Annotated in this window: 44 protein-coding genes, 2 tRNA genes and 3 pseudogenes; 25 read left to right on the top strand and 24 right to left on the bottom strand. The window is 58.9% G+C overall.

The window, feature by feature from the left end; all coding sequences use genetic code 11:
• Positions 1–1,320: 1,320 nt before the first annotated feature.
• Positions 1,321–2,548, bottom strand: a pseudogene (locus JQ575_RS37295) (alpha/beta hydrolase family esterase).
• A 4-nt stretch (positions 2,549–2,552) separates the two neighbouring features.
• Positions 2,553–2,993 (bottom strand): CopG family transcriptional regulator, encoded by a 441-nt coding sequence (locus tag JQ575_RS37290; protein WP_409364864.1) that lies wholly within the window; start codon positions 2,991–2,993, stop codon positions 2,553–2,555.
• A gap of 382 nt (positions 2,994–3,375) precedes the next feature.
• On the opposite strand from JQ575_RS37290, the gene JQ575_RS46705 reads away from it, so the two are divergent.
• Entirely contained in the window at positions 3,376–3,609 is a 234-nt protein-coding gene (locus JQ575_RS46705; protein WP_212038179.1) for a DUF3606 domain-containing protein, read from the top strand.
• 611 nt (positions 3,610–4,220) lie between these two features.
• Positions 4,221–4,667 (top strand): hypothetical protein, encoded by a 447-nt coding sequence (locus tag JQ575_RS37280; RefSeq protein ID WP_212038178.1) that lies wholly within the window; start codon positions 4,221–4,223, stop codon positions 4,665–4,667.
• Between the two features lie 43 nt (positions 4,668–4,710).
• On the opposite strand, the gene JQ575_RS37275 is transcribed toward JQ575_RS37280, so the two are convergent.
• The 15 genes from JQ575_RS37275 to JQ575_RS37205 form a co-directional block, all read right to left on the bottom strand.
• Entirely contained in the window at positions 4,711–4,896 is a 186-nt protein-coding gene (locus tag JQ575_RS37275) for a hypothetical protein (protein ID WP_212038177.1), read from the bottom strand.
• 166 nt (positions 4,897–5,062) lie between these two features.
• The gene (locus tag JQ575_RS37270) at positions 5,063–6,310 is read right to left on the bottom strand and encodes a site-specific integrase (RefSeq protein ID WP_212038176.1); all 1,248 of its coding nucleotides are present in this window, start codon (positions 6,308–6,310) and stop codon (positions 5,063–5,065) included.
• An 85-nt stretch (positions 6,311–6,395) separates the two neighbouring features.
• A tRNA-Phe gene (locus JQ575_RS37265) sits at positions 6,396–6,471 on the bottom strand.
• Between the two features lie 203 nt (positions 6,472–6,674).
• Entirely contained in the window at positions 6,675–6,899 is a 225-nt protein-coding gene (gene yacG, locus JQ575_RS37260) for a DNA gyrase inhibitor YacG (protein WP_212038175.1), read from the bottom strand.
• A complete protein-coding gene (locus tag JQ575_RS37255) occupies positions 6,889–7,512 on the bottom strand; it encodes a Maf-like protein (RefSeq protein ID WP_212038174.1) in 624 nt (207 codons plus the stop codon). Before JQ575_RS37255 ends, yacG begins: the two co-directional genes overlap by 11 nt.
• A 250-nt stretch (positions 7,513–7,762) precedes the next feature.
• Positions 7,763–8,230 carry a low molecular weight phosphatase family protein gene (locus tag JQ575_RS37250; protein WP_211997833.1) on the bottom strand — a complete coding sequence of 156 codons (468 nt, stop codon included), beginning with the start codon at positions 8,228–8,230 and terminating at the stop codon, positions 7,763–7,765.
• 147 nt (positions 8,231–8,377) lie between these two features.
• Positions 8,378–8,881 carry a UPF0262 family protein gene (locus tag JQ575_RS37245; RefSeq protein WP_212038173.1) on the bottom strand — a complete coding sequence of 168 codons (504 nt, stop codon included), beginning with the start codon at positions 8,879–8,881 and terminating at the stop codon, positions 8,378–8,380.
• Positions 8,878–10,173, bottom strand: a complete 1,296-nt coding sequence (gene hisD, locus JQ575_RS37240; protein WP_212038172.1) for a histidinol dehydrogenase — start codon at positions 10,171–10,173, stop codon at positions 8,878–8,880. The genes JQ575_RS37245 and hisD overlap by 4 nt, the downstream gene beginning before the upstream one ends.
• Positions 10,174–10,313: 140 nt before the next feature.
• Positions 10,314–10,769, bottom strand: coding sequence for a DUF2948 family protein (locus tag JQ575_RS37235; RefSeq protein ID WP_212038171.1), 456 nt, complete (start codon positions 10,767–10,769; stop codon positions 10,314–10,316).
• Between the two features lie 94 nt (positions 10,770–10,863).
• A complete protein-coding gene (gene murA / locus JQ575_RS37230) occupies positions 10,864–12,153 on the bottom strand; it encodes a UDP-N-acetylglucosamine 1-carboxyvinyltransferase (RefSeq protein WP_212038170.1) in 1,290 nt (429 codons plus the stop codon).
• A 113-nt stretch (positions 12,154–12,266) separates the two neighbouring features.
• Positions 12,267–12,926, bottom strand: a complete 660-nt coding sequence (locus JQ575_RS37225) for an epimerase (RefSeq protein ID WP_212038169.1) — start codon at positions 12,924–12,926, stop codon at positions 12,267–12,269.
• A gap of 17 nt (positions 12,927–12,943) precedes the next feature.
• Positions 12,944–13,768 (bottom strand): alpha/beta fold hydrolase, encoded by an 825-nt coding sequence (locus JQ575_RS37220; protein ID WP_212038168.1) that lies wholly within the window; start codon positions 13,766–13,768, stop codon positions 12,944–12,946.
• A gap of 127 nt (positions 13,769–13,895) precedes the next feature.
• A complete protein-coding gene (locus JQ575_RS37215) occupies positions 13,896–14,402 on the bottom strand; it encodes a hypothetical protein (RefSeq protein WP_212038167.1) in 507 nt (168 codons plus the stop codon).
• Positions 14,403–14,515: 113 nt separating this feature from the next.
• Positions 14,516–16,237 (bottom strand): FAD-dependent oxidoreductase, encoded by a 1,722-nt coding sequence (locus tag JQ575_RS37210; RefSeq protein WP_212038166.1) that lies wholly within the window; start codon positions 16,235–16,237, stop codon positions 14,516–14,518.
• A 76-nt stretch (positions 16,238–16,313) separates the two neighbouring features.
• Positions 16,314–16,517, bottom strand: coding sequence for a hypothetical protein (locus JQ575_RS37205; protein ID WP_212038165.1), 204 nt, complete (start codon positions 16,515–16,517; stop codon positions 16,314–16,316).
• Positions 16,518–16,831: 314 nt separating this feature from the next.
• On the opposite strand from JQ575_RS37205, the gene JQ575_RS37200 reads away from it, so the two are divergent.
• The 5 genes from JQ575_RS37200 (at position 16,832) to JQ575_RS37175 (ending at position 20,713) form a co-directional block, all read left to right on the top strand.
• Positions 16,832–16,906: transfer RNA gene (locus JQ575_RS37200), tRNA-Thr, on the top strand.
• 152 nt (positions 16,907–17,058) lie between these two features.
• The gene (locus JQ575_RS45205) at positions 17,059–18,921 is read left to right on the top strand and encodes a DEAD/DEAH box helicase family protein (RefSeq protein WP_249167156.1); all 1,863 of its coding nucleotides are present in this window, start codon (positions 17,059–17,061) and stop codon (positions 18,919–18,921) included.
• A 297-nt stretch (positions 18,922–19,218) separates the two neighbouring features.
• The gene (locus JQ575_RS37185) at positions 19,219–19,710 is read left to right on the top strand and encodes a hypothetical protein (protein ID WP_212038164.1); all 492 of its coding nucleotides are present in this window, start codon (positions 19,219–19,221) and stop codon (positions 19,708–19,710) included.
• Positions 19,711–19,924: 214 nt separating this feature from the next.
• Positions 19,925–20,113: a hypothetical protein gene (locus JQ575_RS37180; protein WP_212038163.1), complete on the top strand. Its 189-nt coding sequence runs from the start codon at positions 19,925–19,927 to the stop codon at positions 20,111–20,113.
• Positions 20,114–20,401: 288 nt separating this feature from the next.
• Positions 20,402–20,713 carry a hypothetical protein gene (locus JQ575_RS37175; protein WP_212038162.1) on the top strand — a complete coding sequence of 104 codons (312 nt, stop codon included), beginning with the start codon at positions 20,402–20,404 and terminating at the stop codon, positions 20,711–20,713.
• A gap of 545 nt (positions 20,714–21,258) precedes the next feature.
• On the opposite strand, the gene JQ575_RS37170 is transcribed toward JQ575_RS37175, so the two are convergent.
• Both JQ575_RS37170 and JQ575_RS46260 read right to left on the bottom strand, forming a co-directional pair.
• Positions 21,259–22,242, bottom strand: coding sequence for an ABC transporter substrate-binding protein (locus JQ575_RS37170; protein ID WP_212038161.1), 984 nt, complete (start codon positions 22,240–22,242; stop codon positions 21,259–21,261).
• Positions 22,243–23,260: 1,018 nt separating this feature from the next.
• Positions 23,261–23,485, bottom strand: coding sequence for a hypothetical protein (locus JQ575_RS46260; protein ID WP_212038160.1), 225 nt, complete (start codon positions 23,483–23,485; stop codon positions 23,261–23,263).
• Positions 23,486–23,800: 315 nt separating this feature from the next.
• Here JQ575_RS46260 and JQ575_RS37160 point away from each other — a divergent pair, with 315 nt between their 5' ends.
• Positions 23,801–24,874 (top strand): AAA family ATPase, encoded by a 1,074-nt coding sequence (locus tag JQ575_RS37160; RefSeq protein ID WP_212038159.1) that lies wholly within the window; start codon positions 23,801–23,803, stop codon positions 24,872–24,874.
• A 714-nt stretch (positions 24,875–25,588) separates the two neighbouring features.
• On the opposite strand, the gene JQ575_RS37155 is transcribed toward JQ575_RS37160, so the two are convergent.
• Positions 25,589–25,756, bottom strand: coding sequence for a hypothetical protein (locus JQ575_RS37155; RefSeq protein WP_212038158.1), 168 nt, complete (start codon positions 25,754–25,756; stop codon positions 25,589–25,591).
• Positions 25,757–25,979: 223 nt separating this feature from the next.
• Between JQ575_RS37155 and JQ575_RS37150 the strand changes: the two genes are divergently transcribed.
• On the top strand, positions 25,980–26,156 hold the full coding sequence (locus JQ575_RS37150; protein WP_212038157.1) for a hypothetical protein: 177 nt from the start codon (positions 25,980–25,982) through the stop codon (positions 26,154–26,156).
• A 320-nt stretch (positions 26,157–26,476) separates the two neighbouring features.
• Here JQ575_RS37150 and JQ575_RS37145 read toward each other — a convergent pair whose 3' ends face one another.
• The gene (locus JQ575_RS37145; RefSeq protein WP_212038156.1) at positions 26,477–26,689 is read right to left on the bottom strand and encodes a hypothetical protein; all 213 of its coding nucleotides are present in this window, start codon (positions 26,687–26,689) and stop codon (positions 26,477–26,479) included.
• Between the two features lie 1,463 nt (positions 26,690–28,152).
• On the opposite strand from JQ575_RS37145, the gene JQ575_RS37140 reads away from it, so the two are divergent.
• The 9 genes from JQ575_RS37140 (at position 28,153) to JQ575_RS37100 (ending at position 35,130) form a co-directional block, all read left to right on the top strand.
• Positions 28,153–28,599, top strand: coding sequence for a DUF5681 domain-containing protein (locus tag JQ575_RS37140; RefSeq protein WP_212038155.1), 447 nt, complete (start codon positions 28,153–28,155; stop codon positions 28,597–28,599).
• Positions 28,600–28,791: 192 nt separating this feature from the next.
• Positions 28,792–29,439 (top strand): hypothetical protein, encoded by a 648-nt coding sequence (locus JQ575_RS37135; protein WP_212038154.1) that lies wholly within the window; start codon positions 28,792–28,794, stop codon positions 29,437–29,439.
• Between the two features lie 202 nt (positions 29,440–29,641).
• On the top strand, positions 29,642–30,115 hold the full coding sequence (locus tag JQ575_RS37130) for a hypothetical protein (RefSeq protein ID WP_212038153.1): 474 nt from the start codon (positions 29,642–29,644) through the stop codon (positions 30,113–30,115).
• A 144-nt stretch (positions 30,116–30,259) separates the two neighbouring features.
• Positions 30,260–31,069: an HNH endonuclease signature motif containing protein gene (locus JQ575_RS37125; RefSeq protein WP_212038152.1), complete on the top strand. Its 810-nt coding sequence runs from the start codon at positions 30,260–30,262 to the stop codon at positions 31,067–31,069.
• 1,444 nt (positions 31,070–32,513) lie between these two features.
• Positions 32,514–32,741 carry a hypothetical protein gene (locus JQ575_RS37120; RefSeq protein ID WP_212038151.1) on the top strand — a complete coding sequence of 76 codons (228 nt, stop codon included), beginning with the start codon at positions 32,514–32,516 and terminating at the stop codon, positions 32,739–32,741.
• Entirely contained in the window at positions 32,738–32,908 is a 171-nt protein-coding gene (locus JQ575_RS37115; protein ID WP_212038150.1) for a hypothetical protein, read from the top strand. Before JQ575_RS37120 ends, JQ575_RS37115 begins: the two co-directional genes overlap by 4 nt.
• 591 nt (positions 32,909–33,499) lie before the next feature.
• Entirely contained in the window at positions 33,500–33,670 is a 171-nt protein-coding gene (locus JQ575_RS37110) for a hypothetical protein (RefSeq protein WP_212038149.1), read from the top strand.
• Between the two features lie 116 nt (positions 33,671–33,786).
• Positions 33,787–34,266, top strand: a complete 480-nt coding sequence (locus tag JQ575_RS37105) for a Phasin protein (RefSeq protein ID WP_212038148.1) — start codon at positions 33,787–33,789, stop codon at positions 34,264–34,266.
• A 348-nt stretch (positions 34,267–34,614) separates the two neighbouring features.
• Entirely contained in the window at positions 34,615–35,130 is a 516-nt protein-coding gene (locus JQ575_RS37100; RefSeq protein WP_212038147.1) for a ferritin-like domain-containing protein, read from the top strand.
• Between the two features lie 55 nt (positions 35,131–35,185).
• Here JQ575_RS37100 and JQ575_RS37095 read toward each other — a convergent pair whose 3' ends face one another.
• Positions 35,186–36,007 (bottom strand): YihY/virulence factor BrkB family protein, encoded by an 822-nt coding sequence (locus tag JQ575_RS37095; RefSeq protein WP_249167154.1) that lies wholly within the window; start codon positions 36,005–36,007, stop codon positions 35,186–35,188.
• 1,042 nt (positions 36,008–37,049) lie between these two features.
• Between JQ575_RS37095 and JQ575_RS37085 the strand changes: the two genes are divergently transcribed.
• The 6 genes from JQ575_RS37085 to JQ575_RS37060 all read left to right on the top strand — a co-directional run bounded on the left by JQ575_RS37085 (position 37,050) and on the right by JQ575_RS37060 (position 42,751).
• Positions 37,050–38,552, top strand: a complete 1,503-nt coding sequence (locus tag JQ575_RS37085) for an FAD-dependent oxidoreductase (RefSeq protein ID WP_212038145.1) — start codon at positions 37,050–37,052, stop codon at positions 38,550–38,552.
• Between the two features lie 292 nt (positions 38,553–38,844).
• Positions 38,845–39,198 carry an alpha-ketoglutarate-dependent dioxygenase AlkB gene (locus tag JQ575_RS37080; RefSeq protein WP_249167153.1) on the top strand — a complete coding sequence of 118 codons (354 nt, stop codon included), beginning with the start codon at positions 38,845–38,847 and terminating at the stop codon, positions 39,196–39,198.
• A gap of 67 nt (positions 39,199–39,265) precedes the next feature.
• Positions 39,266–40,510: a DUF763 domain-containing protein gene (locus JQ575_RS37075; protein WP_212038144.1), complete on the top strand. Its 1,245-nt coding sequence runs from the start codon at positions 39,266–39,268 to the stop codon at positions 40,508–40,510.
• A gap of 388 nt (positions 40,511–40,898) precedes the next feature.
• Positions 40,899–41,432 (top strand): DUF4142 domain-containing protein, encoded by a 534-nt coding sequence (locus JQ575_RS37070; protein WP_212038143.1) that lies wholly within the window; start codon positions 40,899–40,901, stop codon positions 41,430–41,432.
• Between the two features lie 271 nt (positions 41,433–41,703).
• Positions 41,704–42,258, top strand: coding sequence for a phosphatase PAP2 family protein (locus JQ575_RS37065; RefSeq protein ID WP_212038142.1), 555 nt, complete (start codon positions 41,704–41,706; stop codon positions 42,256–42,258).
• 64 nt (positions 42,259–42,322) lie between these two features.
• A complete protein-coding gene (locus tag JQ575_RS37060) occupies positions 42,323–42,751 on the top strand; it encodes a pyridoxamine 5'-phosphate oxidase family protein (RefSeq protein WP_212038141.1) in 429 nt (142 codons plus the stop codon).
• A gap of 191 nt (positions 42,752–42,942) precedes the next feature.
• Here JQ575_RS37060 and JQ575_RS37055 read toward each other — a convergent pair.
• Positions 42,943–43,769 (bottom strand): annotated as a pseudogene (locus JQ575_RS37055) (transglutaminase-like domain-containing protein).
• A 515-nt stretch (positions 43,770–44,284) separates the two neighbouring features.
• On the opposite strand from JQ575_RS37055, the gene JQ575_RS37050 reads away from it, so the two are divergent.
• Positions 44,285–44,653 (top strand): PRC-barrel domain-containing protein, encoded by a 369-nt coding sequence (locus tag JQ575_RS37050; protein WP_212038140.1) that lies wholly within the window; start codon positions 44,285–44,287, stop codon positions 44,651–44,653.
• Between the two features lie 1,052 nt (positions 44,654–45,705).
• On the opposite strand, the pseudogene JQ575_RS37045 reads toward JQ575_RS37050, so the two are convergent.
• Positions 45,706–46,152 (bottom strand): annotated as a pseudogene (locus JQ575_RS37045) (aspartate kinase); the annotation flags it as partial.

Raw genomic sequence — 46,152 nt, 5'->3', positions numbered from 1 at the left:
TGGGCTAATATTTTGAGGACGGCGCACCGGAAGCTCCGCGACACCACGAAATTGGTCAACGTGGTTGCAGCATCCACTACGAATTAGGCTTCCGCGTGACTGCAGGTAATCACCGCAAAAACATTTCGAGGACGCTCGGTCGACCCACATGCATTCATTCCAGCTTTGACGAGAAGCTCGTCCGCTTCACTTCATCAGCGTGCGCCGCCAGCGATGCCAATCGTCCGCGCCTTTCGTTAGCTCTTTGGAGAGCGCCTTACGGTCACCGCCGGACAGATGGATTTGATTATGCTTACCGCGCATCAAAGCGCGAAATGGCACGGCTCGAAGCGACTTTGCTATCTAACGCGGGCGACATACCAACGACGCCATCCTTGCCCGTCATTTCGGCTTCGGTCATTTCGCCCTCGCGATGCGTTATAACTAGAGGATCGACAGTGGTAGTGGGGGAAATAAACTCCGGTTATGTGGTCGCCAGCCTCAAACAGCACCTTCCTTGATGAATGTCCTTACATGCGGTCGAGACTGGCGAACGCTCTATCGATGTAGCCCAAGCGGTTTTCGTCGGCGTTGGGCATCGGAAAGCGGGGCAGTCAATTGGGAGATTTTTCGTCAATCTTAGGTGGCGCGGCTTTTTCCACCAGCGCGATAATTTCCCGACGCTTTTCCGGGTCAGTAATTCTTACGAAGGCCCTCAACAGTCGGAGGGTCTCGAGGTCTTCTCGTTTAACGGTCATTCCCGTTGATACGGGAACTCTCAGGAACGGTCTTGGTTAACTTGTTCGAGACTTACTTTTAACCTTAAGGTTGCTCATGGTAAAATTTACGTTGGGGTAGCTTAACTGCAGGGCGCGCTGCTCAGCACGGACATTCAAGATGAGATAGTGTAAATGATTCCAAATCGCGTCAATGCGAGTTGAGATGAGCCCAACCGTCACCGTGATATTCATCTGCTCCAAGTGCAGTGCCGGATATCAGGCTACTCAAAAAGAACGCCCGGAGAAGGTGAGCGGTAGCTTCAACTGTGAGGTTTGCCAGACCAAAATTTACGCATGGTCCGGCCTGTACGCTTACTTTGATTGGCAGGCCGTCGAAATAATACCCAAGCCGGGCCGAGAGACGCCGCCGAGCGGGCGATTTCGTTAGATTCGCGCTTGAGCCGGGCGGCTACTTCGTAACCGCGCCAGTTCTCCACTCCTTTTATAAAGCGCCCATTTGCCACCTCACCTCAGGGTTTACGCCTGAGGCTATCCGATCAGCGAATGCCACCGATCAGATGCGTCAGGGTCCGAATGATCGCATTGATAACGCATTGCATGGTCATAGCGTTCTTGATCTCGAAGGCGCGCTGTACTTCGCCGGGAGCGAATGATCCAGGAAAAAACGAAGCATTTCCCTCGTTGCATCCGGTCCCCGGGGATCGGTGTACGAGCCCGCAGGGCTGCCGCCCGACCATGCGTGTCCGGCGCAGTGGATGCTCCAGTGCTCTACGATTTTGCGTCGGCCCGCGTCAGTATGGGTTGTGCGGGTGTATGCATGGCCTCCGGGTATCTGGCCGCGATGCAAGCGCTATTTGCGTGCTCGTTTGGCCGATGGCCTGCTCAACAACTTGACCGGCATTGCTTGGATGCACGGTGGTGTCGCGGTCGCCGTGAAAAATAATTGTCGGCACAGGCGGCTCGTTGCCGGAAATGACTATGCGACCGGGTGCGCCGCCTTGTCGCATGGCGGCAAATGCGGAGGGCATGTCGGTGGCGGCCCCGTAGGCGAGGCCGGAATGGATCCCGACCGCCGCATACAGATCATTATGAGTTGTCCCCATGATAGCCGCAGCGGCCCCTCCAGCCGACAGTCCGCCGACATAGACGCGTTTTGGATCGACCGAATAATCGCGCATGACCTGGCGGGTGATGCCCGCGATAAGCGAGGGTTCGCCTGTACCGCGTTTCTGGTCGGCTGTGCGAAACCAGTTCCAGCAATTCGACTGGTTGGCGTCGCTGCGCTGGGCAGGATAGACAACGAAGCACGGTTGTTCCTCTGCCATGAAGTTCATTCGCGTACCGGCAGCGAAATCGTCGGGCGATTGGGTGCAGCCGTGCAGCATCACGATCAAGGGGAGCGGCTGCCCCTGATATCCGCTCGGGATGAAGAGCTTGTAAGCGCGGCTTCCCGCCGGGTTGCTGTAGACAGCTTCAATGAACTTCGTGCCCTCGGGCGCGATGTCCAACGCAGACGGCGGGGTGCGCTTCGCGCCTCGCATTCCGAGCCAAGAGCCATCCTTTGCTCGTCGGAATAATGGTTGAAGCCTGGGGGATGAGGAGGATGGAGCCTGCGTCAGGTGCGCGCCACTAGTCTCCTCTGTATCATTGGCCTTCGCATCGACGGTAAGCGGCTCGCTGCCTGGAAGGGCAATGCGCCCTGGTGTGCGCGAATGCGCGTCGGGCGCGCGGTCCCCGCGGAGCATGCGCTGAAGCAACGCCGTGGCTTCCGCAAGTTGGCCTGCTTGCGTCAGCCGTGTGGCTTCGCGAAGGGTGTCCTGGTTCAGCATCTGGTTACCTTATTCTGTCGGCGAGAGCAGCCTTGACGGCGGGACTGGCGTGCAAAGCTCCGAGCACGGAGACTGAGCCAATGGTGGCGCGGGCGAGATCGACCGTGACGTCTTGAGCGATGCTGGCAAGGCCGAGAACATTGATGTGCAGCATCTCACCGGTCCGGCGCGCCTCTTCGAGATCCGCGCGGCTGTAGGTTCGCAAACCAAGTTCCAGGCTTTTTCGGACCGTGGACTGTTTGACTACATCCGCGTGGCGTTCGAGTTGGTTACGGATCGCTGTTCGAATGAAATCGGTACGATTTGAGTAGAAGCCCTCCTGCACCATCAGATCCACATGCCCGAGGTCGACATAACCAAGATTGATCGTGATTTTTTCGGTATCGGCGAGCTTTGGTCTGAGTTTTCGAACATCCGCGGACATTTTGTACCATCCATTGACCATCTGATTGGATGGTATATGGATGTCCGGACGGGCTATTCAAGAGCTCCGATGCCACGCAGCCGATTTCTTTAAGCTGTTCAACTGTCAGGTCGTCGGCGACGGAAAAAGTGTCAGCCTCTGAATCGCCTTCGCGATACGCGGACCCGCGTCCCGTCGGGCCGTTCTCTTCTTTGCCGCACGCTCGTCTCTGGTGAGCCAAGGCTTATCTTTGTGTGCGTATTGGGCATCAGCAGAACGGCAACCATGCCTGCCTCATACCCGCCATGAACCGGGATTGACGACGGCGGAGTCTCCATCGGAGCTGCACCGCACATTTCCAATGTGAAGTAGGAACCTGGATTTTGCTTGCAGGTTATCGCCTGACCCCTTGTTGAGTAACGCCATGCACAAGCCTATCCCATACACCTCGGTTCTGATCGACCCAACGAACGACCTCCAGGTTCATCATTGGGCGAAGGATATGCAGCTTCAACCGTACGAACTCCGGGCAGCCGTCGCGTTGATCGGTCCACGTCTCAGCGACCTCCGGCGGTACTTCGGAAAGTCCGCGCCCGTTATCTGTCTGAAAGACAGGCGCCAACCTAGAACAGTTAGCCCCTACGGCTTTCCGGCGTAGTGTAATTAGCTGGAATGCACATTGGGACCTGCTATTGAACGTCGTGTCTAACGCGTGCACGTCCCTTCGCCAGGTAAACCAACGCCGCTCACATCGATCGCATCCGATTTCCGATAAGATCAATGCTCGAGGACCGAACAAACATGGTGATCGTCTAGGACGCGAGACTGTCCCACTAGCTCTCTCGTCAGTTGGGGATATTCATTTCCCGTCGGCGACTTCCAAATCTTGCTCGGACAAGAGACATCGTTTCTCGATGGGAACGAAGTCGACCTCGGGACGGGTTGGGGCTGTCAACATTCAATTCTAATTATGGGCATCGGAGCCTCATAATCGCATAATCGGGAGGCACAGCGGTCTTTCGCCGCCTTGACCTTGGAGCACTGCCCCATCCGCAGCCTGGTCGAACGTTTCGGCTCCCAACCCACCGCAAAGTTGCTCGATTTCTTGTCGAATGAGTTCTGTAGGAGAGCTCCAGAAAAACGGCTGCCGCGGTCCATAACTCACGAAGCTTCATAGTCCGTCTCGGCGAATCCTTGAAGCCGTAAACTCATGGTAGAGATCATCCAGGCAAGAGCCTATCGTGACGAGGGGTTCGCGGAGGGCGTTCGATGTTTGGTTGGTTCAACTCGGAATCACGTGAGCGGCGTAAGAAGGTAAGATTGGACCGCACGCACCTTGAGGAGCGGGCCCGGCGTTTTCTGAAAAGCTATTTAGAAGCAGATGAAGCACGAAAGCATCAATTTTATCGTGCTGTCGAAGACGTAAGCAAAAAGTGCCACCAGGGCGAGAGTCTGTCCCGAACTGATATAGATGATGCTCGCATTGCGGAAAATACGTCACGAGCGGCGATGCAATTGGTTTTGGATCGCGCGGGCCGGTTACACCAAGACGATCGCCTTGGGAACTTCGTTACTGATGCCTGCGCCACGGTGGCTATTGCTTACCAGCGTGCGGCAGGGGTCTATGTGGATGATAAGGAAATGCAGCAATTGGGGACCGCAGCCGTCCATCTTCTCACCATGGCCACGTCACATACGACCGCGCACGAGGACTGATATGAAGGGACCTACTTGGTGGCTACTCCCTCTCCAGCGCATTCTATATGCGGCGCCGCTCGCTTTCTTCGGGAGTTCCACCCGGTGACTTGAAGTCGCCGGATTTGCCAATTGTTGATTCCGGGCCATTCTTGGCCTCCATCCGAAACTTTTCATTCCAGCCGAAGAAGCCACACAATATCGCAATAACTAAACCGGCCATCATTACAAGCGCTCGCTTCCGGGTCATTGTTGGCCCCCGTACGTTTCCCGGTAACGATGGCAGTTTCCTTCTCCCTTTTCACGCAGCGCCGGTCTTTGACGGGTTTCACGATAGGTGCCGCAACTAGCTTCCCCCAGGCGAAGTGCATTGCGCATAAGAAGTCCCTCCACCTGAACTTCCTAACCAAACAAGTTCAGGCGCTCGTCAATTCTGACAGCTCATGCGAAGCCGAGCTTTGCCATACGAGCGCAGGATGAAGCGGAATGATACGCTCGGATCCGCTCGTCTTCACGGAGCCAGCCTCTGGCATCACCTTCAAACACCAGACGCCCTCTATCTCGACAACGTCTTCACGTCGAAGTTGACAGATCTCTGACACGCGAGCGCCAGAATAAGCGCCAATCCAAGGTACCCACCGGCGGACCGGATCTCTCTCCAAAAGTGCTGCCCGCAGAATTATTCTGCCTTCCTCGTCCGTGAAACTCCTCTTCTTCTCACCCTGCTTGGCGCGAACATCGATGGTGACCTTTTCGGCAACGTTGTCGGCGAGGAGCTGATTTTGTACGCCCCACTGCAGTATCGCACGAACAGGTGCGAGCTTAGCGTCGCGAACCGTTTTGGACCTCAGGCCGGCTTCTACTAAGGATGACTTCCACCTAAGCAAGTCGTCAGCGGTCAGCGCGGATGCGTTCTCGTGCCCCAGGAACGAGGCCAGTTGCTTGATCACCCTTTGCCACTCGTAAATTGTCTTTGGTGCGGGGCGCCGCTCAGCGATCCACCCCTCGACCAATTTAGGAAAAATGATCGCTCTCCGGCTAGATGCGGACGGCGCTCGATGGGGCACCTCAAAAGGGAAGAAAGTTTCGAGTGGTTGGCCATCCGCGAGCCGTTTCAACTGAAGGCTCGCTCGTTGGACTACCCTTGCGATGCATCGGGCAAGTAGACGATGACAAGTCTCGTCTAACTGCAAACCACGAGCTTCACATAGCTCCGATGCACCCTGAAGGCACCATTGTTCCATTTGCAGAACGTCGAAGGAGCCTGCCGTGGGCATGTGCTTGTTGAGTGCCCCCAGATCGCCGGCTTCAAGCACGGCCAGTGGTGCAAATACCCGGTCCCCGAATTCAGTCTTCCACGTCTTTTGAGCGCTTGGATTCTCTCGATGCTGAGCAATCCACCAATCGGCAACGGGTGCTGCCAGATCAAAGGCCTCCCTTTCGCTAAGCGCCTTTGGTGGTGATCTCAGGTTTGACCACCGCAGCTCGACCTCAGCCAGGGCCGCAGCATGTAGACGCTTAGCGGCGTTCGGATCGCGCGTGCCCAAGCTCCGTTTCTCTTCGCGCTTGCCGACAAGGCGCAGCAGATCATCCGGCACGCGTTTGCGCAGCCAGTAGATGCCTGTCTTTGGGTGCTTCCAGGGACGAGCCATTGCAAGGGGCATGTGTACCACCCGTGTGTACCAATCGGGTAGTCCCAAGTGCTTGATTTCACTGATTGCTCTGGATATCAGTCGCTTAGTAGCGACTTGGTGCCCAGGGGCGGGATCGAACCACCGACACTGCGATTTTCAGTCGCATGCTCTACCAACTGAGCTACCTGGGCACTGCGGGGCGAAAACGGCCCGGAGCGGGCGGTTTATAGTGGGGCGAGAGGGCCGTGTCCACCCGCCTTCGCCTTCGGCTACGGCGTGGCGGGCCCGGTTGGGAGTTATCCGCCAAATTGTTGGGAATTAAGTGGTATTTGGTGTCGGGGCGTATGTTGCTGGGCCAATCGGCTGTCGGCCGACAGAGCGCCATGCCCCGCCCCTACTCCTCGTCTTCACCCTCATTCTCCTTGCCGGGGATGACGTAGCGGCCGGAGAGCCAGCGGTTCAGGTCGACGTCGCGGCAGCGCGGGGAACAGAACAGCAGAGTTTTGGGGTTCTCGGCGGGCTTGCCGCATTCCGGGCAAGGCTTCAATGAAGGCTTCGATGCGCCCGATGCGGCCTGGCCGGCATCCTTGCCCGCATCTTTGGGCGGATCAGCTGGCATTCAACCAGCCGAAGCGGATCGGAAAACCTTCGCCGCCGAGCAGCGTGACCGTTTCATAGAGCGGCAGGCCGACGATGTTGGTGTAGGAGCCGACCATCTTGACCACGAACGATCCGGCGATGCCCTGCACCGCATAGCCGCCGGCTTTGCCGCGCCATTCGCCGGAGCCGATATAGGCCTGGATGTCGTCCTCGTTGAGCCGCTTGAAGCGGACGCGGGTCTCGATCAGGCGCTGGCGAAAGGCTTCCTTCGGCGTCACCACGCAGATCGCCGTATAGACGCGATGGTTGCGGCCCGACAGCAGCCGCAGGCACTGCGAGGCTTCGTCAACCAGATTGGCCTTCGGCAGGATGCGCCGGCCAACCGCGACCACGGTGTCGGCGGCGAGGATGAAGGAACCGCGCAGCTCATCATCGAGCTGCACGGATTTCAGCGCGGCGTCGGCCTTGGCGCGCGCCAGGCGATTGGCGCAGGCGCGCGGCAGCTCGCCCCGCTTCGGGGTCTCGTCGACGTCAGCGGGACGCAGCGCGTCGGGCTCGATGCCGGCCTGGTTGAGCAGGCTGAGCCGTCGCGGCGAACCGGAGGCAAGAACGAATTTGGGACGGCCAAGCATGCTGATTTTTGGGAGGCAGAGGAATCGAGGGGGCGAATGCGCGCGGAACCTATCGGAAGGGCGTGGTTTTCACAACCGGGTGGCAAGTGGTTGTTGCTGCGAAGAAAAATCTCGCGTCGCCCCTGCGAACGCAGGGGCCCATAACCACCGGCGGGTGTAGCTGAAAGAAAGCTTTCACAACGACCGCCCTAAACCATACCCGCCGCGGCGTATGGGTCCCTGCGTTCGCAGGGACGACACCGACGGACAATCACCCGCTCGCCGCGCCCACCTTCGAAAATCGCCGGCGGATGCGCAGCGAGAGGCCGTCGCAGACGTCGCGATAGGCTTGCAGCTTCTGCTCGCGGCTGCCTTCGGTGTCGGTCGGATCCGGCGTCGGCCAGTATTCGACGTCGGCGGCCAGCGTATGCGTCAGCGCCAACGCCTTGTGATGCGCCTCCGGCGACAGCGTGATGATGAGGTCGAAATTGAGCCCTTCCCAATCCTCGAGTTCCTCGAACGTCTGCGGCTTGTGGCCGGAAATATCCTGGCCGAGTTCGGCCATCACCGCGACCGCGAACGGATCGAGCTCGCCCTTCTTGACGCCGGCCGACTTCACATAGAGCGCCTGCGGGAACATCTGCTGCAGCAGGCTTTCGGCCATCGGCGAGCGCACGCTGTTCAGGCCGCATGAGAACAATACGGCCTGCGGATTGCGCGCGCGGGGCGGCGCGTCCATGCGGTCAGTCTTCTCTTGTTCGGGGCGCGAGCCTCTCCGAAAGTCGGATCCCGCGCTTTATTTGACGCATGACCTCAGGACAAACGAAGGCGTTTGTCCGAGAAAACCGCTTCGCACTTTGCACTAACGTGGCCCTTCGGGTCGGGGTCATGCGTCCTGCCCCTTCCAGTGCAAGACGCAGATCAGCGTGAACAGCCGCCGCGCGGTTTCGAAATCGACGCGCACCTTGCCCTTCAGCCGCTCCTGCAGCGTGCGCGAGCCCTCGTCATGGATGCCGCGGCGGCCCATGTCGATGGCCTCGATCTTGTCGGTGGTCGCGGTACGGATCGCCTGGTAGTAGCTGTCGCAGATCATGAAATAGTCCTTCACGATCCGCCGGAACGGCGTCAGCGACAGCAGATGCGCCACCACAGGCGTGCCGTCCTCGCGGCGGATGTCGAACATCAGCCGGTTGCCGGTGATGGCAAGGTGCAGCGTGAACGGGCCGCTCTCCGCCCCGTCAGGCGCGAACAGATTCTGCTCGATCAGGTCGTAGATCGCGATCGCGCGCTCGTGCTCGATGTCAGGCCCGGAACGCCCGATCGATTCTTCGTCCAGCGTCACCGCGACAATGCGGTTCTGCGGATCCTCGTCTGCGGGCGGCTTGGTCATGACAGGTTGAGACGCAATCCGATCGAGCGTGAATGGGCATCCAGACCTTCGGCCTTGCCCAGGGTCATCGCGGCGGGTCCCAGCGCGCGCAACTGGTCCGGCCCGCATTTGAGAATCGAGGTGCGCTTCATGAAGTCTAGCACGCCGAGGCCCGACGAGAACCGCGCCGAGCGCGCGGTCGGCAGCACGTGGTTGGAGCCGCCGACATAGTCGCCGATCGCCTCGGGCGTATGGCTTCCTAAGAAGATCGCGCCGGCGTTGCGGACTTTTGCCGACAGTGCTTCGGCGTCCGCGGTCATGATTTCCAAATGCTCGGCCGCGATGGCGTTCGCAAGCTCCACGGCGTCGTCGAGCTTTTTCACCATGATGATGGCGCCGAAATCCTGCCACGAGGTGCGGGCGATTTCCGCGCGCGGCAGCGTGACGAGCTGCGCTTCGACCGCCTGCTCGACTTCGGCGGCGAGACGTTCGCTGTCGGTGATCAGGATCGACTGCGCGCTGGCATCGTGCTCGGCCTGCGCCAAAAGATCAGCGGCGATCCAGCCGGCATTGCCGGTGTCGTCGGCGATGACGAGCACTTCGGAGGGGCCGGCGATCATGTCGATGCCGACCTTGCCGAACACCTGCCGCTTGGCGGCGGCGACATAGGCGTTGCCGGGGCCGACGATCTTTGCGACGGACGCGATCGTGGCGGTGCCGTAGGCGAGCGCCGCCACCGCCTGCGCGCCACCGACGCGGTAGATTTCCGCGACGCCGCCGAGCTGAGCTGCCGCCAGCACCAGCGGGTTGAGCTTGCCGTCCGGCGACGGCACCACCATCACCACGCGCGGCACGCCGGCCACCGCGGCCGGCACCGCATTCATCAGCACCGAGGACGGATACGCCGCCGTGCCGCCGGGCACGTAAAGGCCGACCGCGTCGATCGCGCTCCAGCGCCAGCCGAGTTCGACGCCGAGCGCATCGGTGAAACGCTCGTCCCTGGGCAGTTGGCGGCGATGGAACATCTCGATCCGGTCGCGCGCGAATTTCAGCGCATCCAGCGTGGCGCTGTCGCAGGCTTTGGTCGCGGCCGCGATCTCATCAGCGGTGACGCGCAGGCCGGAGGCTGCGATGTCCAGCCGGTCGAATTTGCGGGTCGCCTCGAGCAGGGCGGCGTCGCCGCGCGCGGCCACGTCATCGACGATAGCGCGTGTCGCCCGCTCGACATCGGCGGATGCTTCGCGCTTGGCGCCGAGAAAGGCGCCAAAGCGCTGGTCGAAATCGGCGCTGCTTCTGTCCAGGCGAATGGGCATGGTGGCTTTCTGTGGAGGCTTGCGGGCCTATGCTCAATGGCGCGGCGGCCAAGGGCCGTCAACCCTTTGAGTCCGCCCTGGCAGGATGGTTCAAAGGGGGCAAGCCCAAAACCCCGTCGTCCCGGCGAAGGAGGGGCTTTTCAGGCGTCCTGCCCCGACGGCGCGATGCCGATATCGCTGGTGCCGAGGTCGTCGGCGCCGAGGTCGGTCAGCTCGCATTCCAGGCATTCGACGTCCAGCCGCAGCGCCCCGCCATGGCTGAACAGCAGCAAGGCGCTGCCGCCGGGGGCCTCGCCGGGGTGGAATTCGATCCCGACCAGTTCCAGCACGGCATCCGGCGCATCCAGGTCGATATTGCGCGACTTGCATGCCAGCACCCGGTCGAAGCGCAATGCTGCGATCGTCCGCCGCGGGGTGGTGCCGCCGGACAGCGTCTGCTCCCAGTCGAGCCGGTTCATGCCGACCACCAGGCGCTTTTCGTCCTGCCGCCAGACGATGTCGGAGGCCTGCACCCGGGCATCCTGGACATGCGCCGAGATCACCGAAAGATCATCGGAATCGAGCGCGATCAATTTGAGCTGTTCAGGTGAACCCATGCGCCAACTTTACCTTTAATTTGCGCGTAGCCTAGCCGCAAAACCGGTTCCCATCTTGGATCAAGTCCGAGGACATGCTTTGGCGGGATACACGTCAGTCGCTGATGCGCTGGATCGAGGCGCCGCAGGCCGACAGTTTTTCCTCCAGCCGCTCAAAACCGCGGTCGAGATGATAGACCCGGTTGACCATGGTCTCGCCTTCGGCGGCAAGGCCGGCGATGACCAGCGACACCGACGCGCGCAGGTCGGTCGCCATGACAGGCGCGCCGCGCAAGCTCGCGGTGCCGTCGATGGTGGCGGTTTCGCCGTCGAGCGAAATTTTCGCGCCGAACCGCGCCAGCTCCTGCACATGCATGAAGCGGTTCTCGAAAATGGTTTCGGTGATCTGCGAGGAACCGCCGGCGCAGGCCATCAGCGCCATCAGCTGCGCCTGCAGATCGGTCGGGAAGCCCGGGAACGGCGCGGTCGACACGTTGACCGGCCTGATCCCCGCACCGTTGCGGGAAACTTTTATGCCATCCTTGTTGACGGTGATGACGGCGCCTGCCGCGGTCAGCACGTCGAGCGCCGATTGCAGCAGCTCCGGCCGTGCACCCGCCAGCTGCACCTCGCCGCCGGTCATCGCCACCGCCATCGCATAGGTGCCGGCCTCGATGCGGTCGGGCAGCACGGTGTGCCGCGCGCCGTGCAGTTTTTCGACACCATCGACCACGATGCGCGGCGTGCCGGCGCCGGTGATGCGCGCGCCCATCTTGTTCAGGCAATCAGCGACGTCTGATATCTCGGGCTCGCAGGCCGCGTTGTCGATGACGGTCGTGCCCCTGGCCAGCGTCGCCGCCATCAGCGCGACGTGGGTGCCGCTGACCGTCACCTTGGGGAAATCGATCGACGCGCCGCGCAGGCCGCCCGGCGCTTTGGCGACCACATAGCCGGCGTCGATGGTGATCTCGGCGCCGAGTTTCTCCAGCGCCATGATCAGCAGATCAACCGGCCGCGTGCCGATCGCGCAGCCGCCCGGCAGCGAGACCTTCGCCTCGTGCATCCGCGCCAAGAGCGGCGCGATCACCCAAAAACTGGCGCGCATCCGTGACACCAGCTCATAAGGCGCTGTCGTGTCGATGATGTCAGCCGCCGAAATATGCAGGGTCTGTCCCTGATATTCGCGGTCGCCGGGCCGCTTGCCCGCGGACATGATATCGACGCCGTGATTGCCGAGGATACGCTGCAGCTGCGCGACATCGGCAAGCCGCGGCACATTGTCGAGAACAAGGGTTTCCTCGGTGAGCAGCCCCGCGATCATCAGCGGCAGCGCGGCATTCTTCGCGCCCGAAATCGCGATGGTGCCGTTGAGCGGGCTTCCGCCGACAATCCGAATGCGGTCCATGCCACCCCCCTTTTTTGTTATGCAGAACGTATGGGGGCCGCGAAACCCCAATGGCAAAAGCCTTGAAGTTTGCGGCTATTTGATGGGTCTTGCCGTCTGGAATGGCCGTGCGACTAAATGCTGTTGATATCCTCGCTCTCCAGCACCAGCTTCGGATAGCCATCGCGTGCGACCTTGATCATGGCGCGGCCGAGCTGCTCGCTTGTTGTCATGAACTTCGGCGAGGTGCGGGCGAGATATGACAACAGCGGTGCGGCGACGACATAGATCGCATTCACCCAGCCGGTCTTCGAGCGCACGCCGTGCAGCGGCTGGATGCCGGCGGGCCGGAACATGTAGGCGGCCTTGAACGGCAGCTTGAGCAGATCGTTCTCGGTCTTGCCTTTGACGCGCGCCCAGCGCACCGGGCCCTGTTCGGTTGAATCCGTGCTGCGGCCGGTGACGTAGGTGAACACCATGCCGGGGTTGAGCCGAACCAGCGTGTTCGCCGCAGCCATCGTGACGTCATAGGTCAGATGCCGGTAGCGCTCGGCGTCCATGCCGACAGAGGAAACGCCGAGGCAGAACAAGCAGGCGTCGTATCCGGTGAGATCGGACTCGATGGCGGAGAAGTCCGTGAAGTCCTTATGCAGGACTTCACGGAGCTTGGCGTGCTGCTGCCCGGTCGGGCTGCGCCCGACCACCAGCACGCGCTCGACGCTGGCGTCGAGCAGGCATTCGCGCAGCACGCCCTGCCCGACCATGCCGGTGGCGCCGAACAGAATGACCTTCATGGCAGGGTGAGCCTGGTTCATCCCTTGATGAAGGCGAGCAGGTCGGCGTTGATGGTGGCCGCTTCCGTGGTCGGCATTCCGTGCGGAAAACCCTTGTAGGTTTTCAGAATGCCGTTCTTCAGCAGCTTGGCCGACAGCGGCGCGGAGTCGGCGTAAGGCACGATCTGGTCGTCGTCGCCATGCATGACAAGCACAGGCACGTTGATCTTCTTCAGATCCTCGGTGAAATCGGTCTGCGAGAAAGCGACGATGCCGTCGTAATGCGCCTTGGCGCCGCCCATCATGCCCTGCCGCCACCAATTCTGAATGATGGCTTCCGACGGTTTGGCGCCGGGCCGGTTGTAGCCGTAGAACGGGCCGGACGGGAGATCGCGATAGAAGTTTGAGCGATTGGCCGCGAGTGCGGCCTGCAAGCCGTCGAAGACATCCTTGGGCAGACCGCCGGAATTGGCAGCCGTCTTCACCATCAGCGGCGGCACTGCGCTGATGATCGCGGCCTTTGCCACCCGGCTCTCGCCGTGGCGGGCGATGTAATGCACCACCTCGCCGCCGCCGGTGGAATGGCCGACGTGCACCGCGTTCTTCAGATCGAGATGCGCCGTCACCGCCGCGAGGTCGTCGGCATAATGGTCCATGTCGTGGCCGTCGCCGACTTGGGCAGAGCGGCCGTGGCCGCGGCGGTCATGGGCGATGACGCGAAAGCCGTTGTGGAGGAAGAACAACATCTGCGCGTCCCAGTCGTCCGCCGACAGCGGCCAGCCGTGGCTAAACACGATGGGCTGACCGGAGCCCCAGTCCTTGTAGAAGATCTCGACGCCGTCTTTTGTTGTGATCATGGGCATGATGGACTCCTCTTTTTTCTTGCACGTCATTCCGGGACAGGCGTCTTCGCCCGGACCCGGAATCTGGAGATGATTACATCGAGATTCCGGGTTCGATGCTTTGCATCGCCCCGGAATGACGGGAGCGTCAGGCGTACGCCGGCCGGTAGCGCCGGATCACGCCTGTTATCACAATCACGAAGAACACCAGCACGATGCCCTGGGCGACCGCGAAGGGCGGTTCGGCCGGCGGCACGCTCGGCGCCAGCGCGTGCAGCGCCGGCACTTTCAGGAACGACTGGACCACCAGCACGAACACATTGAGATAGAGCGCCACCAGCGCGGTCAGCGCATAGATCCAGCGCCAGGCGCCGCGCAGGTTCATGATGTAGAGCGCGAAACAGGCGATCGCCAGCAGCACCAGCGAGAGCAGGCCGAACAGGTGCGACGGCAGGAATTTTTCGAACAGCAGCGGCGGAATCACAAAGCCGGTCGCGCTGGTCAGGATCGTAGTCAGCAGGAAGATCGCAGTGAGCCCGGGCTGCCGTTTCGAGCCGAGCATTCCGAACATCACGATGAGGCCTGTCACGATCCCGATCAAACTGATGACGACATGCACGAGAACAAATGTCGCTGTGCTCATACCGAGTATCATGACGCGCCCCCTTCGTTGGAAACCCGCCGCACGTTACGACGCAGCAAAACAAATTGCCACACGCGCCCATTGCACAACCGTCATGCGCGACATCAACGAAAGTCGCATGCGGATTACAGCGCCGGCTTCGAACCATCGGCGAGAAAGCCGTGCAGCGCCGCCACCACCTGCGCGCCCTCGCCGATCGCGCCGCCGACGCGCTTGACCGAGCCGGAGCGGACGTCGCCGACCGCGAACACGCCGGGCACCGTGGTTTCCAAAAACGGCACCGCACGCTCGCTATTTTGGCCACCTTGGACGCCGCCTTGGACGCCGGTGAGAACAAAGCCGGCGCGGTCGACCTTGACGCCGCAGCCTTCGAGCCAGCCGGTCGCGGGGTCGGCGCCGACGAACAGAAAGAGATTGCGGATGTCGAGGCTCTGCACCTCGTCCGGCGCCAGACGGCTGCGCCAGCGCACGCGCCGCAGCGATGCGTCCTCGCCCTCGAGGCCGACCACCTCGGCGTTGAAGATCAGTTCGATATTGTTAGTCGCTTCGATGCGCTCGATGAGATAGTGCGACATGCTGGCGCCGAGGCCGCCGCCACGGATGATCATGTAAACTTTCCGCGCATGGCCGGATAAGAACACCGCGGCCTGTCCGGCGGAGTTGCCGCCGCCGACCAGCACGACGTCCTGATCGACGCACGGCTTGGCCTCGATCGGCGAGGCCCAGTACCAGACGCCGCGGCCTTCATAGGCGTCGAGATTTTCGATCTCGGGCCGGCGGTAGCGCGCGCCGCTCGCGACCACGACGGATTTGGCTTTCAGCGACTGCCCGCATTCGGTCGCCAGCGCGAACAAACCATCGGGCTTCGTGCAATCCAGCGAGCGGATCGAGACCGGGATCAGCATCTCGGCGCCGAATTTCTGCGCCTGGTTGTAGGCCCGCCCGGCCAGCGCCTGGCCGGAAATGCCGGTCGGGAATCCCAGATAATTCTCAATCCGCGCACTCGCCCCAGCCTGTCCGCCAAAGGCGCGCGAGTCGAACACCGCGACCGACAGCCCTTCCGACGCCGCATAGACAGCGGTGGCAAGCCCGGCCGGACCGCTGCCGACCACGGCGACATCGTAGAGCTTGTCATGCGCATGGTTGGTGATCATGCCCATAGCGAGCGCCAGCGAGGTTTCCGACGGATTGCGCAGCACGGTGCCGTCAGGACACACCACCAGCGGCAGATCGCTGCGCGCGGCCGAATAACGCTCGACGAGATCGGCGGCGTCCTTGTCGCTCTCGGGATCGAGCAGATGATGCGGCTGGCCGTTGCGCGTCAAAAAGTTCTGCAAGCGCGCCATGTCGCCGAGCGAGGCCGGCCCGATCAGCACCGGGCCGCCGACGCCGCCCTGGATCAGGCTGACCCGGCGCAGCACCAGCGCGCGCATGATGCGCTCGCCGAGATCGGCTTCGGCCATCAGCAGCGCCCGCAACCGGTCCGGCGGAATCAGCAGCGTTTCGACATCGCCCTCGGCATGACCGTCGACCAGCGCGACGCGGCCGGAGAGCTGGCCGATCTCGGCCACGAATTGTCCAACGCACTGATCGATGACGGGCGTGACATGGCCGAGGCCGTCGCGCAGCGTGATCGCGACATGGCCCGACAGCACCACGAACATGCCCGGCCCGGGCTTGCCGGTCTCGAACAGCGTTTCTCCGTGCTTGTAGCTGCGCAATTCGCCGAACCGGCGCATGCGCTCGATTTCGTGCGACGTCAGCGTCGGGAAGGTCTGTTCGTGGCGCGGAAAGGCGAAGGAAGCCTGGCCGGCCGCCGGACCGGCTGTCGTGGTGTCTGCACTCATGTCGCCACCCAAAAAAGAACTCAGCTTTTTTGCGGAGAGCTGGCCACCCGGCGAGCGGCTGGAAATTTCCTGTCCGCTACTGGCCCGGCTTTGCTCCGCCTGCGTCATCTAGGGAGGCATCGGCGATTTCGGAAGGTGCGGCAGCGTCATCGCTGCGCCCGCGCGCCTGCGACTTCCGCCGCTTGAGATTTTCGCGCAGCGCCACCTTCAAGCGCTGATGTCGCGAATCCTTCACATCAGGCTTGGCCGTTCCCCCGCGTTTGTCCTGATCGTCCTGCATCCTGGGCCTGTTTGCGTGCGCCGTGGCGCTCTCTACCGTCCGAACATATTGGATTTCGCCCGCCCACCGCGCAATCGCCTCTCCGGACACCCGCAATGATTCGTCCGCACGGCGCCTGAGGTCGCCGGCCGACGAAATGGAACCGGATTGGCCCAGAGTCGGCCCGATTGCACCGCCAGGCAGGGTCCTACCCAGATTTTTGCCCGTTTTGAGCCCTTCCCGACCCCGCCGCGTGCTTGCGCAAGAGGGGTCCTTGTGGCAAGAACCGCCCGCCTGCAGGGGCCCTTTGGGCCGATTCCTCGGATACCGGGCATGCTGCCGTAGCTCAGTGGTAGAGCACTCCATTGGTAATGGAGAGGTCGACAGTTCAATCCTGTCTGGCAGCACCAGCTACCATATTGAAATGTTGAGATATTTTCCGTCCGTTATTCGCTTTCCTTTTTTTTCATCAAAGGGAGGAACCACCGAGTAACCACGGCGCACCCACCCGCTCGCCAAACTTCGAAAAGCATGCAATCTACAGCAGGGGCTGTTCAACTGCATGACACCTACGGTCAACTTCGGCTTTTTGATCTTGCACGATCCAATGCTGGTTCAGCTTGGTGGACAAGCAGAGCGTTATTTCAAAGAAGACCCGGCTATCTCCCTGTTCAAACTTCGGCAGTTCGCTGAGTTATTGTCGAAGATCATTGCCGCTCGACACGCGCTGTATCGCGATGAACGAGAGACCTTCGAGGAAACGCTTCGAAAGCTTTCGTACGCCCGAGTGATGCCGAAAGAGACCGCCGACGTTTTTCATTTTTTGCGTAAGGTTGGAAACTCAGCGGTCCATGAGGCAAAGGGGACCCACGCTGAGGCGATGTCCGCACTAAAATTTGCTCGCCAGCTCGGTATTTGGTTTCACCGCACTTATGGCAAGCAGTCCAATTTCAATCCCGGTGGCTTTATTGCGCCTCCTGAACCGTCCGACGATACGGCGGAACTCAGAGCAAAGATCGTAGGTTTGGAACTTCGAATAAAGGAAGTTGAAGCCGCTGCTGCCGTCGCAAATAAAATGGCGGCAGACAAGGCGACCGCCCTCGAAACAGCTGAAGAGCGGCTAAAGCGGCAGACAGACGATCAGGCAGTCTGGGAAAGTCTCGCCCAAGAACTGGAAAACGATAAAGTTAAGCTTGTCAGCCGTCTTTTTGAACTGGAAAGCAAGCACACAGGTCCCACCGACAACGGTTTGGCCTCCCCCCCGCTTGCGATTGGTTCGGAATTGTCCGAACCGATTAATGTATTTGAGGATCGGCCTTTCAGGAATGCTGGGGTTGAGCAACGACTTTCGGATTTACAAGCTGAGGCCGAGAAAGCCCCAATTACCGATGCGCAGGACCTTGTTGAGCGGGGACTACGGGCTGCTGCGCAATATGACCTAGATGAGTCAGCAACACGCGCATTAATTGACCAGCAGCTCCGTGATCGCGAGTGGGAGGTCGATTCCAAGTTGCTCCGTTACGGAGATGGGACGCGCCCCAGCAAAGGGCGGAATCTTGCGATAGCGGAGTGGCCTACCGAGAGTGGCCCTGCCGACTACGCGCTATTCTGTGGCCTCACCCTTGTCGGCGTCGTCGAAGCAAAGCGGAATCGAAAGAACGTGTCTGCAGCTATCGATCAAGCAGAAAGATACTCTGCAGGACTTGCTCAATTGGCTGACTTCGCATTCGCGGGAGGACCGTGGGGCGCTCACCGCGTCCCGTTTGTCTTTTCGGCGAACGGACGGTCGTATCTCAAGCAGATCGAGACAGAGAGCGGCATCTGGTTCCGCGATACACGCCGGGCCGCCAATCATCGCCGAGCACTTGTCGATTGGCCGACGCCTGAGGGCCTCACCGCACTACTGGCAATCGATCAGGACGCTGCCGCCGAAGCCCTCAGGAACCTGCCTTTTGATTTCGGCTTTCCGCTTCGTGACTATCAACAGCATGCCATCGAAGCAGTTGAGAAGGGATTGGAAGCGGAACGCCGCACCATGCTTCTGGCCATGGCGACCGGTACGGGGAAGACCAAGCTGGCAATAGCCATGCTTTATCGGTTGCTGGCTACTAAACGATTCCACCGCATTTGCTTTGTGGTTGATCGGTCAGCCTTGGGACATCAGGCGGCGGGCGAATTTTCGACCACCAAGATCGTTTCTGGCAGGGCATTCGCCGATATCTTTGGGCTTAAGAAACTCGAGGACATAACACCGGACAGCGAAACCAAAGTTCACATCTGCACGATCCAAGGGCTGGTGAAACGTGTGCTGTTCACGGCAGACGACTCGGAGGCCCCACCTATAGATCAGTATGATCTCATCGTGGTCGATGAATGCCATCGGGGCTATCTTCTCGACCGCGAGTCGGCATTGAGGGCCGCCTGACCCGCAATCATCGGGGTTGAATTGAGAGCCGCCTTCGGACCACTCTGCGACCGACCAAGATTTCAGCCAGCGATCCGCCCTCGACTTGTTGGCCGGGGGAGCGGTGAGAAGGGACACCTTGAACAAGTACACTGCCGACAGACCGTTCGCCGATCCCGAAATGCGGCAGTCCGGCGGAGTACGGCGCGGGCATCAAGCTCGCAATCGAGCGGGGCTGGCTGGCGATGCATGAGAGCGGGACGTTCGTGAAGTTCACGCAAGCTGGCGCGGACCTGTTCGCGTAGGGAACGATTGAAAATGGCGGAGATCAAAACACACGTGATGCAGGTTTCCACGGCGTATATTAACGTCAGTACATTCGGCTTCATATTCACAGCCAGAAAATTTCTTGAAGCCGCGCGGATAGTCGTTGCGCACGAAAGTCAGCAAGAAGACAGCAAATGGCACCCCGTCGGGAAATACCTCGCCTGCCATAGCATCGAGCTGTCGTTTAAAGCGTTCTTGACGCTCAAGGGGACGAAAAGGACGGATGCCGAGAATTTCCGACATCGCATTGTCGAACTCCTCGCCGAGACACGGAAGCAAAATTTGGAAGAGTTTGTGAAGCTAACAGACCAAGAGATCGGCGAAATTGAAAAGGCGTCGAAATACTACGAGAAACACATTTTTCGGTATCCAAACGTTCCAGAGATGGCCACCGCTTACCCTGATGATCCCGATGTTGCACCTTTACTGAGCGCGGCAGAAAAATTAGTTGATGGCCTGTACGACCCATGCAAGGCGGCCTGAGCGTGCGCCCGCTCCAGCGGAAGAGACCGGCAGCAATCGGCATCATGGCGCACTTTCCCCGCTTCATCGAACCGTGCCAGCCGTCGAAGGTGGCGCGGACACCGTCCAGCCCGCTGTGGGTCCATGAAATCAAGCACGACGGCTACCCGGGCGATCTTCTCAGTCCGCTTCCTACGCCTCCCAAGCGGCGGACTGGCTGCTTAAAGAGCGCTGAATGAAGGTGCTCCGCGATCTGCATGCGATCGACCGAAAGGTCGCCAACGTCGGCGACGAGGTGGCAGATGGGGTCGTGCGTGCTCCGCAATCTTCGGGCAGTCGGAAAGACGCTATATTCTGGCATCCTGCTTCCGAAGAGCATTCCCACCGGGTCCGCACCGGGCTGCCTGTGCGGCAAGCGATTTGACGTTTTCAATCCTAAAATGGGGGTATCTTGAATTCTAAGGTCTTTTGACGCCTGCGCATACGAAACACCGCGCTGGCTTGAGCAGCCGGACCGCCTCAAGCTTGACCTCCCGCGTAAACTGACCTTCTCTCCATGACGCACCTCCTGTCCCATAAAACACCTAATTCGGTGTTTCGGAACCGGGTGCAGCTGAAAACTATGGACCTCTATGGTAACGGCGCCACAGTGGCGGTCGGTGGCCGCCTTACCCTGCATTATTAGCTAGCAAAAAATCTTGAGGTTACAATTATGGCTGAACGCGCTGTAATTTGGGAAGAAAAGCGGGCAACCATGGTCAGCACGTGGACGGAGCAAATTGTTTGCACAAGAAGAACAGATGGCACGTTTTCACTGCGGCATTTCGCATTCGACGACGAGGGAACATCCGCGCTCCCGGGCGACACTCGTATTAAATCACCTGCACGGTTTGTGGACTCTCTCTTGGGAATGAACGAGTCATTTGTACTTCAAGAAATCTGCGACGAAATTTGCACAAAGATTGAAGCTCTAGACCCCGTTTTTGCTCAAAGGGTGCGCGCATATATTGCCGCCGAAAAATGACAAAAGACGTAGGAGACTGCGGGTACCCTCCCGTCGCCGCTGCTTCGAGCCGTCGTGGTCGTAAAGATGCGATGATTTGCAAATATTCATACGGCAGGGTCGCGCGGTCCCCCCCACTAACTCACGCCCTCAGGAGGACCCTGCGACCGATTGCGGGATGAGCCGCCATCCCTCTCCACCCGGGCGTGCATGGGACTTCATGCCGGGGCGGTGATGGCATGCCCAAGGTCTATAGCTTGCGATCGACACGCGGAGACGGGCGTGCCATAAACCGCGGCCGACCTCGAAAGTTTCAATCTCAAAATGACGGTAGTTCATATTGGCCCCGGCATAAGGGTTATGATTTCCGCTGGTGATTTTATCTTGGCTTGAACCCTTCCACAATTGATTGTCTAACTTTCTTAAATCTTTGGCGCAGCGGTCTAGCTCTACGTCGCGCATTACACCTCTGTCGCACTCACGAAGCCCTCCGCACCACGCCAGCGAAGGCACTGGGCGTAGCAGACCGGGCTATGTCCCGAAGGGCCAATAGCGGACATCGAAAACTATTCGATCACCTCGTTGGCGAGCGAGAGCAGCGTTTGAGGAATTTCGATGCCGAGCGTCTTGGCCGTCAGGAGGTTGATGACTAGCTCGAACTTCGTTGGCTGCTCAACGGGCAGGTCGGCTGGGTTGTCGCCCTTCAGGATCTTGTCCACGTATGCGGTGCTGCGCCGGTAAAAATCGAGGAAGCTCGGCCCGTAAGACATTAGACCCCCGGCCTCCACACTCTCCCTGATGCCGTAAGCTGCCGGCAGGCGGTTCATTGCTGCGAGATCTACAACCCGTGCTCGGTGGTCGTTGAATATCACATCTGACAGGACGAGGAGTGCTCCCACGCGCTCGTTGGCCATCGCCGCGAATGCGTCCTCGAACTCGTTCGGACCTCGAGCCTCCAGGAGTCGAAGCTGCACTCCGAACGAGCGGGCCGCGACGTTCAGTTCCTTTATCGCAAGCTGGTGATACGCATTGGCCGGGTTCGAGAGGATGGCCACGCGGCGGTTTTTGGGAACGGTCTCCTTGAGCAGTTCCAGCTGTTTGGTGACGATTTCAAGGCCGGCGCTGCCGGACACCCCGGTGATGTTCCCGCCCGGGCGCGCGAGGCTCGCGATGAGCCCTGTGCCAACCGGATCGCGAACGCCAATCATAACAATGGGGATCGTCTTGGTGGCGTTCTTGGCTGCCGACACTCCCTGCGTCCCCAACGATACGATGACGTCTACCTTGAGCCGGACCAGCTCGGCCGCAAGGTCGGGTAGCCGATCGAGCCGACCCTCTGCGAAACGATAGTCGATGACAATATTCTGGCCTTCAATCCACCCGCGCTCGCGCAGCCCTTGCCGGAACGTGTTGAGTAGAGGCGGCCTATCGGAAGGGGACGTGACGCCAAGATAGCCTATCCGAGGCACCTTTCCCGCCTGCTGCGCGTGCGCCGAGAACGAACAAAGCGCTGCGCTTCCGGTCAAAAGGATAAATTCGCGCCGCCTCATGTTCCGTCCCAGGCTTAGGTGGCGGCATCGTACCGGCTCAAACTGCATCCCGGAAGGGGTTAGTAGTGGTGGTCGGATGTCAGCTTCGGCTCATTTTCGACGGTTAGCGGGGACTGTCGGTAGGTTGATGTCCGCTTCTGCCCGTAAGCGCTCGGACCGGAGTTGAGCCGTAAGCGTTGCGATTGCCGAACCCCAAGCCCATGCTGCCGAATAAGCCTGTGTCTTTTGCTCGGTATTCGTCGTTGCGCGTCATAGGGTGACAATGCAGGTCGCGCTGGGTTTGTTTCAAAAGTTCCGAGGGTCTTGCTCGTTATGGAAAAACCGGGCCAGCTTTCGGGCACCCTGCCATAGCTCGATGTCATGACCGTCCACTAACTGCTTGGCATGTTCTTTTGCTGTGTTTTCGTCCCTGCAGATTAGGTCAACGCGGTGCTGGATATGCCCGTCCCGGCCGATCAGGTAAGCGCGGTACTCTTGCATCTGCTGTCCCCTGGGATAGCGAATCGCTCGACATGGCTTAAACCTACCGCAAACTTTTAGGTCACGGTGCTTAAGGTTCAAGCCGCTTCGCCGGCGGCTTTTTTGTGGGTCGGGTAACTCGACATTAGCCAAATGCCGCCACAGTCCCGGTTGACCATCTGGGTCGGACTGACTGCAAGGACTGCAAGGAAGCCGCCGCCGAGAATCACAGTGGCGGCTTTTGCTGTTAGGGGCGCACGCCCCGTTGAGCAGCCCAGCATCCTTCTGGAACGCTATCATTTCAATACGCCGTTCGCCGCGAAATCTTATTTCTGATGCCTCGATCAATGGCAGATTAGACAAATGAAAACCCCGTCCGGGGGGCTAGCGCGGACGGGGCATTCCAAAGAGCTCCCGGCGGCGTTTTAATGAAGCGCCACCGTAAAACCTAACAGCGGAGTTTACTGCCGGAAAGGAGATTCGGGAAAACTTGGTATTAGTACCGAGCGAGACCGAGCGTTGCGTGCCAATTAAAGAAGACCAACTGGGCAACTGGTTTCTAACGTCGCGCTTTGCTCGTAGGCTCTTTGCGATCTAAACTAAGCAGTGCGCTTCGGGCTTCTTTCCAGCGACGCTCAGCCTCCTTCAAGAGGGGCTTGAAGGGGCAGCTTTCGGATGTCGGCGCCTCGCTCACCAGCATGTCGAAGGCGTAAAACTGCACCTCGTCATTGTTCTTCCGGGAATGCAGGCCGTCGAAGTCGGAGATGCCGTCGCCGCCGAGCAAGACGGCTTCACCGCAGGCAGCAGCCACATTGGCTGAAGCCGTGGCAGGGCAGTGGCTGCCGAAAAATGTAGTTGTCGACCGGCTCCAGGACATTGCGACGGTGCACGACTTTTTCGGCTGTGATCAATCCGAAATACAGGAAGAGATTGCTCGGTGCGTGGCCAGCATCCCGGCCCCGATTTCGTCGGTCGTGTTGCCGCCGTTATCGTCACCGGCAAAGCTGCAACGCCGCCTTATCAGCCAACGTGCTAGCGACCTCAAACCCGAGAAGCTGGTTTGGGTTTGGCCGGGCAGAATTCCTGAGGGCGCAAGCTGGTGTTGCTTGGCGGCCCTCCAGGCAAGAGTCAGCTAACCGCTTTTATGTCGGCAGTCGTCTCGAATGGCGGGGCGTGGCCGTGTGGTGAGGGTTCAACGAATCCCGGCGATGTTATTTTCATGAGCGCGGAAGATGGCATCCAGGACACCATTATCCCGCGGTTGATGGCGGCGGGCGCCAATACCAGTCGCGTTCACATCGTTGCCGCGGCGACAAAGCCGGACGGGACCGGCCGGAAGACTTTCAGTCTCAAGACTGACGTCGACTTGCTCGAAGCGAAAGCGAAGGAAATTGGATGCGTTCGATTGATCATAGTCGATCCGATTTCTGCATACATGGGCGGATCGGATGGCAACGGTAATGTTGAAACTCGGGAGGTTTTAGAGCCGCTAGCGGACATTGCCAATCGGTTGCGAATCGCCGTGGTCGCGGTCACCCATCTCAACAAGGGCGGTAGCGGGGGCAACCAGAGCGCCCTAAATCGCTTTGCCGGCTCAATCGCATTCGTCGCGGCGGCCAGAGCCGCGTTTGCCGTCATTGAGGATCCGGAAGACGACGAGCGGCGGCTATTGCTGCAGGCCAAAAACAATCTCGGGGCGAAGTGCAAGGGCCTAGCTTTCCGGATGGAACAGCGCCTCGTCGAGGACGATATTCTTTCATCGAATATCTTCTTTGAGAGCGACTACGTTTCACAGTCGATCGACGAGGCCCTGACGGCGTCCGAAAGCCGGGGATCGTCGACAGCAGGGCAGACTTCGAAGGATGACGCAGCTGAGTTTTTGGGCGAGGTTCTGGCCCAAGGACCACGCGACGTTCTGGAGGTTGAGGCCTTGGCCCGGGCGGCCACACTGCTGGCGGCTGACAGGCCGCTACGGCAGAACAAGGCATTCCGGGACGCCAGAAAGAAACTTGGCGTAGTGGCCGCTCGGGAGGGTTTCGGTCCGGGCGCCCGGTACGTCCTGAGCCTGCCCGGAACACCATGTGCGCCCAAAAACACCATGTGCGCCCCCTCCGGGGACAGGGCGCACATGGACAATCCGGGCGCACATGGAGAAAACGGGGGCTCGCAATGACCGCCTCCAGACAGCGTCTGAACGACCGCCGACCGCATTGGCTGTACCGTTTCGAGTGTGACGGCCAGTCTTATACCGGCGGCATCGGCCGGTTCGAGGATGGCCGGATCGCAGAGATTTTCATCAACGGTTCGAAGGTCGGAGCTGCCGCGGAGACGAACGCCCAAGACGCCGCGATAGTCGCTTCAATCGCTCTCCAACATGGTTGCTCGATTGAGACTATTCGGCATGCGCTAGCAAGATCAGGCGGGGCAACCGGACCTTTGGCAACCCTCCTGGGCAAGGTTGAACCATGAGGGCGCCCGAGGAGCCGAACTTCTGCGTCCTCATTCCCTACGATCCCCGCGAGGGGACGTCGCTGAAGGAGGCTGCTGCAAGAGCGGGCAAATCCGACTCTACGTTGAGAAATTGGTGCGAGCAGCACGGCTTGGGCCGCCGAGTAGGGGGCAGCGTGTGGGTGGTCAGCAAACCGGCCCTGGAGATGTTCCTGGACGGGGACCTCGCTGCATTGGCAGCATATCACCAAGGCGACCGCGACAGTCCCTTGGTGGCCCCATATTTTACTCGCGTGACAAGGATTGTCCGATACACAACTATGAAAAAGTAAAATCAGAACCTGCGAGTTGATTTTTATTTACGCCAATCAGCCAGATAGCTGTGTTGGCATCCACCGTCACGACCGAGAAAGAGCCGTAGTCGCAATCCCGCACGACGTTATCGTGAGTGACGCGCCGCGACAGACCGACGCTCTTTAACGACCGCCATTTCCGACCATTCGGCGGCCAACTTTAACCACGCGTCTCTATCGTGGTCGGTGCGCGCAAGTTTGGCCTGCTCCAATGACATTTCCGCATTGCGGCGATATCGTTCGATTTCATCCATCAGCAATGTCCCGAGAAAGATTTTCTAACCATGCTGCGACAAAAACGTTGCCGGCTGTGATACTTTTTGGCTCGAACTTTTGGCTAAGGATAGCCGTCCCCAGGCTCGATGGACGTCCCGTCCAGACGTAACCGACGTCCACCCGCCGGGTGCTTAATCGACGCGGAACTAATTGAGACTATTTTGCTTAAAGCCCCTGGATCGCGTTGAGTGGGAGTATCTGATGACCGACCGGCAATTAGCTCTCGAAGCCGTGAGCAAAGCCCAACAGATCCTTGAAGAGTATCTGGAACCCCGACCGCACGATAACGAGCACCTTCTGAACCGGTTAGTCGAGGTACTTGCGCGGCCCGATCTCATTGTCGCCGTCGATCGTCTACAGCATGGCAGTGATTGGTGAAATCAAAGGAAACCGCCGCGTGAACGGTGGGTTCGGCTGCTAATCCCAGAGTCCGCGACTGACCGTCAAACATGACCTCATCCAATGACACCAACTGTAAACCTTGATGCGAGCCCGGCGTTTGAGAGTGCCCCTGAGTAGCCTCCTCTTCGGCGGTGAGTGGCCGCGTCATCGTTTCTTTCCAACATGCTCGACAGAACCGGTTCGACCGCTTGTGTGCCGTTCCGATTCCGCGAGCCGTTCCGGCGTGGCCCCGGCCCTTCAGGGTCGGCGAAAAGCCGTCCCCGGTTGCCACGAGGACGGCTTCGAATGATGCGTTGCTAGGCGGCGCAGACACCGCGCCCCACCGCTACGACAACGGCCTTGAGAAAGCCCCCGACAACAGGAACGGAGCCCGCGGCATCCGCAACCTCACCGATAGCGTTGTTCTGATTGACCGAACAGCCCATGCCGTAAAAATGCATACCGCCGCCGGTCGCCACATCGAGGTGTTCGATGCTCAGTTCGCGATTTTCAGAGTTGAAGTGCGTCATGTTCCATCTCCTTGATGTGATGTCTATCGGCAAGGACCATTCCTCAACCCGACGACCCATCAGGCGATACGCCAAACGAAGGAATTGAACCGTGCGGAGGGTCATATACCGTTACCGGCATCCGGCGGTCGACCGGCCCGAGGGATGCATTGAAGGCGAGAATCAAGGGCGGCAGTGGTACCGCCGCAGCCGAAAAGCGGTCCAAGAAGACCCGCGCCAAACCAGCCGCGCGAAGCGCAAAAAACCACCGGTAATGCACCGGCGGAGATCGTTAAACTCTTCTCAATCGTAAAGGGGCACACTTTCCCGATGCGAGCGCCCAAGAAACATTTGCGGAAGTTCGGGGTCCGCCATCTATCGGCTTGGATCGTGTTCACAGGACGCGCAAACCAAGCGTGTCAAATTTTGGACGAAGGTGCCGAGCCGGTTTGATCTAGCATTTAATGAGGGCGACAGAGGGCACCGGCTCTGCGGGGTCATCTGGCGACGGGGAAAGATCGGCGTGCAATTCTGTTAACTCCCCCATGGGTTGAAACCGACCATGTCCATATCTGCTGAACTCATCAAGTTAGTGCCTGAGGGCGAAGCGAACGCGGTCTCGAGCCGGTTGCTCTGGCAGCAGCTGGGCATGTGGTCACCCTCTAGTGTCAAACACACTTTGAAAAAGATGGCAGCAGCGGGTGAAGTCACAAGAAAACACGTTCCGCACCCAACCGGTGAAGTGGGATTGTATTTCAAGCAACCAGATCAGAACGCGACCCCGAAAAGCGCAACCGTTCGGGGCACAGATGAGCCTGTTAGCTAGTACCCACGCCTGGAAGCGCCAACTTGCTCTCGTAACCCGTACACGGCCGGAACGGTTGTTGAACAGACGCGACCATTGCCAAATGCTTGCTGCCGGCCATTGCTCTTATTTGATTACAAAGCCACACCCCTCGCGAGGCGCTTCGGCGTTGGTCGAGTTTTGAAGAGCGTTTGCCTCGTTCTGCTTCAAACTATTTTTCCTGAACTTTCACGGGCAGATGGTTTAGATGGACATTTACCCAGCCTATCTCCTTGAACGCGACCACATCGTCAACCGCATTGAACTTGAGTGCTACGATGACGATTCTGCTAAGAACAAGCCGAGGCCCTCGTAGACGGCCACGACGCGCTCTTTTGCATCCGCCATATTTGACCGCTCGTTCGCAAGCCGAAGTCACGCCTCGCGATCATGATCTGTCCGCGCTGCTTCCGCTCGCTCCCGCGACATTATGCAGAGTCACGAACCAACCGATTTGTGGTCGCGGATTGCCGTCGGGCCAAGGTCGCCAATCCTCTCGATCTCCGCAACCTTCGCAGCTTAAGTCTACCGTTTTCGTCATGACGCGCCCATGATTCACGCATCGCAGTCATGAGGCGGGTCATGGAGCCGAAAAAGCCAAGGCCTCGCTCGGCTCGCCGGCTCGATATTTGGAGCATTGATGCCAAGCCCTGAAAATACAGGCCGGAAACAGGCCGATACGAGATTCAAGCCAGGGCAATCCGGCAATCCGGACGGCCGCCCTAAAGGCTCCCGTAATTCCACGACTCTGGCTCTGGAAACGTTGTTGGATGGGCAAGCAACGGCGCTGACCCAGAAAGCGATCGACCTTGCCCTGACGGGCGACATGGCGGCTTTGCGGCTCTGCCTCGATAGGATCCTGCCCGCCCGCAAAGACCGGCCGGTGACATTCGCGCTGCCACCAATCAACAGCGCTCAGGATGCTGCAGCAACGGTCGCTGCCGTTCTTGCCGCCGTTGCCGCTGGCGACCTTACGCCCGCCGACGCTGGCGAAATCTCCAAGCTGATCGAGGCCTATGTGAAGGCATTCGAGACGGCCGAACTGGCCGAACGTCTGGAGCGCCTGGAAAGGATGACGAGCCAATGACCCGAAACTTCGACGGGCGGATCGCCAAACTGGAACAATTCCGCAAACCGCCGCGCCAATATGTCTTTCACGTCAGCGAACCACCAACGCCAGAAGAGCGAGCGGCAATAGCGAACGCCACGGGCCCAATTGTCATCGTGCCTCACCCCCCGAGAAATGGATAGCGAAGTATGCGCTGAAGGGCGTTCTGCAATGAGCGTCCGCAACGTAGAAGCCCGTATCATCAAGTTGGAAGCCCTGCAGCCGGCGCCATCTTCTCCGCTCGACGGCATGATTAGCGACGAACTGACGGTGATGCTGCTCGAACTCTATGCCGATGTCTTGGCCTCGAATGCGCTAGCCGAAGAAAAGACGGAGGCTGCGCGCGAGCAAAAAAGCTTGAGGCAAGGCATCGCTACGACGGTGAATTTCGCGTCGGGTCGATGGGCGAAGCCCCCGGGTTTCGAAAACTATCAAGAGCACATCGCTTCCATGAAGGCCTATTGGCACAAGCTTCAGGCTGACCGCGGCGAGTACGTGCCGTCGCTCAACTGCGAGATTGAGACCGATGGCTTCGGATTTCCCGGCCGCGGCGAGCCCCCGGTGCCGGACCTCATGGTTCGGCGGGCGAAGCTTTGGCAGCATCCAATAGTCAAGCAGATCGTGGAGGATGCACCCAACGCCCAGCTCGGCGACAGCCGCAGGAGCCTTTTCCACGAGTGTAAATCGTTCAAGGCCGGTCGGGCAGGCGAGCCTTCAGGGGATTGCGGGCATTTCTGTAGGAACCAGTGCATTAACGCACGCCGTGGCGGATGGGACGCCACTCGATCGAGGGCGGACATGAAATATATTTTCGGTTGAGCCGAACAAAGCCGCCGAGCAGAGTGATCGCCTGACGGCTTCGCTCGAGTGTAAGCTTACAGCCGAAGCATGGGGACTTCGATTGCGCCGCTATAGTTGCTCTCCATAAGCTGCTTCTGCGCAATCGCGAATTCCCTCCGGGTACCTAAGCCACGGCGCGCTCGGCTTTATATCGATTCGTGCCTCAATTAAGTTTTCCGGATTGGTCAACATCTCGGGCTTTCATGTTGATCCGGGATATAGCGGGAAGCTTCTCTTCTCCGTGTTCAATGCAGGGCCGTCTCCAATACATCTCAAAAGGGGTGAACAGATTTTTCCGATTTGGTTGGCAGATTTGGCCGAAGAGATATCGCGGAAGCAGATAAAGAAGGGCTACCTCGATCTTCCATCCAAGAACATCAATCAGATTTCCGGAAAATTCACTACGGCATATCAAGTCGAAAAACACATTGAGGAATTAAGAGAAGAGATAAATGATCTCAAGGCCTTTAAGACTCATGCGGTCATCGTGCTGACGGTAGCAGCGGCGCTATTGTTTCCATTTTTCAAGGATTCGATCACTAAGGCGTTCCAAAGCCCTAACGCGATCACGTCTGTCCAACCAACGAACTCAGCGCCCTCGACTAACATCGTCTCTCCTATGCCCGTAACGAACCCGCCAACCAAGTCCCCTTAACTATCCTTACAAGCGGAGCCATCTGGTCGCGCCGCGTCCAATTAATCTTTCCGTTAGCGATCCGCCCTCGACGTGGTGGTCGGGAGAACGGTAGTGTTACTGTGCGTTACGAGCCAACGACGAATGCCTGCTGCCGGAGGGGCAATGAGTGTGGGATTTGAAATCGGTCGAGTCTACAACCGGCGCAACGATATTCATGCACGATTTGGTGGACAACAACAGGGCGGTATCATCACGCCAAAAGACTATCCTCTCGTCATCATTATCACTGGTGAAGAGGGTCTCCAGCACGGCTATGCCGACCGCCTTCGGTCAGATGGCGTTTTTGAATATTTTGGGGAAGGTCAAGTTGGCGACATGCAGCTAATTGGCGGCAACAAAGCCGTCGCCGAGCACTCGGCCAGCGGGGAAAGTCTCCTTCTATTCCGAAAGACTGCCACGGGCCTCCGATTTGAAGGAGAAATGATTTGCGATACTTTCCACTATGAGCGATCACCTGACCGACAGGGCAACGAGCGCAATGCGATAATATTTGAGCTCAGGCCGCTTGAAGCGATCAGCGAGATTGTAGATGAACAAGGGGCTCCTGCTAACGCTGATCTGACCAGTCTCCTTGCAAAGGCTTTGACTGCAGCGGCTGCGCCGCCGAAAATGGGATCAGGCACACCTCGCAACGTTTACGAGCGTAGCCGTGACGTTCGTGACTACGTGTTGGCTCGCGCAGGAACTAACTGCGAAGGCTGCCACTCGTTGGCACCTTTCACACGCAAAGACGGAAGTCCCTATCTTGAGCCTCACCATATCCGACGGCTGAGCGATGGCGGACCGGATCACCCGGCTTTTGTTATTGCTCTCTGCCCAAACTGCCACCGCCGTGTTCATGCCGGTGCAGATGGTGACACCTATAACGCCATGCTCCTCACTTGCATGGCAAGCATCCAACCAAAATCCTAAAGGTGGGACGCAGATTTTGTACTTGGAGCCGATTTATTCGCAATGGCGTGCCCGAAGCACCGCAACAACGCCCGGCTTTTGTTATTGCTCTCTGCCCAAACTGCCACCGCCGTGTTCATGCCGGTGCAGATGGTGACACCTATAACGCCATGCTCCTCACTTGCATGGCAAGCATCCAACCAAAATCCTAAAGGTGGGACGCAGATTTTGTACTTGGAGCCGATTTATTCGCAATGGCGTGCCCGAAGCACCGCAACAACGGGACGGTGCTAGCTCATATCAGTTGAAGGTGGTCGATTGAATGGGCGAGACCTCTTTCATCGCCTCTCGACTGGGCTCCGCGTGTGGGCAAGACACCCCCGACGAAAGTTTCCAAAGCCTTCAACCGCAACGACCGAGCAAGAGAAGGACTTGATGAGCCGCTTGCTGCGCCGAGTTCATCAGAGTTTATCCCCGATCATGGCAGCATCTGCAAGCCGTCCATAATCTTAAGACGGACCATCCGGTCAGTATCCCTGCCGCTCCACGTTGTGGCCAGAAAGATGCCCTTGGTATTAGCAGGGCATCTTAGGTTGGAGAGGGCATCTTAAGGGGTCAGCCGGGCTCCTGTCGGCAACGGCAGCCTAGGGAAAGCCTAGGGGCCGAGGTCGCGCCTCGCGCTGAATGTCAGGGATCGCGAGCACTCTTAGCCAGCGCATTGATGTAGCGGACGGCGTCCGTCATGCCTTTTGTCCGCCCCCCATGTCGGTAGCTCCCATTCTTGCGTCCTGACGGCCCGCCTCCGCCCGCACCGTGCATCCGGCAGACTCGACAGCCTCGGACTGCCGGTGCCCGGCAAGGCTTGCCAGTCCGTTTTGAGAAGCCGCTCGCTCAGGTAAAGCCAAAAGCGGCAGAAGGCTGCAAGCTCGTCGGAACGGTTAAGGGGACCAAGCTTTGGGCCGGCAACTGCGTGGCAGCGTCAGAACTTCGGGGATCCGCCCCCATGGACGAGCCCTCCGCAACAGCGCCAGCTCCTGAAGCAACTCCGCCCGCGGCGAAACAATAGGTAGCCAAGCCCCTCGGGGCGGCTTTCGCGCCTGCGCTGATCCGCTCCCTAATCAGCCGCGCAGCGCGCCGATGGTCTCGGACACGCTGTCGGAGCGGCGACCGGCACATGGCAAAAAGCGAAGGGCACTATGCGGGCCGGCGCCTACCTGTGATGACCGAACTTTATCATCATGCGGTGCGGCCATAATGCCGACTGGAAATTGCGTCCGTGTCTTACTGGGAATGGGCAAAGCTAATCGCGAAGGCTATGCTTTTGGCGCTCGCCATAGATGCTTTCGGTCTCGCAGTGTGGTGGTCCTTCAATGAAAAGTGCGCACTCTCCGGCTGTTGTACGGATAGATAGCGAACTTGCAGCGCCGAACCTCTCCGTAGCGCTGGGGCTGAAGGCAAAGGGAAAATGAAGAGGCGCATTATTCAGCCGTGGACGCCTGAAGACGACGATCGCCTTCGCAAGCTCGCCGCGGAAGGCCGCACCTCAGTAACGATCGCGGAACGGATGAAGCGGACACCGGCATCTGTTCGCGGCCGGGCAAAGGCCATTAACGTCGTACTGATGAAGGCGAAAAGCGTCACACGTCTCCCCATCACGTTGGGAGACCTGGGCCTGAAGGCGAAGGGGAAATGAGCGGTCCCCGTCCAGCTGGCCGCCCCTGGACACTTACGGATGACGATCAGTTGCGTAAACTGTTGGTTTCCGGAATGGCCGTCACCTTGATCGCGCTGAAAATGAAGCGCTCCATCGGCGCCATTTATTCGCGGAAAAATTTTCTTAAGAAGGCGAGGAAAAGGTGACCTGCCGCGGCGCATGCGCCGCGAAATAGTTCCTTCATTAACTTTTCCGGTGTGAGCAATATTGACCACTACGTCGGTTCTCGGACATGCCAGATTATCCCGATCACCGCTCGGCCATCGGCTTCCATCCGTGACTGAGAGTGTTGCGCTCCCGCCCGACCAAAAGGGATGCACATCACTTGCCCCAACCCCATGCCCGTCCTGAACCGTCGCTGATCCCAATTGAGCGGCCCCGCTGTCCGCGATGTTCCAAACGAATGATGCTGACCATGATCAGCCCGGCGTCAAAGAGCGATGACAGCCGGACCTTTGAGTGCGCTAATTGCATTCAAACGATGACGTGCACCGTCGCGCGCGATCCGATGTCGGATAAGTCGGGCTGGCAATACAGCAACCGCAAAGCCCCGGAGTGAGTATGCGGCGCCCGCCTCGTGAGCCCCCCAGCACTTGAAGAACGACTGATCGTTGGCTCTGGTAGGAGTCCACGCAAGCAAGGAAGCGTGCACAGAGTTGGCGATCTTCGGCGGGAGTGGGAACAACAAAATCCCACGGTACTTGAAACACACTGTGTTTGCTCAGTAGGAGGACATAATGCCGATGATGCTGCTCTGGGCTGCCCCTGCCGTGATGTTCAGCGGTGTAGGTTATTATTTGATAGCGGTCGCTGATCTCGTGGACGACGCGGTTGCCTTTTCGACCCCCGTGGCACCAACCTCGCGTCGGCGTCCCCAGTTTACGGTAATTCAGGGCGGCAAATACTAGGCCCCGATCGGTTCAGACTATTTGGAAGCGGGCCCCGCCAGCATATTAGGGAACGTTGAATTGCCCAGCATGTTGGCTTTTCAGTGAATGTCTCAAATCGTCTTTGGAGTGCTCAAATGACTAAACGCAAAGCAACAACGGCGTTAAAGCCCGCCCGCAGACTGAAAATAGCCGCCAAGGCCCAGCGAACCAATTCGGCTGTTATTAGAAGCCCAAAACTCAGCCGCGTGCGCTCGGTTGCGGCCGACCCTATTAAATCGTCTCCCAAGGGTCCTAACGATCCGAAACAAAAGGCTGCCATTCTTGAGAGTCCAGCGATAGCACTGCAGGACTCCGTTAAACAGATCATGAGCGAAACGGAATTAAAGAAAGGTTTTGATTTTTCTTCAGCCACGGCAACAGCGCGGGCTTATCAAGCAAAGCTGTTGGAAATGGCACAAGCCAACATGCAATTTGCGCTTGAATTCGGACCGAGGCTTGCGTCGATTAGGTCGCCCTTTCAGTTACTCCGCGTCATTGAAGAGCTCACAAAAGAGCGGATCGCAATGTTCCGCAAGTTCTCGAATGAAATGGTTGAACTAAGTATTAAGCGATGAAGTCTTTCCAAAGGCTACTTATCCGAGCATCGACACTTCCATCTTTACGGACATATATGATTACGACTTTTCAGCCCGACTTGTCTCATCCAGAATCTCTCTTCGGTGGATACAAGGTTCGAAGGTGACGGTCGTAAAGGAGACGGGCCAATTCTCCCGTTCAGCGTCCTGGCCGTTCATGGCCGTCTCGAACAGGGCTTCCTGAATCGCGCGGCATGTCGCCCCAGACATCCATAGCTGTCCCAGCAGGTTCGCATGAGTTGTTGCCTGTCGGCCATGCCGTTTACTTATGTGGAACCGCCAGCAGACCTCGGCGTTCCATTGCCACCATTCCAAAGGAGGTGCGAAATGGGTCTTTTCACCAAAGACATCAAAACCATGGATGATTTGCTGCTTCATGGCCTTCAGGACATATACTACGCCGAGCAGCAGATCGTTAAATCGCTGCCTAAGATGATCGAGAAAGCCACCAACCGGGACCTGGTCGCCGGGCTGAAGGGCCATCTCGAAGACACCAACAAGCAGGTCGAGCGACTTCAGAAAGCCTTCGAAAAGCTGGGCAAAGAGCCCAGCGGTACTAAATGTCCGGCCATCGACGGCATCATCAAGGAGGCCGACGAAACAGCCGGAGAGATCGAAGACAAGGCCGTGCTAGACGCGGCCATTGTCGCGAACGCACAGGCCGTCGAGCACTACGAAATCTGCCGTTACGGGACGCTGATCGCTTGGGCTGAAGAGCTCGGTCACGACGAGATCGTGCGCTTCCTAACGACAAATCTGAACGAAGAGAAGGCGGCGAATACCAAGCTCAACACGGTGGCGCTGCGCAAAGGCGTCAACTCCAAGGCTTCAACTGCGGCCTGAATCGATCAATGCGGCGGCCTTGCGATCGCAAGCCGCCGCATTCACGACATCCGCTTCAACGAGTCATTGTGCTCCGCGTAACTATGGGTGTCTCCGCACCCATCAAGATGATCTGCGACGTATAGTAGACCCAGATCAGCACCACGACGATCGAAGCGGCTGCCCCATAGGTTGATTCCAAGCCTTGCTTGCCGATGTAGAAACCAATCGCTGCCTTACCGATTTCAAAGAACAGTGCGGTAAGAAACGCTCCCAGCCAGACGTCGCGCCAGCCGACGGAAACATCGGGCAGCCATTTGAACATCATGGCGAAAAGCGCCATCACTACCACGAACGAAAACAGCATACTTGCGATGTGCAGCACGCCTTCTGGCATGTAGGTAGCGGCATATTTGCCTGCAGCAGCCAGGCCAGCGCTCACCACCAGCGAGACCAACAGCAGGAAGCCCAATGTCAAAACCGCGGGAAAAGACAGCACATAGTTGCGCGCGAAGTGCCAAATCCCGGAACCCTTCGACTCTTCCACCTCCCAGACCACGTTGAGCGCGTCTTTCAATTGCACGACGACACCAATCGCGGCGAAAAGTAGCGCTCCTATACCAAGTATGGTAGCGAGAATGCCCGCAGCCGGTCGGCTGGCCTCAGCGAGCATCGCCTCAATAGCCTTCGCTCCGGTTTCGCCAAGCATGTCCTTGATCGACGACATGACCTGTGCGGTGACGGCATCGTGGCCGAAAAGCAGCCCGGACACGGCGATGGCGATTACGATAATGGGACCGAGTGAAAACACGGAATAATACGCCAGCGCGGCCCCCTGCCTCGCATCCTTGTGGTTCGACCAGTTGGCCGCAGCCTCTTTCAGTACCTTCCACCACATGACCGCGTCGACCCCGTTTAGCGTTATACGGTCAATAAGGACCCTGCGGATGGAATGTTCCTTTGGGCCGAGAGCGGCAGGCGAGAGGCCCACAACTCAGTGGCCTCACCTCGGCTCCAGGAATTTGCGGGATTCACGTTGTCGGCGAACGTGTTTCGAAAACCAACAGCGACAGCATTTTCGCCGCTCACGCCATGCATCAACGCAATCTCGCCTTGCTGCTCATGACGGATGGCATGCGCCAATATACACAAACCCGGGTCGCTCCCATCGCGAAGCCGCGAATTCGCCATCGCTACCGGCCCCTTGTGAGGTCATAAAATCGAGGCCTAGCCGTCGAAGGATTAGCCCTCCGTGGACCCAAGTCTCGCAACCTCCGCCGTGTCGAGCAGGCCGGGCATCGACGCGCGCTCGTGCGTCGAACAGATCTGCATAGGTTCACCGAATCAGCTCGCCCACCAATGTAAGAGAATCTTGGCCTCTCCCCTTTGGCTCGCCACCATGAGCAAAGAGCCCGCCGGGTCGCCGGCTCTCCGGCAGCCATCGATGCTAGCAGAATTTCCTGCTCGTGATGGGTCTACATATGCCGGATGAAGGTCTGGTCCATGGTCGGATCCCGACCGTAGACGGCAAAAAGTGCTGCGATCCCGAGCAGCAGGTTCCGGCAATTGCGACCAGGCCATACCCGAGGGAATGTCCGCCCCTCGAATGCCCGACATCAGAAGGCGAGCCACGAAGCCAGGCGAATAGCGGGTACGTGGATGCCGACGAGAGATGGACCATTCGCTGAACTTTCCTAACTGCCGCCCTCGAACGGCCCCTCTCTTCCGCGCGATTGTCAGTGGGTGTTCGGCAGGCGACAGCCCACAACTCTCGTTCACGGAGGCGCGACGAGCATCAGCGGCCTAGCACGCCGTACTCCGCTACAAAGCAAAGGCTGCCGCGGGCCGGCGAGATATTTCCCTCATTCTTTGCGCCATTGGCCGGATGGGAACCGGTGATACGCCAAGCCGTTTGCATGCATTATAAAGGAGGAATTTAAATGACCAGCAAATCTCTTTGGATGTCGATTGCCGTCGCGCCCCAGGCCATCCCGCTGCAAGGTGACGAACGGTGCGACGTAGTCGTCGTGGGCAGCGGCATTGCCGGCCTGTCGACGGCCTACGAGCTAAGCCAGCGCGGCCGTTCGGTCATCGTTATTGATCGGGGTCCGATAGCCGGCGGAATGACGGCGCGTACCTCCGCCCATTTGGCACCGCTATGCGATGACCTGATGGGCGAGATGCAGAAAATCAAAGGGGAAGATCAGTCGAAGCTCTTTTATCAAAGCCAGGCTGCGGCGGTGGACCGCATCGAAGAAATACAGAAAAGAGAAGGGATCGATTGCGATTTTCGCCGTCTCGACGGCTACTTGTTTCAGGGCGACGATATGCCGGCCGACGTGATCGACAAGGAGCTCGACGCTGTGCGGGCGGTAGGAGCCCCTGTCGAGCGCTTGGTCGGTGTGCCTCTCAACGAATGCGACACCCGCCACGCGCTGCGTTACCCCCGACAAGCGACATTTCATCCGCTCAAATATCTGGCGGGAGTGGCCGAAGCCTGCGCAAAGCGCGGGGTTCGCTTCTTTGCTAATACGGCCGCAGATGAAGTCGTCGAAGAAAATGGCGCGGTGACGGTTAAGACCGCGCGGGGTCTGATCCGCGCCGGCCATGCCGTTGTTGCCACCAATTCATCGATCGTCGACCGCGTAGCGCTGCATTCGAAAACGTCGCCCTACCGGACGTATGTCATTGGCTTCGCCATCAATCGCGGCGCCCTGCCGGATGCGCTCTACTGGGACACGGAAGAACCCTATCACTACGTGCGCCTTCAGCCGGGGGATAACCACATGGATTTCGTCCTGGTTGGCGGCGAGGATCATAAGAGCGGCGAAGTCGATGACGCCGACAAGCGTTTCGAACGCCTGGAGCAATGGGCGCGTGGCAAAATGCCGATGCTGAAAGATGTCACCCATCGCTGGTCGGGACAGGTGCTCGATACGATCGACTACGCCGGCTTCATCGGCAAAAACCCCGGGTCGGAGTACATTTACGTCGCAACCGGCGACTCCGGACAGGGCCTGACCCACGGCGTGATGGGTGCGATTCTGAATGCGACCCTCGTTACGGGCGGCGAAAGCAAATGGACGGAGCTGTATGCGCCCGACCGCAAGCCATTGAAGGCCGCTAAGAACTGGGTAATGGAAAACAGCACCGCACTCAAAAATCTGGCAGAATATGTGACGCCGGGCGAAATCAGCTCTGCGGATGAATTGGAGCCCGGAGAGGGAGCAATCATACGCCAGGGCCTAAGGAAGATTGCGGCTTATCGCGATGCAAAAGGGAATGTCCATCAGCATTCCGCTGCGTGCACACATCTCGGGTGCCATCTGCACTGGAATAGCTTCGAGAGCTGCTGGGACTGTCCGTGTCATGGATCTATCTTCGGGCCCGAGGGACAAGTGCTGAACGCGCCTGCCATATCCGGACTTACTTCCATTTCCTGACGCCAATGCAGCCCCACCCTGCCCGTAGGCGGTCCTTTCAACCGCGCCTTGGAAACCTACATACTTGGCACCGCCTATGGAGGCTTCGTGTCCGAGCAATTGACCCTGTTTGATAAAGTGCGTCCGGAGCCAGAAGGCCTGCGCTACGCTGCCGAGTTCGTAACGCCGGCGATCGAACAGGAACTTATCTTAGGAAGTCAGACCCGACCGCTCCAGCCTTTTCATTGCGGCGAATTTGAAGGCAAGCGGCGGGTTGCCTCGTTCGGATTCCGCTACGACTATGACCTGCGCCTTGAGGCGCGCCGAACCGATCCCTGGCTGGCTGGCGGATATCGTTGCAAACGTCGAGACATTTGGAGGCCCTGCAGTCCGTATCCAGCGGATCCTCTGTACCGAATACGGCGTGGGGGTCGGCATCGGCTGGCACCGCGACAAGCCGCATCTCGACGAAATATTCGGCTTATCGCTGGGATCTGCCTCCAAGTTGCGGTTCCGCAAACGGGCGGCCGGCGAGAACTGGGATCGCTTCACGATCGATGCCGAGCCCCGGTCGCTCTACATGATGACCGGCGCGTCGCGACGAATATGGGAACACAGCATTCCCGCCGTTGAGGCGCCGAGATATTCAATTACGTTCGCACGATGATCAAAGGGCCTGACCCACGTATGCCGGCCTGATACGGTTCGGCCGAACACGGATTGTGCGATTCGAAATGGCAAGACGTTCCGGCACCGCGATTCTTCCCCTGCATGGCGGGCGGGTACCGCCCTGGCTGGCGACACGCATGTCTTCGCTCGGCGTCGTCATTGCTCAGGCGATCGTCCACCATTACGGCCGGGATGAATTCCTTCAAAGACTAGCTCATCCATTCTGGTTCCAATCGTTCGGTGCGGTCATGGGCATGGACTGGCACTCGTCCGGCATCACCACCAGCGTCATCGGCGCACTCAAGCGCGGGCTGGGACCGCTTTCAGGCGAGCTTGGCATCCACGTCTGCGGCGGACGAGGACAGCATTCGCGGAAGACGCCAGACGAATTGCGGTTGCTGGGCGAGCGCGTCGGTTTCGACGGTGCTAAGCTCACCCGCGCAAGCCGCTTGGTCGCCAAAGTCGACAGCGCTGCCGTCCAGGACGGCTTCGATCTATACCTGCACGGGTTCATCGTGACTGACGACGGCAAATGGACGGTCGTGCAGCAGGGCATGAACGGCGACAACAAGCAGGCGCGGCGGTACCATTGGCATTCAGAGGACCTGAAGAGCTTCGTCGACGAACCGCATAGTGCAATCGCGGGACCTGTGCAGGGCGAGATTGTGAACCTCACGGACAGGCGCGCCGGGGCCTCTCGCAGCGCCCAGTTGGAGTTGTTGACCTGCTTGGGCCCCGACCGTATCGTTTCCGAGCTTTCCGCGCTTGGTGACGAGGCGCCGGCGCAAGCCTTGCTTCCACATCTCGTTATGCCGGCGCATCACGATGTCCGATCTAGCGACGTCTTCACGCGGCACCTTCACGGCACGTTGGCAGCAGCGGCCGAACGCGGCCCCGTGGACTTCCCAGAACTCCTGCTCACGCCGGGCGTCGGAGCGCGCACGGTCCGGTCGCTCGCCATGGTGGCCGAGGTCGTGCACGGAGCTCCCTACCGCTTCCGGGATCCCGCCCGCTTCTCACTGGCCCATGGCGGAAAGGATCGGCACCCCTACCCGGTTCCGCTGAAAGTCTACGACGAGACCATCCGAGTGATGAAGTCCGCGGTGCTGCAAGCAAAGCTCGGACGGGACGAGGAGATGCAGGCCCTGCAACGCCTCGACAGCCAAGCCCGCCGCCTTGAGGTCGTTGCCCGGGGTCCGGCGCTGGAGTCCTTTATTGCCGTTGAACGCGCGGCCTCGCCCGCGTTGGACGGCAGATCGATATGCGGTTGGGAGAAAGATTTGGCTGCGAAAAGGTCTGCTGGTTCTTAGCTGGGTGACTGGTCGGGAAATCGCCCTCAGACGTCGCCGGAGCCGCCGCCAGTCGTTCAGCGGCAGCAGCTCCTATTGACCAGGTAGCAGACGGCTCAGAATCGCGTCGGTCACCGGTTCCCCGGCTGGAACGTTCGGCAGATTGGAGGCACGCTGGCCGTTGTGCGAGGCGATCGCCTCACCATCTGGATATCCGATATGGCGGCGAATTCGGCGGCCTATCGATGATCGGCTGAGCCTGTAGCGGCCGAACTACCGCCCAGTGGCTCCGGTAAAACTCATCGAGAGTGTGGTGCCGGTCGCACAGGAACTACGGTGCACCGGTTGGGTTGAAGTGTGACAGCCGCGGGACGGAATTGGCGCGGGCACGAATAGAAGGAAGCGTAAAATGAGCAAGCTACTGACCTTCGCTGCGGCGGCGTTCCTGATATCGACCACGGCGTTCGCCCAATCAGTCGGAGAAAAAACTGGCGTGAATTCGACACTGGGCATCAGCCCAACCACGGCCGATTTCGTTAAAGAGGTTGCGATGAGCGACATGACGGAGATCGCGGCCGCCAAGATCGGCCAGGAGCGTGGAAACGCCGAGGAGAAGGCCTTTTCCACCCAGATGATCGCGGATCACACCAAGACGTCGGCAGAACTGAAGTCGATGGTGCCGACTGAAGCCAAGGTGGCCATCCCGTCGGCTCTGGATAATTCATCTCAGAGTAAGATCGACAAATTGAAAACTGCAAAACCCGACGACTTCTCCTCCGAATTCGATTCCATGCAGGTCAGCGCTCATAAGGATGCGGTGTCGCTGTTCGAGCGTTATGCCAAGGGCGGTGAGGATGCCAAGCTGAAAGATTGGGCCAGTAAAACGCTTCCAGCCCTCAAGCACCACCTCGAGATGGCGCAGAACCTCGGTAAGAAGAAGTAACGGTCAAGGTTGTGACGCCCACGAAATCGAAGCGGGAGGACAAACTTCCTCTTGAGCGTGCGCTACGCGCTCTGGAAGATGTGCATCAGTCGTTAAAGGAATTTTCCGCGACGGACAGCGTAACGAATAACGACACGTTCGTTGCGGACCTCAAAGAGGTCCGACACAAAAGCAAGAAACTCCGCAAACGCGCAATTGCTTTGGCAGCGTTATGGGATCGCACTTTCGACCTCTAACTTAGCCGCAGTCAATTTTGTAGAAGTAAGCAAGCATGGCCCTTTTCCGAGTGAAGCCGACTGAAGCTGATATCGTGACAGCGGATGATATCGCCGCGCTCGCGAGCCGACCGGCCGAACATATCGCGCAGGCTCTGACGTGGGGTGCCGACGAACACGTGCTTTGCGTGGTCGCTATGGGCTGGTGGCTTTACGCGCAGACCCGGGACGTATCGGTGCGACGTGCAAGCGATCATGTACTGGTAACTACCATCGTCGCTTCCATCCTTCCCCACGCGCTCAAAAGAGTGTTCGATCAGAAGCGTCCAGACCGCCTGACCGTACTCGGTCACCTGCATGGAATCCCCCTATCTGGAAAACGTCTCGATGCATTTCCGTCAGGGCACGCCGTCCATATCGGTGCGCTGGCATCGGCGGCGACCGGGCGGCCGCCAGCCCAGCGGAACGCCGTCTGGGCCGTCGGCGGTGGTCTAGCCCTGACGCGGATCGTCCTCCTCGCTCATTGGACGAGCGATGTCGTCGCCGGCCTCGCTGTTGGAGCCGCGGTAGAACGCCTGCTCCGGTTCGTGACTGGATTCGAACGGCGCTGACAAAAAATCGGAACGCTTGCTGTCCTCGTCTGTTTGCAATCGTCATAACGGAGAGCCAATGCCAATGCACAAGACAATCGGAGAGATCTCAAAGCGAATGGCTGGGATCGACATTGCGATCCTATCTACACATACCGAGGGCGGTCAGATTGCCAACCGGCCGATGAGCAACAACGGCGACGTAGAATATGACGGCACGTCGTACTATTTCACCTACGAGCAAGCGCGAACCGTCACCGACATAGAAGCCAACCCCAAAGTTGCGCTCGGATTTACTGGTGAAGGCGGGATCTTTTCCGATGCGATTTATGTGGCAGTCGAAGGCACGGCGGAGCTCATCCGCGACAAGGCTGTATTCAAAGCGCACTGGACAAGCGACCTCGATCGCTGGTTCGACAAGGGCGTCGACACGCCTAACATTGTGCTCATCAAGATAAAGGCTAATCGGATCACCTACTGGGACGGCAAAGACGAAGGCGAAGTTCGGGTGTAGGGGATTGAACGACGTCGCTACGCCCATAGTGGCGGCTTCGTTGGTGATTGTGGCAAGAGCGGGTTGCCGGTTTACGGACCATGATTGTCACTGAGAGCTTTAGCCGTGGGCGCAAAGCCGAACGACTAGAACGGAAATGGTTCCGGCAGTTCGCACTAATTGACAGTGTTCGTCTTTTCGGGAGGCGTAGTTCAAGCGGCTTGGCTGAGGCCCCCTGCCCTTACCTCCTCGGTCACAACATTAAACCGGGCAAGCGCTGCACTGCCAAACTGGGTCGAGATCGCAACGTCCGCGGCGTCGCGTCCGCGTGCTATGACGATCCGCCCGATACGGGGGACGTTGTGCCGGGCATCGAAGGTGAACCATCTCCCGTCGAGAAACACCTCGAACCAGGCGCTGAAATCCATCGGCGCGGGATCTTTGGGCACGCCGATCCCAAATAGCCCGTGCAGTAACGCGCCGGAATGTTCATGCATCGACAGAGCGCGACAGCCAGATGCGCGAAGTCACGGCAGACCCCAACCCGCTCTTCGTGACCCTCTGACGCTGTGCGGTCGGAGCGCGCGTGGTGGTAGCCAAACTGAACGCGTTGATGGACGTAGTCGCAGATCGCCTGCACGCGTTGCCAACCGCCCGCAATCGGCCCAAACAGCGACCAAGCTACATTAGTTAGGCGTTGGGTGTCGCAATAGCGGCTTCCATAGAGGAATGGCAGGACCTCGTCGGGCAGGTCATTGACGTCCCATTGCTGGGCTGCCGAAGCTGATTCGTCCGGCTGGCCACTGTCCTCAATCAGGAAGTCGTTCCGGATTTCGATCCGGCCGGCGGGCGCAACAAATCTGGTCCATGTGTTGCCAAAGGGATCGAGGCCGTCGCGCGTGACAACTCGTGGCGACATTTCAATCTTGTGCTCGCTGCGGAGGTCACCCTGGCGTGATGGATGCACAGACAGAAGCACCACCATTGGCACCTCTTGATAACAATCAAATGCGATGTCGTACCCTGCACGGATGATCAACGGTGTCTCCTGAAATGTAATATTTCTGATAGCCTCAAATAATTCTGCGTACGTGGGTTGGTTCCGGTCCGAGCTTGCGCAAAAATCAGCCAAAAAAGTGCGGACGCTGCCTTGTGTTCACTTTCGTACTCTGGCGTGGGAGCCGCGCTACGTCAGTACCGAAAGCTGCAGGCGTGTCACCGCTTGCAGTCCGCTTGACGTGATAGTGATGCGCGCTTGAGAGGGCCGCGATCTTCCTTGTACTGCGGCAACCCGCAAAGGCGGGTGGCGTAAACACAATCGTGACGTGAACGCGCCGGCAAATTTTGTCGCCGTAGGAGTTGATACGCGCTCATTATTGCGCGTCTTTCGATTTAGCCATCCACCTGCCCTCGCCGAACCAACCGCAACAGCCAGGCGAGCATGGCGGCCTTCGGTTAGCGGGGCGGGATTGTTGGCAGTCGCTTTTTTCTCCTGCGGCAAATCGACAGCCGCAGGAACGAACTGCTGAAAGACCAGTTTGCCCGTATCTGACTATGGAGACCAAAATGGAAGAGCGAGAAATGGGTAGTCTTATTGGCAGCGACAAAGTTGAAGGGACCCCCGTGTACAGCGCCGACCGTCAGGAGATCGGTTCTATCGAGCGTGTGATGATCGACAAGGTAAGTGGCAAAGTATCCTATGCAGTACTGAGCTTCGGCGGTTTCCTTGGCATCGGTGACGACCACTACCCCCTCCCTTGGCAATCGCTGAAGTACGACACCACTTTGGAAGGGTACGTGACAAGCGTTGCTCGGGCGAAAATCGAAGGCGCCCCGAAATATAGCAACGATGATAACTGGAACTGGGCCGACGCCAACCGAACTCGGTCCGTAAACGAGTACTACGGCGTGCCATACGTTTGATAACAACATGCCTTACGGCCTGTTTCCCAAGGCTCCGGTTCGCCGGAGCCTTTGTCTATGGCGCTGTGCAATCATGAAAGATAGCCCACAGTATCACGCCGGAACAGCCAACCGATAAGGACCGCGCGCAGAGCTAGAAGGTGGAAATCGCACCTGGGCAACTCTTTCGGACCGGCCGAGGCGCTAGAACCAAACGGCCGTATCTAATTGCCGAATAGTGCCAAACGCGGAGTATTCTCTCCGCCAAATGCCATAATCGGTGCATCTGAACGGGCTCGTGCTACCAGTTGCCTAGCGCGGGCTGCCTCTCGCTTGGCCTTACGTTCCGCGTAACGTTTGCGACGCTCACGCAACTCCGCTTCAGTCTTCCTATTATCTATCTGGTCAAGCCGCTTTTCCGGCTGCACTTCCCTCGCCGGCTCCGGTACCCCATCAGATGCAGCTACCTGTTGGGGCGGCTGCGTTGGTTGGGCTGCCTCTGCAGTCGTAGGCAAGATGACTCTGACAGGTGTTGGCGGTTGCGCGGTTGCGCGAGCCTGATAGCCCGTGGGTTCCTTGAGCGCCGAGTTGGCCATGAGAAGCCCGCCGCCAAAGCCAACACCGAGGATTGCGAAGGTCGTTCCCACCCCGGCGAAGAAAATGCGAGCGCTCGATGCCATGATCGTGTCTCCGATGATGCATATGAACGCATGACACTTGGCACATGTTCCGCTGGGAAATAGGTAACGTCGTATCCCTTGGGCTGCGCAAAGTTGAGTGCTCTTTGAACTTACTGCAGCGGAGGTTGGGCCGTTTCTTTAGCGGCTTAGGTCCATTGCCGTGCGATTTGCGATGAGGTTGGCCTCGGCTCCGCGCGGAAAACAATGCTGAAGGTTCGACTGCATGAAGCGGTTCACTAAACCGCTGAATTGGTCAGCTACACTCATCCCCGACCGCGAGGGCAAGGGCCGGCCGGGCTAAGGCCGAAGCACTGGCTGCGCAACCATTTCGATCTGGCTGCTTCGATTGGCTGGAACGAACCCAGCGGAAGCGATCCGAACCGCCTCGCGAACCTATGCTTGCTGGACAAGCGAATGTAACACCCTAACCGCGGCCTCCCGGTTCTCCACAGGCACAAACAGACTGACAGAATGCGGCGACAACACGTACTTGTCGGGGACAATCCCGTGAAGTCCGAGAACCTGCAACGCCCTGAAGGGCAATTCCGACGAAACGCCGCCGAAGCACGTTAGACTCACCGAGCTTGAGGCTTCGCGCTGCTGGCGCAGATCCTTATTTTCCTCCAGCGTGCGCAACAGGGCGTCGAGCCACTCTGAATCACAGGCCATGGTCATGCTGGTTTTTCCAACCGTGAAGCTCGCCGCCAGGAGCTGCGGCCAGGAAAGGCCGTTCCGCTTGAGATGCTGCGCGAATTTCTCGAAACCGTGATTGAGATCTTTGGAATCGATCTCCACGTGCTCAATGCGAGCCATCGAGTTGACGGCCAGAATCTTTCCGTC

Source organism: Bradyrhizobium sp. JYMT SZCCT0428, assembly GCF_018131075.1.
Lineage (GTDB): Bacteria > Pseudomonadota > Alphaproteobacteria > Rhizobiales > Xanthobacteraceae > Bradyrhizobium.
The sequence above is the reverse complement of the archived record's forward strand: the minus strand, read 5'-3'. Positions and strand labels throughout refer to the sequence as shown.

Coding starts and splice junctions, on each gene's coding strand:
- JQ575_RS37110 (WP_212038149.1), top strand. CDS start 33,500: ATGCCGATGATGCTGCTCTGGGCTGCCCCTGCCGTGATGTTCAGCGGT.
- JQ575_RS37205 (WP_212038165.1), bottom strand. CDS start 16,517: ATGCAGGACGATCAGGACAAACGCGGGGGAACGGCCAAGCCTGATGTG.
- JQ575_RS37215 (WP_212038167.1), bottom strand. CDS start 14,402: ATGATACTCGGTATGAGCACAGCGACATTTGTTCTCGTGCATGTCGTC.
- JQ575_RS37235 (WP_212038171.1), bottom strand. CDS start 10,769: ATGGGTTCACCTGAACAGCTCAAATTGATCGCGCTCGATTCCGATGAT.
- JQ575_RS37120 (WP_212038151.1), top strand. CDS start 32,514: ATGAAGAGGCGCATTATTCAGCCGTGGACGCCTGAAGACGACGATCGC.
- JQ575_RS37225 (WP_212038169.1), bottom strand. CDS start 12,926: ATGAAGGTCATTCTGTTCGGCGCCACCGGCATGGTCGGGCAGGGCGTG.
- JQ575_RS45205 (WP_249167156.1), top strand. CDS start 17,059: ATGACACCTACGGTCAACTTCGGCTTTTTGATCTTGCACGATCCAATG.
- yacG (WP_212038175.1), bottom strand. CDS start 6,899: ATGCCAGCTGATCCGCCCAAAGATGCGGGCAAGGATGCCGGCCAGGCC.
- JQ575_RS37270 (WP_212038176.1), bottom strand. CDS start 6,310: ATGCCCCTTGCAATGGCTCGTCCCTGGAAGCACCCAAAGACAGGCATC.
- JQ575_RS37075 (WP_212038144.1), top strand. CDS start 39,266: ATGGCAAGACGTTCCGGCACCGCGATTCTTCCCCTGCATGGCGGGCGG.
- JQ575_RS37180 (WP_212038163.1), top strand. CDS start 19,925: ATGAAGGTGCTCCGCGATCTGCATGCGATCGACCGAAAGGTCGCCAAC.
- JQ575_RS37280 (WP_212038178.1), top strand. CDS start 4,221: ATGTTTGGTTGGTTCAACTCGGAATCACGTGAGCGGCGTAAGAAGGTA.
- JQ575_RS37050 (WP_212038140.1), top strand. CDS start 44,285: ATGGAGACCAAAATGGAAGAGCGAGAAATGGGTAGTCTTATTGGCAGC.
- hisD (WP_212038172.1), bottom strand. CDS start 10,173: ATGCCCATTCGCCTGGACAGAAGCAGCGCCGATTTCGACCAGCGCTTT.
- murA (WP_212038170.1), bottom strand. CDS start 12,153: ATGGACCGCATTCGGATTGTCGGCGGAAGCCCGCTCAACGGCACCATC.
- JQ575_RS46705 (WP_212038179.1), top strand. CDS start 3,376: ATGCACAAGCCTATCCCATACACCTCGGTTCTGATCGACCCAACGAAC.
- JQ575_RS37095 (WP_249167154.1), bottom strand. CDS start 36,007: ATGTGGTGGAAGGTACTGAAAGAGGCTGCGGCCAACTGGTCGAACCAC.
- JQ575_RS37140 (WP_212038155.1), top strand. CDS start 28,153: ATGCCAAGCCCTGAAAATACAGGCCGGAAACAGGCCGATACGAGATTC.
- JQ575_RS37170 (WP_212038161.1), bottom strand. CDS start 22,242: ATGAGGCGGCGCGAATTTATCCTTTTGACCGGAAGCGCAGCGCTTTGT.
- JQ575_RS37125 (WP_212038152.1), top strand. CDS start 30,260: ATGAGTGTGGGATTTGAAATCGGTCGAGTCTACAACCGGCGCAACGAT.
- JQ575_RS37150 (WP_212038157.1), top strand. CDS start 25,980: ATGACCGACCGGCAATTAGCTCTCGAAGCCGTGAGCAAAGCCCAACAG.
- JQ575_RS37220 (WP_212038168.1), bottom strand. CDS start 13,768: ATGCCCATGATCACAACAAAAGACGGCGTCGAGATCTTCTACAAGGAC.
- JQ575_RS37115 (WP_212038150.1), top strand. CDS start 32,738: ATGAGCGGTCCCCGTCCAGCTGGCCGCCCCTGGACACTTACGGATGAC.
- JQ575_RS37255 (WP_212038174.1), bottom strand. CDS start 7,512: ATGCTTGGCCGTCCCAAATTCGTTCTTGCCTCCGGTTCGCCGCGACGG.
- JQ575_RS37065 (WP_212038142.1), top strand. CDS start 41,704: ATGGCCCTTTTCCGAGTGAAGCCGACTGAAGCTGATATCGTGACAGCG.
- JQ575_RS37185 (WP_212038164.1), top strand. CDS start 19,219: ATGGCGGAGATCAAAACACACGTGATGCAGGTTTCCACGGCGTATATT.
- JQ575_RS37070 (WP_212038143.1), top strand. CDS start 40,899: ATGAGCAAGCTACTGACCTTCGCTGCGGCGGCGTTCCTGATATCGACC.
- JQ575_RS37085 (WP_212038145.1), top strand. CDS start 37,050: ATGACCAGCAAATCTCTTTGGATGTCGATTGCCGTCGCGCCCCAGGCC.
- JQ575_RS37290 (WP_409364864.1), bottom strand. CDS start 2,993: ATGGTCAATGGATGGTACAAAATGTCCGCGGATGTTCGAAAACTCAGA.
- JQ575_RS37210 (WP_212038166.1), bottom strand. CDS start 16,237: ATGAGTGCAGACACCACGACAGCCGGTCCGGCGGCCGGCCAGGCTTCC.
- JQ575_RS37135 (WP_212038154.1), top strand. CDS start 28,792: ATGAGCGTCCGCAACGTAGAAGCCCGTATCATCAAGTTGGAAGCCCTG.
- JQ575_RS37105 (WP_212038148.1), top strand. CDS start 33,787: ATGACTAAACGCAAAGCAACAACGGCGTTAAAGCCCGCCCGCAGACTG.
- JQ575_RS37145 (WP_212038156.1), bottom strand. CDS start 26,689: ATGACGCACTTCAACTCTGAAAATCGCGAACTGAGCATCGAACACCTC.
- JQ575_RS37175 (WP_212038162.1), top strand. CDS start 20,402: ATGGCTGAACGCGCTGTAATTTGGGAAGAAAAGCGGGCAACCATGGTC.
- JQ575_RS37155 (WP_212038158.1), bottom strand. CDS start 25,756: ATGGATGAAATCGAACGATATCGCCGCAATGCGGAAATGTCATTGGAG.
- JQ575_RS37060 (WP_212038141.1), top strand. CDS start 42,323: ATGCACAAGACAATCGGAGAGATCTCAAAGCGAATGGCTGGGATCGAC.
- JQ575_RS37245 (WP_212038173.1), bottom strand. CDS start 8,881: ATGACCAAGCCGCCCGCAGACGAGGATCCGCAGAACCGCATTGTCGCG.
- JQ575_RS37275 (WP_212038177.1), bottom strand. CDS start 4,896: ATGACCCGGAAGCGAGCGCTTGTAATGATGGCCGGTTTAGTTATTGCG.
- JQ575_RS37250 (WP_211997833.1), bottom strand. CDS start 8,230: ATGGACGCGCCGCCCCGCGCGCGCAATCCGCAGGCCGTATTGTTCTCA.
- JQ575_RS37100 (WP_212038147.1), top strand. CDS start 34,615: ATGGGTCTTTTCACCAAAGACATCAAAACCATGGATGATTTGCTGCTT.